The sequence below is a fragment of the Pseudomonas sp. NFACC14 genome (assembly GCF_900106885.1).
Taxonomy (GTDB): Bacteria; Pseudomonadota; Gammaproteobacteria; order Pseudomonadales; family Pseudomonadaceae; genus Aquipseudomonas; species Aquipseudomonas fluorescens_AA.
This window is the reverse complement of the sequence record NZ_FNOA01000004.1, coordinates 1-55,459: the sequence shown is the minus strand read 5'-3', so window position 1 is coordinate 55,459 and position 55,459 is coordinate 1. Positions and strand designations below refer to the sequence as shown.

The 55,459-nt window shown below is 60.8% G+C and carries 56 protein-coding genes and 3 pseudogenes (1 of these 59 cut by a window edge); 22 read left to right on the top strand and 37 right to left on the bottom strand.

Translation table 11 applies throughout. The features are described 5' to 3' along the window. Positions 1-141, bottom strand: partial view of a transporter substrate-binding domain-containing protein gene (locus BLU85_RS08895; protein WP_092197920.1) — the 5' portion only. 702 nt of this gene lie to the left of the window's left edge; the window shows 141 of its 843 coding nt (coding positions 1-141); its start codon is at positions 139-141; the stop codon falls past the left edge of the window. A 242-nt stretch (positions 142-383) separates the two neighbouring features. On the opposite strand from BLU85_RS08895, the gene BLU85_RS08890 reads away from it, so the two are divergent. Next, the gene (locus tag BLU85_RS08890; RefSeq protein ID WP_092197917.1) at positions 384-1,241 is read left to right on the top strand and encodes a LysR substrate-binding domain-containing protein; all 858 of its coding nucleotides are present in this window, start codon (positions 384-386) and stop codon (positions 1,239-1,241) included. A gap of 35 nt (positions 1,242-1,276) precedes the next feature. On the opposite strand, the gene BLU85_RS08885 is transcribed toward BLU85_RS08890, so the two are convergent. From BLU85_RS08885 to BLU85_RS08840, 10 genes are all read right to left on the bottom strand, one after another. Continuing rightward, positions 1,277-1,720 (bottom strand): HIT family protein, encoded by a 444-nt coding sequence (locus tag BLU85_RS08885; RefSeq protein WP_092197914.1) that lies wholly within the window; start codon positions 1,718-1,720, stop codon positions 1,277-1,279. Positions 1,721-1,978: 258 nt separating this feature from the next. Then, positions 1,979-2,380 (bottom strand): response regulator, encoded by a 402-nt coding sequence (locus BLU85_RS08880; RefSeq protein WP_092197911.1) that lies wholly within the window; start codon positions 2,378-2,380, stop codon positions 1,979-1,981. After that, entirely contained in the window at positions 2,377-4,560 is a 2,184-nt protein-coding gene (locus BLU85_RS08875; RefSeq protein WP_092197908.1) for a PAS domain-containing sensor histidine kinase, read from the bottom strand. Before BLU85_RS08875 ends, BLU85_RS08880 begins: the two co-directional genes overlap by 4 nt. Before the next feature lie 110 nt (positions 4,561-4,670). Then, complete coding sequence (locus BLU85_RS08870; RefSeq protein WP_092197905.1) at positions 4,671-5,501, bottom strand: amidohydrolase family protein; 831 nt, start codon at positions 5,499-5,501, stop codon at positions 4,671-4,673. Positions 5,502-5,529: 28 nt separating this feature from the next. Continuing rightward, positions 5,530-6,819, bottom strand: a complete 1,290-nt coding sequence (locus BLU85_RS08865; RefSeq protein ID WP_092197902.1) for an MFS transporter — start codon at positions 6,817-6,819, stop codon at positions 5,530-5,532. A gap of 123 nt (positions 6,820-6,942) precedes the next feature. Then, a complete protein-coding gene (locus BLU85_RS08860) occupies positions 6,943-7,674 on the bottom strand; it encodes a GntR family transcriptional regulator (protein ID WP_092197899.1) in 732 nt (243 codons plus the stop codon). Positions 7,675-7,833: 159 nt separating this feature from the next. After that, on the bottom strand, positions 7,834-8,850 hold the full coding sequence (locus BLU85_RS08855) for an alpha/beta hydrolase (protein WP_092197896.1): 1,017 nt from the start codon (positions 8,848-8,850) through the stop codon (positions 7,834-7,836). Between the two features lie 56 nt (positions 8,851-8,906). Then, entirely contained in the window at positions 8,907-9,659 is a 753-nt protein-coding gene (locus BLU85_RS08850; RefSeq protein ID WP_092197893.1) for an SDR family oxidoreductase, read from the bottom strand. 64 nt (positions 9,660-9,723) lie between these two features. Beyond that, entirely contained in the window at positions 9,724-10,245 is a 522-nt protein-coding gene (locus tag BLU85_RS08845; protein ID WP_170847556.1) for a DJ-1/PfpI family protein, read from the bottom strand. A gap of 744 nt (positions 10,246-10,989) precedes the next feature. Continuing rightward, the gene (locus tag BLU85_RS08840) at positions 10,990-11,934 is read right to left on the bottom strand and encodes a LysR family transcriptional regulator (protein WP_256573224.1); all 945 of its coding nucleotides are present in this window, start codon (positions 11,932-11,934) and stop codon (positions 10,990-10,992) included. Positions 11,935-12,165: 231 nt separating this feature from the next. Between BLU85_RS08840 and BLU85_RS08835 the strand changes: the two genes are divergently transcribed. Both BLU85_RS08835 and BLU85_RS08830 read left to right on the top strand, forming a co-directional pair. After that, complete coding sequence (locus BLU85_RS08835) at positions 12,166-13,074, top strand: LysR family transcriptional regulator (protein ID WP_092197884.1); 909 nt, start codon at positions 12,166-12,168, stop codon at positions 13,072-13,074. 221 nt (positions 13,075-13,295) lie between these two features. Then, entirely contained in the window at positions 13,296-14,639 is a 1,344-nt protein-coding gene (locus BLU85_RS08830) for an OprD family porin (protein ID WP_092197882.1), read from the top strand. Positions 14,640-14,717: 78 nt separating this feature from the next. Here BLU85_RS08830 and BLU85_RS08825 read toward each other — a convergent pair whose 3' ends face one another. Next, on the bottom strand, positions 14,718-14,978 hold the full coding sequence (locus BLU85_RS08825) for an Lpp/OprI family alanine-zipper lipoprotein (RefSeq protein WP_092197880.1): 261 nt from the start codon (positions 14,976-14,978) through the stop codon (positions 14,718-14,720). Between the two features lie 278 nt (positions 14,979-15,256). Here BLU85_RS08825 and fnr point away from each other — a divergent pair, with 278 nt between their 5' ends. Both fnr and BLU85_RS08810 read left to right on the top strand, forming a co-directional pair. Next, positions 15,257-16,009 (top strand): fumarate/nitrate reduction transcriptional regulator Fnr, encoded by a 753-nt coding sequence (gene fnr, locus BLU85_RS08820; protein ID WP_092197878.1) that lies wholly within the window; start codon positions 15,257-15,259, stop codon positions 16,007-16,009. A 378-nt stretch (positions 16,010-16,387) separates the two neighbouring features. After that, positions 16,388-16,927, top strand: coding sequence for an Hsp20/alpha crystallin family protein (locus BLU85_RS08810; protein ID WP_092197874.1), 540 nt, complete (start codon positions 16,388-16,390; stop codon positions 16,925-16,927). 340 nt (positions 16,928-17,267) lie between these two features. On the opposite strand, the gene BLU85_RS08805 is transcribed toward BLU85_RS08810, so the two are convergent. After that, entirely contained in the window at positions 17,268-19,640 is a 2,373-nt protein-coding gene (locus BLU85_RS08805) for a phosphoketolase family protein (protein ID WP_092197872.1), read from the bottom strand. A 389-nt stretch (positions 19,641-20,029) separates the two neighbouring features. On the opposite strand from BLU85_RS08805, the gene BLU85_RS08800 reads away from it, so the two are divergent. After that, entirely contained in the window at positions 20,030-20,593 is a 564-nt protein-coding gene (locus BLU85_RS08800; protein ID WP_092197870.1) for a GNAT family N-acetyltransferase, read from the top strand. Here the strand turns inward: BLU85_RS08800 and BLU85_RS08795 are convergent. Further along, a complete protein-coding gene (locus BLU85_RS08795; protein ID WP_092197868.1) occupies positions 20,571-20,777 on the bottom strand; it encodes a hypothetical protein in 207 nt (68 codons plus the stop codon). The two genes, BLU85_RS08800 and BLU85_RS08795, sit on opposite strands and share 23 nt — an antisense overlap. Positions 20,778-21,035: 258 nt before the next feature. Between BLU85_RS08795 and BLU85_RS08790 the strand changes: the two genes are divergently transcribed. The 3 genes from BLU85_RS08790 to BLU85_RS08775 all read left to right on the top strand — a co-directional run bounded on the left by BLU85_RS08790 (position 21,036) and on the right by BLU85_RS08775 (position 23,101). Then, the gene (locus BLU85_RS08790; RefSeq protein ID WP_092197866.1) at positions 21,036-21,959 is read left to right on the top strand and encodes a universal stress protein; all 924 of its coding nucleotides are present in this window, start codon (positions 21,036-21,038) and stop codon (positions 21,957-21,959) included. 258 nt (positions 21,960-22,217) lie between these two features. Beyond that, positions 22,218-22,652, top strand: coding sequence for a YeeE/YedE family protein (locus tag BLU85_RS08780; protein ID WP_092197864.1), 435 nt, complete (start codon positions 22,218-22,220; stop codon positions 22,650-22,652). A gap of 2 nt (positions 22,653-22,654) precedes the next feature. Then, the gene (locus tag BLU85_RS08775) at positions 22,655-23,101 is read left to right on the top strand and encodes a DUF6691 family protein (protein ID WP_092197862.1); all 447 of its coding nucleotides are present in this window, start codon (positions 22,655-22,657) and stop codon (positions 23,099-23,101) included. Positions 23,102-23,190: 89 nt separating this feature from the next. On the opposite strand, the gene BLU85_RS08770 is transcribed toward BLU85_RS08775, so the two are convergent. From BLU85_RS08770 to BLU85_RS08740, 7 genes are read right to left on the bottom strand one after another with little or no spacing between them, the layout of a single operon-like run. Continuing rightward, the gene (locus tag BLU85_RS08770) at positions 23,191-24,558 is read right to left on the bottom strand and encodes a sensor histidine kinase (protein ID WP_092197860.1); all 1,368 of its coding nucleotides are present in this window, start codon (positions 24,556-24,558) and stop codon (positions 23,191-23,193) included. Next, on the bottom strand, positions 24,555-25,217 hold the full coding sequence (locus BLU85_RS08765; protein WP_092197858.1) for a response regulator: 663 nt from the start codon (positions 25,215-25,217) through the stop codon (positions 24,555-24,557). Before BLU85_RS08765 ends, BLU85_RS08770 begins: the two co-directional genes overlap by 4 nt. 11 nt (positions 25,218-25,228) lie before the next feature. Further along, positions 25,229-25,873, bottom strand: coding sequence for a tetratricopeptide repeat protein (locus BLU85_RS08760; protein WP_092197856.1), 645 nt, complete (start codon positions 25,871-25,873; stop codon positions 25,229-25,231). Continuing rightward, on the bottom strand, positions 25,870-26,679 hold the full coding sequence (locus BLU85_RS08755) for an SDR family oxidoreductase (protein WP_092197854.1): 810 nt from the start codon (positions 26,677-26,679) through the stop codon (positions 25,870-25,872). Before BLU85_RS08755 ends, BLU85_RS08760 begins: the two co-directional genes overlap by 4 nt. Beyond that, positions 26,666-27,340, bottom strand: coding sequence for an iron-containing redox enzyme family protein (locus tag BLU85_RS08750; protein WP_092197852.1), 675 nt, complete (start codon positions 27,338-27,340; stop codon positions 26,666-26,668). The genes BLU85_RS08755 and BLU85_RS08750 overlap by 14 nt, the downstream gene beginning before the upstream one ends. Then, complete coding sequence (locus BLU85_RS08745; RefSeq protein ID WP_092197850.1) at positions 27,337-28,818, bottom strand: AMP-binding protein; 1,482 nt, start codon at positions 28,816-28,818, stop codon at positions 27,337-27,339. Before BLU85_RS08745 ends, BLU85_RS08750 begins: the two co-directional genes overlap by 4 nt. Continuing rightward, positions 28,808-29,485, bottom strand: a complete 678-nt coding sequence (locus tag BLU85_RS08740; protein ID WP_092197848.1) for a thermostable hemolysin — start codon at positions 29,483-29,485, stop codon at positions 28,808-28,810. The genes BLU85_RS08745 and BLU85_RS08740 overlap by 11 nt, the downstream gene beginning before the upstream one ends. Positions 29,486-29,731: 246 nt before the next feature. On the opposite strand from BLU85_RS08740, the gene BLU85_RS08735 reads away from it, so the two are divergent. Further along, the gene (locus BLU85_RS08735; RefSeq protein ID WP_092197846.1) at positions 29,732-31,438 is read left to right on the top strand and encodes an amidase; all 1,707 of its coding nucleotides are present in this window, start codon (positions 29,732-29,734) and stop codon (positions 31,436-31,438) included. A 40-nt stretch (positions 31,439-31,478) separates the two neighbouring features. Here BLU85_RS08735 and BLU85_RS08730 read toward each other — a convergent pair whose 3' ends face one another. Continuing rightward, on the bottom strand, positions 31,479-32,333 hold the full coding sequence (locus BLU85_RS08730; protein WP_092197844.1) for a LysR family transcriptional regulator: 855 nt from the start codon (positions 32,331-32,333) through the stop codon (positions 31,479-31,481). Between the two features lie 74 nt (positions 32,334-32,407). Between BLU85_RS08730 and BLU85_RS08725 the strand changes: the two genes are divergently transcribed. Beyond that, positions 32,408-33,346 carry a DMT family transporter gene (locus tag BLU85_RS08725; RefSeq protein ID WP_092197842.1) on the top strand — a complete coding sequence of 313 codons (939 nt, stop codon included), beginning with the start codon at positions 32,408-32,410 and terminating at the stop codon, positions 33,344-33,346. Between the two features lie 63 nt (positions 33,347-33,409). Further along, complete coding sequence (locus tag BLU85_RS08720) at positions 33,410-34,306, top strand: AraC family transcriptional regulator (RefSeq protein WP_092197840.1); 897 nt, start codon at positions 33,410-33,412, stop codon at positions 34,304-34,306. A 107-nt stretch (positions 34,307-34,413) separates the two neighbouring features. Here BLU85_RS08720 and BLU85_RS08715 read toward each other — a convergent pair whose 3' ends face one another. Further along, positions 34,414-34,701, bottom strand: coding sequence for a GNAT family N-acetyltransferase (locus BLU85_RS08715; RefSeq protein WP_256572827.1), 288 nt, complete (start codon positions 34,699-34,701; stop codon positions 34,414-34,416). A 127-nt stretch (positions 34,702-34,828) separates the two neighbouring features. On the opposite strand from BLU85_RS08715, the gene cynS reads away from it, so the two are divergent. From cynS to BLU85_RS08700, 3 genes are all read left to right on the top strand, one after another. Next, complete coding sequence (gene cynS, locus BLU85_RS08710; RefSeq protein ID WP_092197838.1) at positions 34,829-35,296, top strand: cyanase; 468 nt, start codon at positions 34,829-34,831, stop codon at positions 35,294-35,296. Positions 35,297-35,390: 94 nt separating this feature from the next. Continuing rightward, positions 35,391-35,639: a DUF2790 domain-containing protein gene (locus BLU85_RS08705; RefSeq protein ID WP_092197836.1), complete on the top strand. Its 249-nt coding sequence runs from the start codon at positions 35,391-35,393 to the stop codon at positions 35,637-35,639. 29 nt (positions 35,640-35,668) lie between these two features. Further along, a complete protein-coding gene (locus BLU85_RS08700) occupies positions 35,669-36,328 on the top strand; it encodes a carbonic anhydrase (protein ID WP_092197834.1) in 660 nt (219 codons plus the stop codon). Between the two features lie 15 nt (positions 36,329-36,343). Here the strand turns inward: BLU85_RS08700 and cynR are convergent, their stop codons facing one another. The 3 genes from cynR to BLU85_RS08680 all read right to left on the bottom strand — a co-directional run bounded on the left by cynR (position 36,344) and on the right by BLU85_RS08680 (position 38,155). Next, positions 36,344-37,294: a transcriptional regulator CynR gene (gene cynR, locus BLU85_RS08695; RefSeq protein WP_092197832.1), complete on the bottom strand. Its 951-nt coding sequence runs from the start codon at positions 37,292-37,294 to the stop codon at positions 36,344-36,346. An 88-nt stretch (positions 37,295-37,382) separates the two neighbouring features. Further along, on the bottom strand, positions 37,383-37,607 hold the full coding sequence (locus BLU85_RS08690; RefSeq protein WP_092197830.1) for a hypothetical protein: 225 nt from the start codon (positions 37,605-37,607) through the stop codon (positions 37,383-37,385). 200 nt (positions 37,608-37,807) lie between these two features. Beyond that, complete coding sequence (locus BLU85_RS08680; RefSeq protein WP_092165140.1) at positions 37,808-38,155, bottom strand: carboxymuconolactone decarboxylase family protein; 348 nt, start codon at positions 38,153-38,155, stop codon at positions 37,808-37,810. A 110-nt stretch (positions 38,156-38,265) separates the two neighbouring features. Between BLU85_RS08680 and BLU85_RS08675 the strand changes: the two genes are divergently transcribed. Next, on the top strand, positions 38,266-39,189 hold the full coding sequence (locus BLU85_RS08675) for an AraC family transcriptional regulator (RefSeq protein WP_092197826.1): 924 nt from the start codon (positions 38,266-38,268) through the stop codon (positions 39,187-39,189). A 3-nt stretch (positions 39,190-39,192) separates the two neighbouring features. Here BLU85_RS08675 and BLU85_RS08670 read toward each other — a convergent pair whose 3' ends face one another. The 5 genes from BLU85_RS08670 to BLU85_RS08650 all read right to left on the bottom strand — a co-directional run bounded on the left by BLU85_RS08670 (position 39,193) and on the right by BLU85_RS08650 (position 45,718). Next, positions 39,193-40,104: a LysR family transcriptional regulator gene (locus BLU85_RS08670; RefSeq protein WP_092197824.1), complete on the bottom strand. Its 912-nt coding sequence runs from the start codon at positions 40,102-40,104 to the stop codon at positions 39,193-39,195. Continuing rightward, entirely contained in the window at positions 40,104-41,024 is a 921-nt protein-coding gene (locus BLU85_RS08665; protein ID WP_092197822.1) for a LysR family transcriptional regulator, read from the bottom strand. The genes BLU85_RS08670 and BLU85_RS08665 overlap by 1 nt, the downstream gene beginning before the upstream one ends. A 98-nt stretch (positions 41,025-41,122) precedes the next feature. Continuing rightward, the gene (locus BLU85_RS08660; protein ID WP_092197820.1) at positions 41,123-41,752 is read right to left on the bottom strand and encodes a glutathione S-transferase family protein; all 630 of its coding nucleotides are present in this window, start codon (positions 41,750-41,752) and stop codon (positions 41,123-41,125) included. A gap of 129 nt (positions 41,753-41,881) precedes the next feature. Next, positions 41,882-43,936, bottom strand: coding sequence for a 2Fe-2S iron-sulfur cluster-binding protein (locus tag BLU85_RS08655; protein ID WP_092197818.1), 2,055 nt, complete (start codon positions 43,934-43,936; stop codon positions 41,882-41,884). A 174-nt stretch (positions 43,937-44,110) separates the two neighbouring features. Then, positions 44,111-45,718, bottom strand: a complete 1,608-nt coding sequence (locus tag BLU85_RS08650) for an ATP-binding response regulator (protein WP_092197816.1) — start codon at positions 45,716-45,718, stop codon at positions 44,111-44,113. A 100-nt stretch (positions 45,719-45,818) separates the two neighbouring features. On the opposite strand from BLU85_RS08650, the gene BLU85_RS08645 reads away from it, so the two are divergent. Continuing rightward, positions 45,819-46,457 (top strand): response regulator, encoded by a 639-nt coding sequence (locus BLU85_RS08645; protein ID WP_092197814.1) that lies wholly within the window; start codon positions 45,819-45,821, stop codon positions 46,455-46,457. A 316-nt stretch (positions 46,458-46,773) separates the two neighbouring features. Next, a complete protein-coding gene (locus BLU85_RS08640; RefSeq protein WP_092197812.1) occupies positions 46,774-47,280 on the top strand; it encodes a hypothetical protein in 507 nt (168 codons plus the stop codon). 54 nt (positions 47,281-47,334) lie between these two features. Here the strand turns inward: BLU85_RS08640 and BLU85_RS08635 are convergent, their stop codons facing one another. Further along, positions 47,335-47,724: a hypothetical protein gene (locus BLU85_RS08635; protein ID WP_092197810.1), complete on the bottom strand. Its 390-nt coding sequence runs from the start codon at positions 47,722-47,724 to the stop codon at positions 47,335-47,337. Between the two features lie 131 nt (positions 47,725-47,855). On the opposite strand from BLU85_RS08635, the gene BLU85_RS08630 reads away from it, so the two are divergent. Next, positions 47,856-49,493, top strand: coding sequence for an ATP-binding response regulator (locus tag BLU85_RS08630; RefSeq protein WP_092197808.1), 1,638 nt, complete (start codon positions 47,856-47,858; stop codon positions 49,491-49,493). Here the strand turns inward: BLU85_RS08630 and BLU85_RS31665 are convergent. The 3 genes and pseudogenes from BLU85_RS31665 to BLU85_RS08620 all read right to left on the bottom strand — a co-directional run. Next, positions 49,474-49,947 (bottom strand): annotated as a pseudogene (locus BLU85_RS31665) (methyl-accepting chemotaxis protein); the annotation flags it as partial. The gene BLU85_RS08630 and the pseudogene BLU85_RS31665 overlap by 20 nt on opposite strands. A 114-nt stretch (positions 49,948-50,061) precedes the next feature. Next, a pseudogene (locus tag BLU85_RS31660) lies at positions 50,062-50,739 on the bottom strand (PAS domain-containing protein); the annotation flags it as partial. 175 nt (positions 50,740-50,914) lie between these two features. Continuing rightward, positions 50,915-51,820 carry a transcriptional regulator GcvA gene (locus BLU85_RS08620; RefSeq protein WP_092197804.1) on the bottom strand — a complete coding sequence of 302 codons (906 nt, stop codon included), beginning with the start codon at positions 51,818-51,820 and terminating at the stop codon, positions 50,915-50,917. Positions 51,821-51,933: 113 nt separating this feature from the next. On the opposite strand from BLU85_RS08620, the gene gstA reads away from it, so the two are divergent. Together gstA and BLU85_RS08610 are read left to right on the top strand one after the other, a co-directional pair. Beyond that, positions 51,934-52,533, top strand: a complete 600-nt coding sequence (gene gstA, locus BLU85_RS08615; RefSeq protein ID WP_092198550.1) for a glutathione transferase GstA — start codon at positions 51,934-51,936, stop codon at positions 52,531-52,533. 123 nt (positions 52,534-52,656) lie between these two features. Further along, positions 52,657-53,607 carry a DNA/RNA non-specific endonuclease gene (locus tag BLU85_RS08610; protein WP_092290016.1) on the top strand — a complete coding sequence of 317 codons (951 nt, stop codon included), beginning with the start codon at positions 52,657-52,659 and terminating at the stop codon, positions 53,605-53,607. Positions 53,608-53,901: 294 nt separating this feature from the next. Here the strand turns inward: BLU85_RS08610 and BLU85_RS08605 are convergent, their stop codons facing one another. Together BLU85_RS08605 and BLU85_RS31655 are read right to left on the bottom strand one after the other, a co-directional pair. After that, positions 53,902-54,738 (bottom strand): IS3 family transposase, encoded by an 837-nt coding sequence (locus BLU85_RS08605; RefSeq protein ID WP_371914231.1) that lies wholly within the window; start codon positions 54,736-54,738, stop codon positions 53,902-53,904. Next, the gene (locus tag BLU85_RS31655; RefSeq protein WP_371914230.1) at positions 54,735-55,037 is read right to left on the bottom strand and encodes a transposase; all 303 of its coding nucleotides are present in this window, start codon (positions 55,035-55,037) and stop codon (positions 54,735-54,737) included. The genes BLU85_RS08605 and BLU85_RS31655 overlap by 4 nt, the downstream gene beginning before the upstream one ends. 283 nt (positions 55,038-55,320) lie before the next feature. Here BLU85_RS31655 and BLU85_RS31340 point away from each other — a divergent pair. After that, positions 55,321-55,459 (top strand): annotated as a pseudogene (locus BLU85_RS31340) (IS110 family transposase); the annotation flags it as partial.

Here is a 55,459-nt window from a genome sequence, read left to right as displayed (position 1 = left end):
CACACCCACCGCCAGTTCGTGGCGCTGTTCGATCTTGTCCAGGGTGGCATCGGCCTGGGCGATGTTGACGGCTGACAATGAAATCAAGGCGCCCAGCATGACAGGCAGCAATCGTTTTACGGGTGAGCGCTCGAGCAACATGGATTTCCCCTCATGGATGGCCGGCGTCCCCCGACCTGATGAGTGGGCATCCTAGGTAGCACTTGGAGGCAAAGGAAATTCAAATATCTAATATCGTTATAACTCTCAGGGTTTGGTTTCCAGGCGAAAAACTTATAACCGCTGCTTTACTGGCCTACAGTCAAGCACCCGCCGCAACGCCCCCATCAACTCATAAAAATCTGTAATGTTTAGGTTTACACCCTTGATGTGAAACAAACGCCATGTCGACCCTCGATCTCGAATTACTGCGCACCTTCATCGCCGTGGTCGATCACCACAGCTTTGCCGAAGCCGGCGCCCAATTGTCTCGCACACAATCTTCAGTGACCCAGCACATGCAACGCCTGGAGCAGCAAGTCGGGGTCAGCCTGTTCGAAAAACGCGGACGGCAAAAACAGCTCACGGAAGCCGGCCGGCAATTGCTGCGGCATGCGCGACAGATGCTATCGCTCAATGACGATGTCCTCAGCTCCCTGCGTGAGAGCAGCCTCAGTGGCGTGCTGCGCATCGGTTCGCCCCACGACATCGCCGACACCATCCTGCCCCCGATCCTCAGTCACATTGCCCGCTCGGCCCCGCGCTTGCGCCTGGAAATCGATGTCGGACGCAGCCCGTTCCTGATGGACGACCTGCATCGAGGCAAGGTCGACATGATCATTTCCACCCGCCAGGATCCGAGCCTTGAAGGCTTCGCCTTGCGCACCTCGCCGGTGTGGTGGATCTGCTCGGCCCAGTACCTGCACAACCCCGGCGAACCGTTGCCGCTGATTCTGGTGGATGAGCCCAGCATCTATCGCCGCTATGCCCTCGAGGCGCTCGAACGCGCCAAGATTCCCTGGCGCCAGGCCTACCTGGCCTCGAACCTGATCGGCATCAAGGCCGCGACCCGCGCGGGTCTAGGGGTGACCCCACGCAGCATGGAAATGCTCGGCCCGGACATGCGGGTGTTGGGGGAAAACGATGGTTTACCGCGGCTCCCGGACGTGACTTATCACCTGTGGATTCGACCCAATACCGTCAACCCATTGGTACGCCGGGCTTACGAGTTGATCCGCAGCAACCAGGGGCACGGGAACTGATACGCCCGTGCCCCTTCGCAGGACTTTGACCGGCGTCAGGCCCCTGAGCGAATGCGCTCGACCAGGCGAGCCTGGAGTTTTTCCAGCTCCTCGGGATCGGCCTTGCCCCGGCCATGCACACCCGGCTCCTCGCCTTCCCAGCGAGGAATGATGTGCATGTGAATGTGAAAGACCGTTTGCCCGGCCACAGCGCCATTGAACTGCGCAACCTGGACCCCGTCCGGCTGCAACTCTTCCACGATGATGCGCGTCAGGCGCTGTACGGCAGACATCATCGCGCCCAGGACAGCGGGCTCGACTTCGAGGATGTTGCGCGCCTGGGAGGCTTTGGGGATGACCAGCACATGGCCGCGCGATTGAGGAAAGATATCCAGGAAGGCCAGCACATCGGCGTCTTCGTAAATCTTGTAGCACGGCGCATCGCCGCGAAGGATCAGCGCAAAGATGTTCTGCGGATCGTAGTGACCGTGGAGACTCATGTTCACTCCTTGAATGGGTGTGGAGAGGTGGGTTGCCGGTAAGAGATTTAGCACAGTCCAGTGGCAACGTCTCGTAAAGGCCTGCTTGAACGTCAGGGCTGGGCTTGCTGGGGAGGGTGTCGTATCCGTTGGTATCGGTGCTGGATGCCGGACCGCTATCGCGAGCAAGCTCGCTCCCACAGGGGATTTGCGGGGGGCACTCCATCACGGTTCGCCGCCGGCCATTGTGGGAGCGAGCTTGCTCTCGATGGCGGTGGGTCAGTGGGCGTCAGGGCTGGTTGCCGGGTCACTTTCGCGGGCTTCCTTCAGCGTAACGGCAATTTTCCGCTGCAATTCACTTTCCGAAAACGGCTTGTGCAGAACCGGCCGCGCGGCGTACTCGGCCGGCAGCCCGCTGGCGCCGTATCCGGTGCTGAACAGGAAGGGGATTTGGCGACCGCGAAGAATGTCGGCCACCGGGAACACACGCTCGCCGGCCAGGTTGACGTCCAGGATCGCCAGGTCCACCTGCACCGAGCCGGCGATTTCACATGCAGCAGCGAGCCGGGCGACCGAGGCCACCACTTCGCATCCGAATTCTTCCAGCATCTCCTCGATCAACAGGGCGATCGCGCCTTCGTCTTCGACGACCAGCACCCGGATTCCAGCCAATGGGCTCATGCCCCGCTCGCTCCAATCGGGAACGAAAAGCGACAGTAAACGCCTTGTGGGGCATAGGTGAGGTCAAACGTGCCACCCAGGTCGCGCTCGATGCAGCGCTTCATCAGGCGTGAACCCAGCCCTTCCCGTTCCGGCGGGGATACCTGCGGCCCTCCACGCTCCTGCCAGTCGAGGGTCAGCCATGTTCCGTCCGCTTGGGTCTGCAGGTGCCAGGTGACAGCAAGCGTCCCCGTCTCGACCGACATGGCCCCGTACTTGAGCGCGTTGATCGCCAATTCATTGAGGGTCATCGTCAGGTTGAGCGCCACGCGGGTGCCGATGTCCACGCAAGCGCCCTCGATCGCGACACGGCCAGGCTCATGCCCAAAGACCGGCAGCAGCACTTCATGGGCCAGGGTGTCGAGTGGCGTCTGCCCCCAATGGCGCTTGGTCAAGAGGTCATGTGCACGGGACAATGCCAACAGCCTGGCTTCGAAACGCCTGTAGCCGTCCTTCGCATCCTCTGCATTGCGCGCGGTCTGGGCCGCCAGCGATTGCACCGTGGCCAGGGTGTTCTTGACCCGGTGATTGAGCTCGTCGATCAGCGTTTTCTGCCGGTTCTCCGCCTGTTTTCGCTCGGAAATATCGACCAGCATGTTGATGGCGCCCACCAGGTTTCCATCGGCGTCATGCAACGGCGTGGGAAACGGCGTGAACGGTACATGGCTGCCATCCGGCCGCTCCGCGATGGCCTCGACCCCGCGTATCGGCCGGTTTTCCTTCAGCGCCACCGCCATCGGGCATTGATCGTGGGGAAGCGCGGTTCCGTCCGTATTGAACAGCTTCCAGGTCACACACCACATGTCGCCCAACTGCGGGGTGCGCCCCGACAGTTCGACAGCGGCGCGATTGTAGAACGTGATGCGACCCTCGGCGTCGGTGGTGTACACCGCGGCAGGCAATGCTTCGAGCAGATTGCGCATGTGCCGTTCGCTTTCGCGGATCTGGTTTTCCATCCGCCGCGCCAGCGTGACGTCCTGCAGCACCCGCACGCCATAACGAAACGCACCGTTGGCGTCCCTCACCGACGAGCTGTGGATGTCGAGGTAGACCACCTCGCCATCGGGCTTCAGGGCGCGCTTGCGCAGCACGTAGTTATCCAGTTCGCCAGCCACCTGGCGGGCGTACAACCCCGCATCCTGCGCGATGCAGTCCGGGTGGGTGTAGTCCAGGAACGTCATCGACAGGAGCTCCTCCCGCGACCGACCCAGCATGTTGCACAGGGCGTCGTTCACCCGGAGCAAGCGACCGTCGATATCGACCTCGGAAATCCCGATGGTCACCGCCTCATAGGTCGCCGAAAGCCGCTCATCGCTCTCCTGGCGCGCCACCTCGGCCGCATGGACACAGCTCCTGTCAATCGTGAAGCAACGGGTGTTGAAAAGCCTTCCGTCCTCGAAGCGCCCGTTCGAAGTGATGGTGACATGCTTGATCGAGCCGTCTTTCGCCCTCAGCCGCGCCGGATAACTCTCCAGGCAGTCGCCACTGCCCAGCTTGGCGAGGATGTCGCCGATAACCGGTTCGTCGACATGAAACTCGGTGATGTGCCGCCCGATGTATTCCTCTGCCGGATAACCCAGCAGCGCCAGCTCCGCCTTGTTGGCACGCAGGATGATGCCCTCGCCACTGACGATATGCAGGCCCACGGCGCTGTTTTCGAAAAAGTCTTCCAGGTCGGCACTCTTGCGCCGAAGCTCCTCGGCCATGGCATGGTGCGCCGAAACATCCTGGAAGCAGTTGATCACCCCTTGAATGACGCCCCGCCGATCCCTGAGGGCGCGGATGTTCATCAGCGCCACGAACCGCGAGCCATCCGGGCGTTGGATGATCACTTCCTGGTTGCGCGGCGCAATGCCTGTATTGAGCGCCGTAGCCGTCGGGCAGTGTTCGAATGCCAGCGGCGTGCCATCGGCCAGGAACAATCGATAGGCACCGCAAAAACGGTCGCCGCGCTCACCGAGTGCCGGCGCCCTTCCCCACAGCTCGGCCGCCTCGCTGTTGTACCGGACAAGCCACCCCTGGTGATCGCAGAGGTACACCGCACCTGGAATGGCATCGAGCGCGCTCGTCCCCATTGCGATCAAGCTTTCGTATTCGCTCGGCGCATGGGTTTGCGTGGGTAGCTCTTCAATGTTCGACATCTGTCATCCTCAAACCGCCTGGCTGAAACCTTTCGCAGGGGCATCAATGGAGTCTAGATCCCTATTCATCGAACGAGTTCAGCAAAACTCGACACCACAACCTCCGCGCCTCAAAACTTGAAGAGCGCCTGGGGTGTCTGGACCATTAACGCATGCATCAGCGACGCCGAACACTCCAACGCGCGCAATTGCGCGATGACCGTCTCGAAGCCGACATGCGCTTCATGCTGAGTGTGTGGCCAATCGCTGCCCCAGACCAGGCGTTCGGGGCCGAAACTGCGTTCCAGCAGCGCCAACGAGGCGCGGGCGAATTCAAGGTTGCGCGGGGCCGTTGCGCCCAATCGATAGATACCGGACACCTTCATCCACACCTGCCCGCCCTGCCCCAGCGCCATCAATTGGGCGAAGCCAGGCTGATCCAGCCCCGAACGCGCATCCGGGCGGCCGAAATGATCGACCACCAACTTGATGCCCAACGGCAACAGCTGAGCCATCAACCCCGGCAAGTCCACCAGATTGGCATGCAACTCGACATGCCAATCGAGTTCCGCGATGTGGCCCAACAAGCCGCTCCAGGCGATGTCACGAAAATCAGGCAAGGCTTTGCCCATCAGGTTCAAGCGCACACCGACCACGCCCGACCGGGCCATGTCCTCCAGCTCGGCGCGGCTGACGTCTCGCTCCACCACCACGACCCCGCGCAACTGCTCCGGTGCTTGCCGTAGCGCGGCCAGCAGGTAGCGGTTATCGGTGCCGAGAAAGCTCGGCTGCACCAACACGCCATGGCTCAAGCCATGGGTGTGCAAGTGGCCCAGGTATTGAGCGAGCGTGGCGTCATAGTCGGGTGTGTAGCGCCGGACAGCGGCCAGTTCCAGCTCACGAGTGAACACGTGGGCGTGGCAGTCAATGCCGGTCATCGGTTTGGTACAGGTATCAACCATGGGTTTCATCTATCGACAATAAGGGAAATCAGGCCCGGGCGCTCTGGCTGTCAGGCTCAACCACAGGCGCCGATGCAGCGGTGGCTTCCAGGCTGCGGCCGCGGGTTTCCGGCAGGCACAGCGCCGCGATCACCGCCACGCCGTAGGCAATCCCGGCGTCGATGCCAATGGCCGAGCCCAAGGACATGGAATCGCTCATGTGGCCGACCAGGAACGGGAACACCGACGAGAGCACCCGGCCGAAGTTGTAGCAGAACCCCACACCGGCGCCGCGCACATCCGCCGGGTACAGCTCGTTGAAAAACGCCCCGAGGCTCGCCGGAATACCGGCCGCGAAGAAGCCGAGCGGGAACCCCAGGAACAACATCTGGGTGTTGGTCAACGGCAGGAACACATAGCACTGCACGGTGACCACGCAGCACAGCGCGAACAACACGATGTTCTTCCGACGTCCAATGCGATCGATCAACAGGCCACTGACTACGCAGCCGCACCAGAAGGCGAAGATGATCACCGCCAGGTAGCCGCCGGAGTTGAGCACCGACAGGTTGCGCTCGGTCTTGAGGAAGGTCGGCAGCCAGGTCATCACGGCATGGTAACCACCGTGCGCCCCTAGCCCCAGCAACCCGCCAAACAAGGTCACGCGGATCAACTCGGGGCGAAAGATACCGGCCAGGGACTTGAAGAAACTTTGCGGGATGACGTTGTCTTTTTTCAGGCGCTGGAAACTGTCGGGCTCTTCAACGTTGCGTCGCACCCAGATGATCAGGAACGACGGCAGCAGGCCCACGACGAACATCACCCGCCAGGCCATGTCCTGCGGCACGAGGGAATAGATCAAGGTAAAGACGCCGACCGCCAGCCCCCAACCCACCGCCCAGGCGCTTTGCACCGTACCCATGACCTTGCCACGGTACTTGGGGTTGATGGTCTCGGCCATCAATACCGCGCCGGCGGCCCATTCCCCGCCAATCCCGAAGCCTTGCAACGCCTTGACGATCAACAGCTGGTGGAAGCCCGTGACGAACGCCGACAAGAAGGTGAAGAATGAAAACCACATGATCATCCATTGCAACGTGCGCACCCGACCGTAGCGGTCCGACAGCGTCCCGCCGACCCAGCCGCCGATGGCCGAAGTGACCAGGGTCACGCCGCTGACCAGCCCGGCATCGCCCTTGGTCAGGGCGAACGCGGCGATCAATGCCGGTATCGCCAGGCCGAACATCTGTACTTCCAAGGCGTCGAGCGACCATCCGCCGAAACAGGCCCAAAACGTTTTGCGCTCCCGCGCAGTGACTTGGCGATACCAACTGAACATGATTTCTTATCCTTGTAAGTGGAACGAAAGGCAGCCGAGAGCGAACCGCGCCGCTACAGGGCCAGTCATGACAAACAAAACGGTAAGGACAGCGGCGATCGACTCGCCGCTAGCCGGATCGGGTCAGCGAATTTCCACGCGGTAGCGGAAGTGCTCGGCATGCCCGCGGGAGCGTCGCCACTCCAGGGGATTGCCGGCGTAATCCCGTGCCAGGCGCTCGATCACCACCACCGGGCTGTTGACCGGCACCTGCAGCAATCTTGCGTGCACCTCATTCACCGATTCGGCGGTGAGGGTTTCTTCGGCATAGGCGACAACCTGGCCGCAAACCTCTTCATAAATGGGGTAAAGCAACGGGCCCTTTTGGCTCAGGTCGATGTCGAGCAAGGTTTGGAAGCGGCTACGGGGCAACCAGATTTCTTCGGCGAGCACCGGCTCCACTTCCAGCAGACGCACCCGCACCAGGCGAATCACCGGCGCATCCACCGGCAACCCCAGCGCCTGGGCCACCGCCGATGGCGCGGCCACCGGTTCCACGGACAAGATCCGGCTCTCGGGGACTCGGCGTTCACCAGAAGCGCTTTGAAAACGGAAGAAACGGAACAACGACGACTGAAACTGCGGCCGGCGAATGAAAGTACCGCGCCCCTGCTGGCGCTCCAGGATGCCCTCGCTGACCAGCGCATCGATGGCCTTGCGCACTGTGCCGGTCGACAACTGGTACTCCGCTGAAAGGGCGGCCTCGGTCGGAATCGCCTCCCCCGGGCGCCAGCGGTTATTGGCGATCTGCTCAGCCAATTGGTCACGCAAACGTTGGTAAAGCGGCAGACGGACATCGCTGGAGAGAGAGCTCATTGACCTTATTCACCTTGTTATCTAGTCATATATATGAATATGAGCGACGAGTATTTACCCAGGCTCGATGGCTGTCAAGAAGTGCCAGGGTGTCTCGTTGACGAATGGTGAATCCAACTACGCAGCCGCCCGCAATCTGCCGGGCGGCGTGCGGCCAACTCAGTTGAGATGAGCCTTGAGCTCAGCCCCGGCCTGCCTCATCGCGGCCTTCACTTCCGGTACCTGGCTCAGCGGATTGAGCAAGCCATAGTCATGAATCATTCCGTTGTAACGAACCGCCGTCACCTCCACGCCGGCAGCATCGAGCTTGCGGGCATAGGCTTCGCCCTCATCCCGCAGAACATCGAGCCCTGCGGTTTGCACGAGGGCCGGTGGCAGCCCTTCCAACTGATCGAGGCTTGCCTTGAGTGGCGAGGCATGAATCTGCGCACGCTCGTTCGGGTCTGCCGTGTAGCTATCCCAGAACCAAGTCATCATGTTCCTGGTGAGGAAGTGCCCTTCGGCGAATTGCCGGTATGAATCGGTATCGAAGCTCGAGTCGGTTACCGGCCACAGCAGCAGTTGGAAGCGAAGCTTCGGCGTGGCTTTTTCCTTCGCCATCAGGCTCACGACCGCCGCCATATTGCCGCCGACGCTATTGCCGGCCACGGCCAATCGCTTGCCATCCACGTTGATCTCCTGACCATGCTCGGCGACCCATTTGGTCGCGGCGTAGGCTTGGTTTATCGCGGTAGGGTAATGGGCTTCGGGAGACGGCGTGTAATCGACATACACCGCGACGGCGCCCGAAGCGACGACCAGGTCGCGAATCAATCGGGCATGGGTCGGGTAATCCCCCAACACCCAACCACCGCCATGAAAAAACATGAACACGGGCAGCGGCCCCTTGACCTTCTGCGGCCGTACAACCGTCAACTTGATCGCCTTGCCGTCGGCCATGATCGTTTTGTCACTGACCTCGATGCCCGACATATCGACCTGAACCGACTTCTGGGCGCCGGTCAGGACCGCACGCGCCTCCTGCGGGCTCAACTGCTCGAGAGGTTTGCCACCCCCTGCCGCCAACGCGCTCAAGAACGCCTGGGTCTGATGCTCAGGTACCGGATTCGCGGCAGCCATGGTTGCCCCCACAGACAGCGCGATCATTGCGGGCACAGCTTTCGATAGATGTTTCATGTTTGCTCCTGGAGCGATGGGTTTTATGTGAAGCGATTGAGGTGGCCTTCCCTGACTCAAACCAGGCGAGCTCCACCGTCGACATTGATCGTGGCGCCGTTCATGAAGCCGTTGCTCATCAGGAACACCACCGCCGCACCTGCTTCGTCAGCGGTCCCCAGGCGATGCAGCGGCAGGGTCCGCTCAAGTGCAGCAACGAAGCCATCGCGCGCGTCCCCCATGGCCTTAGCGAGGATGGGGGTATCGATCGGACCGGGTGACAGCGTATTGACGCGGACAGGCGCCAGCTCGAGGGCGAGACCACGGGCAAGGGCTTCCATGGCGGCAGATGCGGCGGCAAGCACGGCGGTACCGTAGGCATTCGGGCGATCCGCCAGAGAACCGGAAATGAAGGTCACCGAACCATCCCGGGAGAGGCGATCCCCCAGGGCCCTCAAGACATGGATCGCGGCCCAGATTCGCTCGTCAAAGGCGCGACGCAGGTAGGCAATGTCCGCATCCAGGGTCTTGCCAGCCACAAAGGTTCCGGCCAGGAGCACCAGGTGGTCCACTTTTTCGATATCCGACAAAGCGTCATACAGGGTTTCACTTTGGGTGACGTCCGCAACCCGCCAGCTTTCAAAACCATGCTGCGCAGCAATCTTTTGCGCGCGGACGGCGTCCAGGCCCACTACACGGACCTTGCCTCCAGATTGTTTCGCCTGGATGGCAGCAGCCAGACCGATCCCGGAGGTGCCGCCAAATATGACGATACTCTTACCCGTCAAGTCGCCCGCTCCGCTTATGTTTGTCGAAAGAATGGATTTCATTTGATTTTCCTCATGCACGGGTTATCAGATTGAGCAACTTGCCAATCTGCTTCGAATAACCTCACTAGTTACCTGATCGGTTGCGTAGCCAACTGGATACTGCCTGGGCAAATGCTTCAACGTCTTTTCCGCTACCGGTAATGATCCACTTCAACATCACGACATCATCAGGGACGAAAATCGCCCCATAACTTGCCAACTTAACCATCAACTCGACCGACTCACCGCCTGCGGCCTGTTTACCAACCAGAACACCCGATTGAGCGAGAACAATGGCGCCCAGCCCTAGCCCCGCAATTAACTTGCGCGCCTTGTCGAAACGTTGAAGTTCAGCGATGACTTTTATATCGTCCCACAGGTAGTCTTTTGTACCGACCCCATCCATGACCGCCACCGCATCGAAACATTCGCTGTGCAGCTCTTCCAGATCCTCGGCTTTAACATCATCGAATGTCATTACACCGACACGGCAAGTGTCGGCAGAAAAAATTCTGAGGTCATATTCCTTACGCCACACCCCCATACAGGTCACCAACATCGCGACGTCAAGCCGCTGTGGCGGGACAATAATGGCTAAACTTTTCATCATGGTGTCCTTGCAAACGCAGCCCTGACTGGGCGTGCCACTTAAGAAGCACGTAGGCATCGGGTAACGCTGCCCCTTTCAGCCACTGCGCCGACTGCCGGGGTTGAAAGAGCATTGACCAGAGGACTTTTAAAATACAGTCGCCCAAGGGCTTAGGAGCTAAACCGTAGTGGTTTAAATGGTTCCAACCCAAGACTGCCAGGGCCTGATGTTACTTACGCAAATTTTGTGCAAGTGTTAAACCTCTCGGCCTATTCCTTTTCCGGCGATCAAGCAAATATGATCAAGCCGCGCAGTGAGTCGCGCACGACGCCTTATATATAACCGGTTTTTTTCAACCAGCGGCGCCGTTCCAATCAACTACATTACGCCTGCGGGGTGTTAAATGGACAGGACCATGGCGAGGCATCGGACCTTATACAGTTACAATCAAATCAGTATTCGCTTCCCTATTCTCCCCCCGCTGTCTTGTCCAGAAATCCAAGCAGCCCTGGCACATATTGCACTTCTTCCCGGATGTCTTGATTACGCGCTGACGTGCCGGGAACAAGAGGTCTTCCAGTGGTCGATTTCAGGCATTTGGGTGAACGAAGAGGACCGGCACCGTCATTATCGCAGTGAGCAGATACAAGTCTTGTTTCGCTGCCTCATCCAGCGAAACGCTTCGTTGATCTGCTGCAGCGAGGGCCAAACTGAACATCTCTGGTCAACCTGCCTTGGCAAACAGTTAGCCGTAAGGCAACGCTAGCGATGAACATCCCTGACCACTTCGATCAGCGAATCCCAAGGCGTGGGTGCAGGGAATATCTCCTGCAGGAATTCCAAAAATGCCTTGACGTTCGGACTGCCCCGTCGGCTCTCTGGCCAGAGAGCGGTAATGGTGAACCTGTCCACGGCGAATTCCGGGAATACGGGGACCAGTTCGCCCCGCTGGACATAAGGTGCAGCCACGTAGGTCGGAGAAATGCCTATGCCTGCGCCTGCCGCGAGCACCACGGCGACAGCATCGCTGACATCAATGATCATGCTGGCGTTGGGCGTAATCTCCACCACGCGCTCCCCTACCTGAAACGGCCAGCGCAGGGCCTGCCCAGTGCTTTGATAGCGGAAGTTGACGCAGTCGTGATTGACCAGATCGTCGATGCTGCGCGGCATGCCTTTCCTGGCAAGGTACGCTGGCGAAGCGAAGGTGCAGATTCGATGAGGACCGAGCGGCCTGGAAACAAGCCTTGAATCAGCCAGGTTTCCGACGCGAATCGCTACGTCGATGCCCTGTTCGATGATGTCTGCAAATTGATCGCCTAAACGCAAGTCCACCGTCAGTTCAGGGTAGCGTTCACGGAACGCCGGGAGCGCTGGCGCGAGGATGTTGACACCGATGGGCAGGGGCGCAGTCACCTTTAACGTCCCGGACGGTTCTCCTCGCGCTGCAACGGCGGCCTGCTCGATCTGTTCCACTTCGCGAATCACACGCAAGGCACGCTCGTAGAGCTCGCGCCCTTCCGGTGTCAGGACCAATGCACGGGTGGTGCGACTGAAAAGCCGCAGTCCAAAGTGTTCCTCCAATCGTTGGACACTTTTACTGACGGCCGAAGGCGATACGGAGAGATCCCGGGCAGCAGCCGAGTAGCTACCCAGGGATGCCGTGCGTGCAAACGCTATGAGACCGGTCAATCGGTCTAGACCCATTTGTGCTTTCATGGAACAAGAATACGCATTGCAACGCCCCATTATCAAACTGGTCGCTGGGAAGCCTTCGAAACACGACTCCCACCCATTTGTGCCATTGCGGCACGTCTGATTTTCCGTTGAAGCAGGTTTCAACGACCTGCGTAAATCCCTATGTTGTCGCCGTGCGCCATGCCGTCTTTGCGGGTCTGAAAGCGCCTCTGTGGATACCAGGCAAAGGGTGCTCGGGAAATGATAAGAATTAATGACCTCGCCATTTTTGTGCGAGCGGCGACCGTTGACAGTTTTTCGGTCGTGGCACGGGAAATGGATTTGTTTCCTGCGCAAATAAGCGCCGCCATCAAGCGCCTGGAGTGCGAGCTCGATACACGCTTGTTTGCCCGGTCCACTCGCAGCCTTCGACTCACCGCTGAGGGGGAACGCTACCTGCCCTATGCCCGGGACGTTTTGAATACGCTGAATGAGGGAAAAGCGGGACTGCAGCAAAGCGACCCGCAACTGCGTGGGGTCTTGCAAATCGCCAGCGCCTCGGACTTCGGAAGAAATGTCCTGCTGCCCTGGCTGATCGATTTCCGGCGGGACAACCCTGGCCTGGTTCTTCGAATCATGCTTTCAGACCAGGTTTCGGACATATTCCGCGATCCGATAGACGTCGCGGTCCGCTATGGCACCCTACAGAATGCGGACTTCATCTCCATGCCGCTGGTACCCGTCAACCGCCGGGTAGTTGCAGCCTCACCTGCCTATCTGGATGAGCATGGACGGCCTGAGACCGTGCAGGATTTAATCGGGCACGCTTGCCTGCGTTTTCATTTGAACGGCAAGCTGTACGACCGGTGGATATTCCCCAAAGAGCCGCAGAGCGATTGCATCATCATCAACGGTCCAGTGCTGAGTGACGATGCGGATGTCATTCGACGATGTGCGATCGCGGGAGAAGGCATCCTGTACAAATCGTGGCTGGACATTTGCGAGGACGTACGGGCTGGAAGGCTGGAGGTCTTGCTGCCTGACGTCGCGGGCGAGCCTTATCCTCTCAACTTCGTTTGCCCCCATCGAAAGCAATTCACTCCCGCCATACGCACGCTGTACGCCTACTTGAAGGACCGGTGTGAAATGCTGTTGAAGGAACCTTTGTAGCCCTGTGCTGAGTGAGTGCAGCGTCCGGTGCCGCACCTGAGCGCAATTAACAACGTTTAACTCGCACGCTCGCGCCCCGCGCCCAAGAATGAAGCCCTCTGCCAAGACCTGTTTTCTCAAGCGGGGAGCTGCCGGCCCATCTTGCGGTGCGCCGGACATTTCCCTGCTGGCTACGGGTAGTACCGCCCCTTCGCCCGCCCAATTTCACATGGAAATGAAGCATGTTGCCTGCACCCCATCACTCAACCGCCGCCCTGAAGCCACTCTGGCTGCTTGCCCTGCTCACAGGCAGCGCCGCACCGGCGATGGCAGCGGAACTCGCGCAAAGCACACCCGGCTTTCTCGACGGGGCGACGTTGCAAGTCCTCAGCCGCAACTTCTACCTCAACAATGACTATCGCGCCCCGACCCCGGCAGGCAAAAGCTACAAACAGGAATGGGCCCAGGGCTTCATCGCCTCGTTCGAGTCCGGCTTCACCCCCGGCACGATCGGCGTAGGCATCGATGCCCACGGGTTCCTGGGGTTGAAACTGGACGGCGGCAAGGGGCATTCCGGAACGGGCTTATTGCCGCTGGATGAGGATGGGCGAAGCGAGGAGCATTACTCCAGTGCGGGCGGCGCGCTGAAATTCAACACCTCACGCACCACCCTGGCGGTCGGCGAAATGACCGTGCAGAGCCCGGTATTCGATACCGCAGACAAGCGCCTGCAACCCGAATACGCCAGCGGCCTGCTGCTCTCCAGCCGCGAATTCAACGGGCTCGACCTGCAGGCGGGTCACTTCAGTGCGTTCAAGAATCAGGACGCCTCGACCAGCAAGGGTGATTTTTCCGGGTATGGCGCGACGACGCGCAACAGCGCCATCGACTTCATCGGCGCCGACCTGTTTACCGGGCAAGCCCTGGGCGGCGCGCTCTACGCCTCCGAACTGAGCGATACCTGGCGCCAGTACTATGCCAACCTGCATGCCACCCTTGGCGAACTGTTCCTTGACGGCAACCTGTACCACACCCGCGACTACGGCAAGGCCAACGCCGGGGCCATCGACACCACGGCCTATAGCCTGAGTGGCAAGTACCGGCTCAATGCCCAGGCGTTCACCCTGGCCTATCAGAAAATCAACGGCGACACGCCCTTCGATTTCGTCGGCGGCGATTCCATCTACCTGGCCAATTCGATCAAATATGCCGACTTCAACGGCCCGGGCGAGCGCTCATGGCAAGCGCGCTACGACCTCGACCTGGGCACCTTGGGCATCCCTGGCTTGAGTTTCATGGCCCGCTATGTGACCGGACGCGGGATCGACGGCAGCCATGCCCCCCAAGGCGGTGCCTACAACCCGTTCGATAGCGATACCGGCACTTACAGTCCGCAACAAGGTGCTGGCGGACGCCACTGGGAGCGCGACCTGGACCTGCACTACATCGTGCAGTCAGGTCCGGCCAAGGACCTGTCGTTGCAACTGTCCCATGTCACCCATCGCGCCAACAGCGCCCAGGCCGGAGACGACATCGACCGGCTGTATATCGTCATAGAGTACCCGCTCAAGCTGGGGCCGCTCTGACCCTCGCACGTCAGGAAACCGAAGGTCGACGAACCCGCTCAGCGCCAGCCTCTTGCCCATGTTCCGTACATCCGCGAATTACTTGCGCGAGGCCTTCTCGGTCATCCGAGTGGCACGTATGCTCGCCTCTTCGGCGGTACGTTGCGCCTGCTCGGCCATTATCTGCGCCTGCTCAGCCTTCCTGTAGGCCTCATCCGCCCTGAGCCTTGCCGTTGCGGCGTTATTTTCCGCCGATTCCAGTCGGGCCTCCACTTCCTGGGCAAGCTTATTGCTGCACCCGGCGGTGGTTGCCAGAAAAAAAATCATTAATACGACAGGCAAATATCTATTCAGGGCCATGGTTATTTCCTCGGTCAAGCGCTGCAGGAAAAACGTCTAACAACTGGCTTGAGTATCTGACACCCCCCCTTGCCCACTCTGATCTTTGTCAACTGTATGGCTCGTCCAACGCCGCACATGGGTTCACTTCGTCCTGTAGACCGATAGTGAAGGTATGCAACCCATCCATTGCGCCCCCACTGCGCCAATCGACAATCGGTATCGCTTTAGGCGACAAAAAACAGGAATGGACGAGTTGTTCTTCTATGCTTGCTCTCCTACTAAAGGAGTTTTTCCCCATGGACGAGTCCGAACCCCGACTCCTGGGGGTGCATGCTCTCAAGACCCCTTGCTCGAACTGCAGCGAGCTTGAACTGTGCCTGCCCATTGGCCTGACGGGGGGTGAAGTCGAGCGCCTCGACAGGCTGATCACCCGGCAGGTGAAGGTCAAGAAAGGCGCAGCGCTGTATCGCACCGGCGACCCACTGCGCTCGCTGTATGCAGTGAGATTGGGCTTCTTCAAGACCAGCGTCCTTTCGGTAGACGGTCGCGAACAGGTCACTGGTTTCCAGATGCAAGGCGAAATGCTTGGCCTGGACGCTATCAGTACCGATCACTACGCCTGTAATGCCATTGCCCTGGAAGACAGCGAAGTCTGCCCGCTGCCTTTCAACCGCCTGGAAAAACTGGCCCACGACTTGCCGTCGTTGCAGCACAACCTGAACAAACTCCTGAGCCAGGAAATCGTGCGCGACCACAGCATGCTGTTGATGCTCGGCAACATGAACGCCGACGAACGCCTGGCGGCGTTTCTATTGAACCTATCCCAGCGGCTCAACATGCGAGGTTATTCCTCCAGGAAATTTGTGCTGCGCATGAGCCGCGAAGCCATCGGCTCCTACCTGGGCCTGCGCCTGGAGACCATCTGTCGGGGAATCGCCCACCTGCGCCAGGAGGAGCTGGTGGACATGCATGGGCGCAATGTCACGATTCTGGATTTGCCTGGTCTCAAGCAAAAATTCGCCGGTTGTCATCGTCATTCGGAACGGTGATACCTGCTCTGCATGACATCTGATCTACATCAATACCACTCAACGCCTCCAAGCCGAAATTAAGACTCAGCGTTCGAACCTTTGCATCGACGAAGGTTACCGAACCTCCCGTCTCATGGAGGCCTTGATCATGGCAACGCACCTGCAAGGTACAAAACCGGTCATCCCGACCGTCACACCTCACCCTTCGGCCGACAGCTTGCGAAAGGTCGAGGCCAGACGCCTGTCGCTGGGTTTGCCGATCGCTCGCTCAACGGGCCATGACGGGACGGGTCGTCAATGGTTTGGGCTGGAGCCTGCTGCTGGTGATCTGGGTGGCTCCGGTACCTGGTCATCAGGCCAAGTACCCGCCCGGACATCACCAAAGAGGAAAATCAAATGTCCAATTCAGTGAAAAAAATGCCGGTCAAAACCGAAGAAAATGCTCCGCATCCCGCCAAGACTCAGCTCAGGCATCCATTTGAAAAGCTCCGCCAGCAGGTGGATCGCCTGTTCGATGACTTCAACCGGGGCACAGGGCTTTCGCCCTTCAGTCGCGGATTGTTCGATGTCGAACCCTTCTGGCGTAGCGAGTTCTTCACCAGCAGCCTGCCGGCCGTTGACATCAGCGAGAAGGAAGAGGGCTTTGAACTCACCGCCGAGTTGCCCGGCATGGATCAGAAAGAAATCGAAATCCGTCTGGCCAACGGCAACCTGATCATCAAGGGGGAGAAAAAAGACACCAAGGAAGAAAAAAGAAAGGGTTATCACCTGTCCGAGCGCCATTATGGCTCCTTCGAACGCGTGTTCAACCTGCCAAAAAGCGTCGACAGCGACAAGATCGAAGCCCAGTTCAGCAAAGGCGTGCTGACGCTGACACTGCCTAAAAAACCGGAAGCACTGAAAGCGGAAAAGGTCGTGTCAATCAAGGCCGATTGATCGCTTTGAACCCTGCCCCTCGCCGGCCAACGACGAGGGGCTTTTCTTGCCTGTGCTTATTTCAGGCCGAATGCGTCGTTGAAGCTGCCAGCCCCATTGCCTGGCGGATGATCCGGTCATTCAGCTTCAAGCAGCGAAAGAATGTCCAGCGAGGTATCGAGGCGGTGACATGCAAGTGCACCCCACGGGCCGCCGCCAGGGCTGCGGTGTGATGCAGGGCGAATGACGTTGTGCCAGGTTGAGAATCAGCAACAGGCTGTGGGCACCGGCTCATGATGGGTCTTCCAAGTCGGGCTCGAACGCCACGGCGCAACGTCGATGCCATGAGGCATGTTGGCCGTCATAGCGGCGTCGGCGTCCAGCGCCAATTCAAGACTTCGGGTATGTCCTGCCCATGCTCGATGAGGTACAGCTGGTGCTTTTCCATGGTTGCCCAGTAGCGATCCCGAGCGCTGTCCACCAGCGGCTGCAACCTTGGCACACGCTGGATGACATCGAGCGCCAGTTGGTAGCGGTCCAGGTGGTTGATGACCGCCATGTCGAACGGCGTAGTGGTGGCGCCCTCCCCCATGAAACCGCGGACATGAAAGTTATCGTGGCCGCGACGCTTGTAGACCAGCCGATGGATCAGCGACGGATAGCCGTGGAAGGCGAAAATCACTGGCTTGTCCACGGTAAACAACCCATCGAACTCGGCGTCCGGCAACCCGTGGGCATGCTGTTGCGGCGGTTGCAGGGCCATCAGGTCCACGACATTCACTACCCGCACGCGCAGGTCGGGTACGTATTCACGTAGCAGCGTGACAGCGGCCAGGGTTTCCAACGTCGGCACGTCACCGGCACAGGCCAGCACCACGTCCGGGTCTTCGTCGTTGTTGCAGGCAAAGGCCCAGCGGCCGATCCCGATCGAGCAATGCCGAACGGCCGAATCGATGTCCAACCACTGCCATTCCGGCTGCTTGCCGGCCACGATCACATTGATGTAATCGCGACTCTTGAGGCAGTGATCGGCAACGGACAGCAGGCAATTGGCGTCTGCTGGCAGGTAGATGCGCACCACATCGGCGCTCTTGTTCGCCACCAGGTCGATGAACCCCGGGTCCTGGTGGGAAAGGCCATTGTGGTCCTGGCGCCAGACATGGGACGTGAGCAGGTAATTGAGCGAAGCAATCGACGCGCGCCACGGGATCTGGGCTGCGGTCTTGAGCCATTTGGCGTGCTGATTGAACATCGAATCGACGATATGGATGAATGCCTCATAGCAGGAAAATAGCCCATGTCGACCAGTCAGCAAATACCCCTCCAGCCAGCCTTCGCACACTTGCTCGCTGAGGATTTCCATCACCCGGCCATCGCATGCCAAGTTCGTATCGCTTGCCTCCAGGGCCGCCATCCAGGTTTTGCCACTGACCTCGTACACCGCATCAAGGCGATTGGAGGCGGTTTCATCGGGGCCGAACAGACGGAAATTGCCTGCCCGCAGGTTGTGCTTCATCACATCACGCACGAAACCACCCAATACCCGGGTAGCCTCTGCCTGCACGCTGCCGGGCGCGCAGAATTGCACGGCGTAATCGGTAAACCGCGGCAATTCCAAGGGTTTGAGGAGCACGCCACCATTGGCATGGGGATTGGCGCCCAAGCGCCGATGTCCCGTCGGGGCCAACGCGGCAATATCCGGCAACAACGCACCGTTGTCGTCGAACAATTCCCGCGGTCGGTAACTCTGGAGCCACTGTTCCAGTTGCGTCAAATGCAGGGGCAGCTCGAAGTGGCTCAGCGGCACCTGGTGGGCCCGCCAGGTGCCCTCAACCTGCTGGCCATCGACGAATTTAGGACCGGTCCAACCCTTGGGCGTGCGCAGCACCAGCATCGGCCAGAGCTGGCGTTCCAGGGTACGTTCCGACGAATCCGTGCGGGCCATGCGCTGGATTTCGCGAATCTTGAGCAACATGCCGTCCAGGGTCCTGGCCAGCTGTTGGTGCACCGCTTGCGGATCGTCGCCTTCGACAAAATAAGGATCGTAGCCGTAGCCATACATCAGGGCCGACAGCTCGTCTTCACTGATGCGCGAAAGCAGCGTGGGGTTGGCGATCTTGAAACCGTTGAGATGAAGAATGGGCAGTACGGCACCGTCACGCCTGGGGTTGAGGAATTTGTTGGAGTGCCAGCTCGCCGCCAACGTGCCGGTTTCGGCCTCACCGTCGCCGATGACGCAAGCCACGATCAGGTCAGGGTTGTCGAACACTGCGCCATAGGCATGGGCCAGGGAATAACCCAACTCCCCACCTTCATGGATGGAGCCGGGAATCTGCGCAGAGACATGGCTGGATAAGCCATAAGGCCAGGAAAATTGCCGGAACAGGCGCAACATTCCGTTTTCATTCTGCTCCACCGAGGGGTAACACTGGGTGAAGCTGCCCTCCAGGTAACTCTGGGCGACAATGGCGGGGCCGCCATGACCGGGGCCGGTGATCAGGATCATGTTCAAGTCACGGGCCTTGATCAGGTGATTGAGGTGCACGTAAATCAGGTTCAGCCCCGGCGTCGTACCCCAGTGGCCCAGCAATCGCGGCTTGACATGATCGCGTTGCAGCGGTTTGCGCAGCAACGGGTTGTCCTTGAGGTAGATCTGCCCCACAGCCAGGTAATTGGACGCACGCCAGTAGGCGTCAATGCCTTCCAGCTGGTCAGGGCTGAGAAAATCGCTCATCACGTCCTCCGCAAAAAACAGGATTGGCTGGTAGAGCCCGTGCCCTGGGCTGATTCCATTGGCGGGTCACTTGAACCGTTATTCATGCCTGATTCTGGAGCGCGGAAACAAAGGTGACTTGATTTACATCAGAACCAGGGACACTAAGTTCGTACCAGCCCTTGCAACTGGAAGAGCGCCCTCAACCGACGCCAGCTGCAGGGCATTGCTTGATCAAGATGCAAGCCAGCGGTGTGTGCCGTACCGACTCGCATCTGTTCGACGGTGAAGACGACGGATACGCGGGCACTGATCCAGATCAGAATCGATCGCCATGGCGGGCGTAGAACTGTACCGAATGCAGAGCTTTTTCTCGCACCGCACGCGTACATCCGAGGGAGGATCGCACCATGCTCACTGTCAAAGACCACAACGAACGCGCCGCTGCCCTGTATGCCAGCATCAGTGGCAAACACTGGATCCAGGCACTCAAGGACGGCCGGCATGTCTTGATCCGCCCGCTCAGGGAGCAGGATCGCCAGCGCGAATACGACTTCATCATGCGCCTGTCACCAGAGTCCCGGCACATGCGCTTTCTGGCGCAGATCAATGAGCCAGGCGCGGCGTTGCTCGATCATTTGATGGACGTCGACTGCAAGACACGCATGGCCTACATCGCCCTGGTCCATGACAACGGCGAGTTGATCGAGATCGGAGTCAGTCGCTATTGCGCGACCCAGGAACACGAATGCGAGTGCGCGGTGACGGTCGCCGACCCTTGGCAACACCTGGGGCTGGGGACGTTGCTGATGGAGCACCTGATCGACACCGCGCGTAAAAATGGCTACCGCCAGATGTACTCCGTCGATGCGGCCAGCAATGCCCCGATGCGGGATTTGGCCCATAGCCTGGGTTTTGAAACCCACAGCGATCCCGACGACACCCGGCAGGTCATTCACCGGCTCTACCTTTAGCTCCGGACGCTGCACGGGGCCTTGGTATGGCCTGCCCCAGCGCACCCACCGCCATCAGCATGACGGTGAGCGTGCACAGGTTGCGCAGGTTGATTGCGTCATAAGGCCCGAGGAATCGATCCGGCGCCAGCGGGAGCACGACCAGCGCGGCGGCGGCATTGGCGAAGGCCAGGGTTTCAGTCATGGTTACGGCTCTCTGGCACTGCCTGCGGTTGTCACTCAATCCAGAGGTCCGAGCCGGCTCTCGCTCCTGCCCTGAGGCGACTGATCATGCCCAAACATAGCGCGATTGCCGCGCCGTTGCCGCCTTCGGTGCAACGCTTTGAAGCGTGTTTGATGCAAATCAAGTTACCGGGTGCCATGACGCTCATGATCGATGACAGACACCACGCCGCGCGAAATGTCGCCCGGCGCCAACAGGTCCTTGCCCGGGAGGTTTGTCATGTCTACGCAATCACGCTTGATGCTGGTCGTCTCGTCACTGATGGAACACAGCCCGGCGTTCGACCGGGCCGCCGCACTGGCCAGGGCCGAAGGCGCGGCGCTGCATATTGTCGCGTTTGACTACCTCGAAGGCCTGGCCACGGCGGGCCTGGTCAACGAGCAAGCACTGGAGCAGATGCGCCTGGGCTACATCGAGCGCCATCGGCAGTGGCTGGAAGAACAGGCCAGGCCCCTGCGCAACCTCGGTATCGAGGTCACGACAGAAGTGACGTGGGTCGAGCGCCCCTTGCAGGAAATCCTGGTCCACCTCAAGGAAGCGCCTATGGAGGCGCTGATCAAGTCGGTGGACCCTGAGTCATGGTTTTCCCGACTGATGTTCACACCGCTGGACGTGCACCTGCTGCGCGAATGCGCAGTTCCACTGCACTTCGTCAACAAGGTCAACCACGCTCGTCCGCGCAAGATCATGGCCGCCATCGACCCGTTCCATCAGGACGGACACTACGAAAGCCTCAATGACCGTATCCTGAGCGAAGCCAACAAGCTGGCCACCCGCTGCGACGCGACGCTGGAAGTCATCTACGCCTATGACCTTTCGTCCATTACCGCCGCCGAATACGGTTTCGGCAACGGTTCGATGTTCTTCTCCTCGACCCTGGCCCGCCAGCTCTACGAATCCCAGGGCGCCGCCTTCGATGCACTGGCCGAACGCAATGGCATCGCCCCGGACCAGCGACGCATGATCATGGGTGACCCGGCCAAGGTGCTGGCGAGCTACGCCGCGTCCCGTGACATTGATGTCATCGTCATGGGGCGCGTGCGCTACGGCAGCCTGGACAAGCTGATCGGCAGTACCGTGGAAAGCCTGCTGTACAAAATGCCCTGCAGCCTGTGGGTGATTGCGCCGCAGCGAGTTGGCTGAGGCACAACTGCGCGCCAACGGTACACCAATCTGACCACGCAATCGGTGCTCGCCACGTCGCTGACCGTTATCGCTTTGGTTGCCCTGCCAGGGGTGCTGGCGAGCTCGGCGGGCGCCTGGTCGCTGCCAGGTTGCCGGAACCCATCTGCAAAGATGGCTTCGCCCTTGTGTCGACGCTGGTAGCGGCCGTGCTGCTGGTAAAAGCCCTGGGTTGAATCGCATAGTGGAATATCAACGATTGTGTACCGGAGAACGCTGATGAATTTTGACTGGCTCAACTTTACGCCTTGGTCATCCCTTGCCGGCGGTATGTTGATTGGCTTGGCGGCCAGCCTGTTCGTGGTCGCCAACGGCCGGATCGCCGGCATCAGTGGGCTGATCGGCAGCCTGCTGCAGCGTGGCAGCGAAGGGCTGGGCGAGAAGGCTCTGTTTCTTCTGGGCCTGCTCGTCGCGCCGCCATTATGGGGCGTGTTTGCCACCTTGCCGCCGATCGAGTTTCAGAACGGCGGGTTCGGCCTCACTGTCGCGGGCCTGTTGGTGGGGGTCGGCACTCGCTACGGTTCGGGCTGCACCAGTGGCCATGGCGTGTGCGGCCTGTCACGACTTTCACCGCGCTCGATGGTCGCCACGGCGTGTTTCATGCTCAGCGGTTTCGCCACGGTATTTGTCCTGCGTCACGTGATAGGGGTTTGAACATGCGCAAACTGACGGCATTCATCGCCGGCCTGCTCTTTGGCTTCGGGCTGCTCCTGGCAGGCATGGCCAACCCGAAAAAAGTATTGGGTTTCCTGGACCTGGCCGGCGCCTGGGACCCGTCCCTGGCGCTGGTGATGATCGGGGCGATTGGCACCGCCATCGTCCCCCTGGCCTGGGCGCGCCAACAGACTCAGTCGCTGCTGGGCAGCCCCATGCAGTTGCCGGTCAAGCGAGAACTGGACCCACGCCTGATCGGTGGCAGCCTGGTGTTTGGTATCGGCTGGGGCATCGCCGGCATCTGCCCCGGCCCCGCGGTGGCCATCCTGCTGACCGGACACTGGCAAGCCTTTGTCTTCATGCTGGCCATGTTGGCGGGCATGTTGTTGTTCAGCGCCCTGGAAAACCGCGCGGCCATTGATCGGGAGGCAGCACGGCCGACGAGATAGTCGCCTTTCTCGCCGGACAATCTACGACCGATGCGCCTGCTTGAAGCACCCTACGGGGCCGGCCACCGGTCATGGCACCGGGTAATCGCCTAGAAGCGCCCTATTTCCATAGTCGCGCACAGCCCACCCTCAGTACGATTCTCCAAGCGTATGTGCCCCCCCAGTCGATCCGCGATGGTGCGCACGATCGTCAGCCCCAACCCGGCGCCCTGGTCGTTGCCACGACTGTAGAAGCGTTCGAAGAGCCGCTCACGCTCGGCCTCGTCGATACCCGGCCCCTGGTCTTCGACGGACAGTTCGTAGTGATCGCCCTTCCTGGCCAGGCGTACGGTGATCGTGCCGTTGGCCGGCGAAAAATTGGCCGCATTGGTCACCAGGTTGTTCAAGGCGATGTCCATAGCCACCGGGTCGATTCGAACCGGACCGATGTCATCGCTGACGTCCAGCACCGGCTCGAGCCCCTTGCTCAACAACCAAGGCGTCATTTGCACCAGGCTCGCCCGAACCGTGGTGGCCAGGTCGATGACTGCAGGCGTCGGAACGCCTGCCTGCGGTTCGAGCCGCGCCATGGTGAGCAATTGGTTGACCAGGCGCGTGGTGCGGTCGACCCCGGCAATCAGGTGTTCCAGGGACTCGCGACGGCTTTGCTCGCTCCCCGCCTCCATCAGGTTCTGTGCATGCACCCGCAGTACGGCCAAGGGCGTACGCATTTCATGGGCGGCGTCGGCGATGAAACGCCGCTCACGGCCCATCACCTCCTGGATCTGCGCCAAGACACGGTTGAGTGCCGCCTGCATGGGCTCAAGCTCCGTAGGGAGCGGCATCATTTGCAAGGGTTCCAGGGAGCCGGGATGCCTGGCGCGCAACTTCGCCGCCATATCGACCAGGGGCTTGAGCCCCCAGCCGATGGCCAGCCAGATCACTGCGGCAAGCACCACGCTACCGATCAGATTGGGCACGACGGTGTGACGAACAATGCGGTCGACCAGGTCGGCACGCACGTCGTCGCGCTCGCCCACCCAGATCTTCAAGCCGTATTGCGCGTCGTCCAGGACAAACGCCCGCCACTTACGGCTCTTCTGGTCCACGATGTCACTGAAACCGGGTGTGCCCGGCGGTGAGGTGAACGACGGTGCGCTGGAGGTATGAACCAGCACCGAACCTTGTGAGTTCCAGACCTGGAAAGCGATCTTGCTTTCATAGGGATGACCGTCGACTTTAGGCATCGCCTGCCCCAACGCCGAATTGAACGCCTGATACAGCTCGGCGTGTTCCTTGCTCGCCATCGGCATGCGCATCACACCCTGCAGCAGCCGGGCATTCTGCGCCAATTGGGCATCGTAGACCTCGGCGATTTCGTGGTTGCTGTCATGCAGGTTGAATACCGTGATGATCAACAGGCCAAGGAACAGCAAGCCGAGGATCAACGTGAGGGTACGCCGCCGGATCGAACTCATCGACGCTCCTCCACCAGGTAACCGACACCGCGAATGGTACGGATCAGGTCGGCGGAGAATTTCTTGCGCAGGTGATGGATGTGCACTTCCAGCGTGTTGCTCTCGGCCTCCTCGCTCCAGCCGTAGAGCAACTGCATCAAATGATCGCGAGTCATGACGCGGCCCGGCGGCGAGAGCAGTTCATGGAGCAGCTGATATTCCTTGGGCGTCAGGGCCACCGGCTTGCCCTGGTAACTGACTTGCTGGGTGCCGGGGTTCAGGCTGATGCCGGCGTGTTCGATCAACGCCTGGGCGCGGCCGGCGCTGCGGCGCAACAAGGCCCGTAGCCGGGCCTTGAGCTCCGCTAGGTCGAAGGGTTTGACCAGATAGTCGTCAGCCCCGGCGTCCAACCCGGCGATGCGATCCTCGGTGGCATCCCGGGCGGTGAGGATCAGCACCGGCAGGTTGGAACCACTGTCACGCAAGCGCCGCAACACCTGCAGGCCGTCCAAGCGTGGCAAGCCAAGGTCAAGCACCGCCAGGTCGAAAGTCTCACTGAGCAGCGAATGCAAGGCGCTGCTGCCGTCTTGCAACCAGTCGACGGTATAGCCTTCGCGACTCAGGGCCTGATGGATGCCCTCCCCCAAGGCCACATCATCCTCGATCAGTAATAAACGCACACGCGCTCCTGTCAGTTCAGTTGCTTGTTCACATCCACCAGTAACGCGTCGATCTCCTTGCGGCGCCCGGCATCGGCCGTTTCCCGACCCGGCCGCGGCGCCGCCTGCAAGGCTTTTTGCAGCGCTGCCTTGGCTTCGCTGTAGCGCTTCTGACGGTAGAGGTGATCGCCCCAAAAGTACAGGCTGTCGATGCCGTTCGGGTTGAGTTGCAACGCTTGCTTGAGCAATTGCTCGGCCTTGTCCGAATCGCCGAAACCCAGGGGCCAGCCCGGCACCCGGTCGTAGAGTGCGCCGAGGCTGGTGTAGGCCGAGCCTTGCAGGGCCTTGGGGTCCAGGGTCAGGGCTTTTTCCAGGTCGCCCTTGGCGTCCTTGACCTTGCCCAGCGCACCGAGCCCACCCTTGGCACCGGCCCAACTGCTGTTGACGATGCCGGACCAGATCCATGCTTCGGCCACCGATTGGCGCTCCTGCTTGAATGCCGAGGCCTGGGTCGCGAGTTTTTCGAACGCGTCGGCGCGTTGGCCTTCGGGCACTTCATATTGAATGTGGGCCCAGCGCTGCTGGATGTCGCTGAGACGTTGCTGGTCGGCCGCCTCCAATGCCCAGACGCTTTGGCTCAGGGTGCCGATCAATAGGCAAGCGAGAATTTTTTTCATGGCTTGAGGTGCTCGTTTTCAGGTTTGCGACTGAGGCGGCGCACCAGTGGCAATTGCTTGCGCAAGCCACGGTCCACCAGATTGGGCAACAGGCTGTTCAGACCGACGAAAAAGCGTTCAGGCCAGCCCAGATACAGCTCGCGCCGGTCGCCGATAATGGCGTGGATCACCGCCGCCGCCACGGTTTGTGGGTCGTCGACGTTGGCCTTGAGGGCCTGGTTGAGCGCGTCGGCTGCCGGGCTGTTCATCGAGGTTCGGGTGGCCCTGGGCGCCACGTAGAGCACTCCGACACGGGTGTCGGCCAACTCCCGACGCAAGGCTTCGGAAAATCCGCGCAAGGCAAACTTGCTGGCGCAGTAGCTGGCATAGCCCGGGTAGCCGATTGATCCATAAGTCGAGCCAACGTTGACCACCATCGCACTGTCAGCCTGCTTGAGCAGTGGCAAGAGCAGTTTGGTCAGGCAAATCGGCGCGCTGATGTTCAGCGCCAGCATGGCGTTGATCTCGCTGTCGTCGAGTTGTTCGAGCATGGCGAAGTGGTTCACGCCGGCGGCATTGATCAGCAGGTTGATACCGCCCAGAGCCTCGGCGGCGGCCAGTACTTTGCGCCGGTCGGCGAGGAAGGTCAGGTCGGCTTCGACCCAGCTCAAGTGTTGCGGATAACGCTCCAGCAACGGCTGCAAGGCTTCGCGATGCCGGGCCACGGCCAGCACCCGCGCGCCACTGGCGCACAGGGCAGCGGCAATGGCCTGGCCGATTCCACCGCTGGCACCCGTCAGCACGACACGCGCATCACACAGGCGCATGTTGAGGCTCCCCGTCACGAGGCAGGCCCCGGAACATATCGGTGTACAACCGGTACACCACCTTGGAGGCATGGATCACCGCAGCCTGGTCCGCCGGATCGTCCAGGCGGTTCATCAAGCCGCGATAGGTCTGCATATGCTCGATGTCGAGCGAACCATGGGAGCTGAGGTAGCTGAACGCCGTGGGCGGCAGTTCCAGGCGCTGGCGGATGCTGTCGGCGGCATGGGTCGCCAGGGCGATACTGGTGCCTTCCAGCACATTGACCATGCCGAACAGGCCCACCGGGTTGCCTCGGGCGATCAAGTCATAGAGGTAACTGACCATCAGTTCGATGGGCAACGATGGCTGGCCGTTGCGCACCGCCTCCTTATCGCCACCGCACACGGCAATGTCATCCAGCACCCATTGCTCATGGCCGTACTCTTCGTCGATGTATTCGCACACGGCCTTGCGCAGCCATTCCAGGTGCGTTGGCAGGCGCGCCCCGCACGCCATCATCAACGGCACCGTATGGCGCACGTGGTAATACGCCTGAATCAGGAAGCCCCGGTAACTGGCCAGGCTGACCTGGCCGTCGAGGGCGTCGCGGATGATCGGCAGATTGAACAGGGTCTGGCGCTCTTGCTGGGTGGCTTCTTGCAACGTGTCAAAAAAACTCATGATGAGGATTCCTCGGACAAGACAGATGAAGTGAGCTGCGCGCGGTAATGCTCGACGATGGCCTCCCGGCGTGGCCGGCCATTGGCGGTGAGCATGCCGTTGGCAGCGCTGAAGGGTTGGTCCAGGCGCGTCCAGCGATGGACCCGCGCGTAGTCGGGCAGCGTGTCGTTGGCCTTGGCCACGGCCAGCTCCAGCGTTTGATCCGTGCAGTCGGCACGGGCGGGCCAGAGCAGAGCATGGTTGTGCGGCAAGGCTTCGCCATAAACGAAGGCCTGGGCAATGTCACCGCCCTGGGTGAGTTCGGCTTCAACCCATTCGGGGTTCACATTGCGACCGAAACTGGTCACGAATTGGTGTTTCTTGCGACCGCGCAGGTAAAGGAAACCGTCCTCGTCGAACGCCCCCAGGTCGCCGCTGGGCCACCATTCGCTGGCGTGCGGTGGCTCACCCAGGTAACCGAGCAGCGTCGAGCCCTTGATCAGGACTTCGCCGTCATCGGCCAAGCGGACCTCCACATGGGGCAGCGGCTGGCCGACACTGCCGGCACGATGAGCCTGTGGCCGATTGAGGCACACCACCGAGGCGCATTCCGACAACCCATAGCCTTCAAACACCGGCAGGCCAACACGCTGGGCCCGCTGCAACAAATCGTGGGACACCCGTGCCCCGCCAACGGCGGCGAATCGCACGATGTGCGGGTTGAACATCTTTTGTTCGGCAGCCATGACCAACATCAGCAGCAGCTGCGGAACCAGGATCAAGCTCTGCGCCCGGCGCTCGGCCAGGCATCCCAGCAGCCGCGTCGGGTCGACCCCGCTGGCGCCCTGAATGCCGAGCGTCCTCTGGCTGGGCAGGCTCAGCATGGCACCGGCATACAACGCCGCGTAGCAGCCAAGGTTTTCCAGCAGAATCGCCAGGGGCAGTAACGCCAGGTGATGCCTGGCCTCGACCGGTTGGCTGGCCTGCTCCAGTTCGCGAGCCACCCGCAACAGGCTGTCGGCGCTCAGGCAGACGCCCTTCGGTGTGCCGGTGGTGCCAGAGGTGAACGTCAGCTTGGCGGTGCCTGCCGGCAGACGGCTCGGTCCGTCGAAGTGCCGTCGCCAGAACTCGCCACCGTGCTGGTATCCGGCGGCTTGCAGTTGCGTTTCGAACGCAGGCTCGGCGATCACCCGCTCGGCCTGGCTCTGCTCCAGGCAGTGCCGACGTTGAGCCTGGCTGAAAAAACCGGGCAGGATGACGCAGGCCAGCCCTTCGAACAGCGCGGCAAGGTCCCAGAGCATCGCTTCGATACCATTGTCCAGGGCCAGGGCGACAACGCTGATGTGTTCATCGCGCAGGCGTTGCTGGCGGTACACCACTTCGGAATAAAGCGTCGCGTAGTCGAGCTGCGAACCGTCGCCCCACAGTGCCACGGCATGGCCCCTGCGCTCGGCATGACCACGCAGAGTGCGCTTGAAGCGTTCCAATTCAGGCGACATGGCTGGTTTCTCCGAGGTCCGTCGGCAGTCCCAGGCGATTGAACACGCCGGTATTGCGCAGATGAATGAAACCGGCGCGGATGTTTCCGACATGAACCCACGGCTGGCTTTCGTAGTAACGCCCCCAGAGGTGACGCTCCTCGCCAAGGCGCTGTGGGTCGGCCGGGCACAGGGTCACGGGCTTGAGGCCCAGGCGATGGAAGCTGTTGACCAGGCCGATATTGCCAGTGAAGGCAACCCACTCCAGGCCGCCCATGGCCAACAGATAAGTGATCGCGATGATGCTCAGCCGGGCGCTGCCCGTGTCGCTGGCGGCCAGGTTGCCAACCTCGACGATGCCAGCGCGGTCCACCATTCGATCGGCGGCGGCACTGATCAAAGGCTCGATGGGGCTGTCCAGATAATGTTCGAGGAACAGCGGCCCCCGGGCGGCCCGGCGCACGCCAGCGGCTGCGCAGAGCGTGCCATGGACATCGTCGAGCCCGAACAGCTCCGGCATGAAGTGACGAATATCGGCACCGTGGACCTGGCGAAAACGCTGCTGGATGAACGCCTCGAACTCAGCTCGCCGGGCTTGTCCCGGCAACGCCCGGTGCAAGTGCCGAACCGGCGGGCCGGCATCGCCGAAGGCCAGCGGCAAGTGGATGTTCCAGTCAAAATCGGGCATGGCGCAACGTTCTCCCTCGGGCTATTGGGGGAGAAGTATCGAGGCCGTTTCTTAACGAAGTCTGAAGATGGGAAGCTTGCGCATGCTTGAGAAATAATCCGATCAAACCTGGGCTGCCCTTGATCGTTCTTCCGTAGTACAGTAGGCAAAACCCGATAAATATCCACCTTTAGATGACCTGAAGTGCCAGGCCCCAATGTCAATGGACCCGCACAGCCGTCATCCTTCCACCGCGGCGGTAACTGCATGATCGACATCACCGAAGTTTCCATTGCCCAACTGCGCGCCGCGCTGGAATCGGGCCAGACCACGGCGGTAGCGCTTGTCCAGGCCTACCTCGCCAGGATCGATGCCTACGACGGCCCCGACACCCCCACGGCCCTCAACGCCGTGGTGGTGCGCAACCCGGATGCGCTGAAGGAAGCGCAGGCCTCCGATGCCCGCCGGGCCAGTGGCCAGACCCTCGGCCCGCTCGACGGCATTCCCTATACGGCCAAGGACAGTTATCTGGTCAAGGGGCTCACCGCCGCCTCCGGAAGCCCGGCGTTCAAGGACCTGGTGGCCTATCGCGATGCGTTCACCATCGAACGACTGCGCGCCGCCGGGGCCATCTGCCTGGGCAAGACCAACATGCCGCCCATGGCCAATGGCGGGATGCAGCGCGGGGTGTATGGCCGTGCGGAAAGCCCGTACAACGGCGACTACCTCACCGCGCCCTTTGCCTCCGGCTCCTCGAACGGTGCGGGCACGGCAACCGCCGCCAGTTTCGCGGCGTTCGGCCTTGCCGAGGAAACCTGGTCGAGTGGACGCGGCCCGGCGTCGAACAACGGCCTGTGCGCCTACACGCCGTCGCGCGGGGTGATTTCGGTGCGGGGCAACTGGCCGTTGACGCCGACGATGGACGTCGTCGTGCCCTTCGCCAGGACCATGGCCGACCTGCTCGAAGTGCTGGACGTAGTGGTCGCCGAGGACCCGGACACCCGTGGCGACCTGTGGCGGTTGCAACCCTGGGTGCCGATTCCGAGCGTCGAATCGGTTCGTCCCGCCTCGTATCCGAGCCTTGCCAGCAACCCGACGGCGCTGGCCGGCATTCGGTTCGGCGTGCCACGGATGTACATCAATGCGGACCCTGAAGCCGGCACCGCCGAAGCCCCCGGCATCGGTGGCCCGACCGGGCAGCGAATCGTCACCCGCGCCTCGGTGATCGACCTTTGGGAACAAGCCCGCAAGGCCCTTGAGGCTTGCGGCGCCGAAGTGATCGAAGTGGATTTCCCGCTGGTGTCCAACTGCGAGGGCGACCGTCCCGGCGCACCGACGGTGTTCACCCGCGGCCTGGTTTCCAAGGAGTTCCTGCACCATGAGTTGTGGGACCTGTCGGCCTGGGCATTCGATGACTTCCTGCGGGCCAACGGTGATCCGAAATTGAATCGCCTGGCCGATGTCGACGGACCGAAGATCTTCCCCCACGACCCGGGCACCCTGCCCAACCGGGAGGACGATCTGGCCGCCGGCATGGACGAGTATGTGAAGATGGCCCAGCGCGGCATTACGCCCTGGGACCAGATCCCGACGCTGCCCGACGGGTTGCGGGGGCTTGAAGCGACACGCCGGATCGACCTGGAAGACTGGATGGAGCGGCTGGGCCTGGACGCGGTGATTTTCCCGACCGTCGCCGACGTCGGACCGGCGGATGCGGATATCAATCCGGAATCTGCCGATATCGCCTGGAGCAACGGGGTCTGGGTCGCCAACGGCAACCTCGCCATCCGCCACCTGGGCGTACCCACGGTCACCGTGCCAATGGGCGTCATGGCGGACATCGGCATGCCCGTCGGGCTGACATTCGCCGGGCGTGCCTATGACGATTCGAAGCTGTTGCAACTGGCGTCGGCGTTCGAGTCGATTGGCTCCAAGCGCCGGGTGCCGCCTCGGACACCGCCATTGTCGGCTTGACCCGGTCCTTAGGGCTGCGCAGCGGCGCCCGACTCCATGCCTACAGCCGGAAATACTGCTGCATGGCACGGGCCAGCAGGCTCACGGCTTCGTCGTTACGTGATGCCTGGGCGCGCATGAACACCACTTCATGCTCCGCGATCACCGGCAGGCCTTCGAGGATCCGCATGGCATCCGTCACCCGCCCACGGTCGATCAGGCTGATCGCCAGCCCGGCCTCCACACAGGCCTTGACGGCCTGGTTGGAGGGGCTTTCCAGGACGATGCGGGTCTTGCGTCCGCTTTGCCTGAGGGACTCCAGCATCGCTTGTCGATAAGGGCATTGCGCCGCATGCACCGCCAGCGGCAGCGGCTCCATCGAGGCCGCCGCCGTGTGGGCCGGCCCGACCCAGACCGGCGTGGTGGACACCAGCACTTGCACCTCTGCATTCGCCTGCCCCTTCGGCTGGGCGACCACCGCCGCCTGGAGCTTGCCGCGCTGCACCAGGTCGCGTAGCGCGTAACTTGGCGCAGTCTTGAGCTCCAGCACCACATTGGGCCACGCGGCGGCGAAGGTCGGGAGGATGTCGCGGATCACATGGTCTGCGTACTCATCCGGCACCCCCAAGGTGATACGTCCCGCCAAACGGGTTCCGTGCAGGTCGGCCAGCACCCGGTCATGGGTGCTCAGCAGCTCTGTCGTCGCCACGAGCAAACGCTGGCCCAACGCGGTGAGGGATACCGATTGATTGTCCCGGTTGAGCAACCGCCCGCCAGCGACCGCTTCCAAACGCTGGATATGCACGCTGACCGCCGCCGGGCTTTTGTGCAGTTGGTCTGCCGCCGCACTGAACTTACCGATCCGCGCCACCGCATGAAAAGTACGTATCAAGTCGATATCGAGTATGGCCGTCATGATTCAATCTTCGTGAACAACTGATGCATTACATTTTGATTTATTAGATTAGCCGGGTTTCGTAGCCTGTGGTCATGAACCCGAATAAATCGATGACCTGCACTTCCCTGCCCCGGCCCGCCTGGTACTGGCTGATTCCATTGCCGTTGCTCGAAGCGGCATTGCTGGTGTCGTGGAGCTCGGGTTTCGTCGGTGCGCGCTTTTCCATCGATTACGCGCCGGCCCTGCTGGTGGTCTTCTGGCGGTGTGTCGTGGTCACGCTCGTCCTGTTCCCCTTCGTCGCCAGGTCGCTACGCCGGACCTCGCCCGTCGCACTTTTGAAGAATGCCGGCATCGGACTGCTGGCGATGGCAGGCTACCTGGGCGGCATCACCCAAGGCATTGCCCTGGGCGTGCCGGCGGGCCTGGCCGCGCTGGTCGCCGACCTGTTGCCGATGGGCATGGCGCTGCTGGCCGCAGGCGTACTCCGGCAACGACTGGCCTGGCAGGTCTGGACGGGGCTGCTGATCGGCCTGCTCGGCGTCGTTCTGGTAACCCAGGGCGCACTGGCGTGGGGCAATGCGCCCTTGTGGGCCTATGGCCTGCCGCTGCTTGGCATGCTCTCGCTCGCCGTCGCGACCCTGTGGCAGAAACACTTGCCCGCCGAACAATCGCTGGGGCTGCTGCCCAACCTGTGGCTGCAGTGTTGCGTGTCGGGCCTGGCCTTCGCCCTGGTCGAGGGCGCCCATGGCAGCCTGGCCCCGCTGCCCAGCACAGGCTTCGCACTGAGCGTATTGTGGACCGCGGGCCTGTCGACCATGGGCGGCTACGGCCTCTATTGGTTGTGCCTGCGTCGCGCGACCGCCACCCGCGTCGCCAGTGTCCTGTACCTCAGCCCGCCCATTACGATGCTCTGGGCCTGGGCCATGTTCAACGAACCGCTTTCCTGGCAGATGGTGGTGGGGATGGCGGTGTCCGGGATCGGCATCTGGCTGGTCGTTGGCACCGAGGCCCGGCAGGCTGCGAGAAGATAGCAAGATCGGTCGAGCGCATTGTGCTCGCCGGCCTCATGCTGGTGGCCTTTACTGGGAAAGACCATGACCGACACAAAAAAGCATTACCAATCCCGCATGCAGAAGGTGCTCGATTACATCGACCTGCACCTTGATGACTGCCTGGACCTGGACACGTTGAGCGGCGTTGCGGCTTTTTCGAAATACCATTTTCACCGGCAGTTCATCGCGACGTTCAGCTTGCCCTTGAATCGCTACGTCCAACTCGCGCGCCTGAAACGCGCCTCCTACAAACTGGCGTTTCGCGAACATGAAACGATTACGCAGATCGCCATGGACGCCGGTTACGCAGCGCCTGACGCCTTTGCCCGTGTATTTCGACAACGGGTGGGACAACCGCCTTCGCATTTCCGCAAGTCTCCCGACTGGCAGCGCTGGAACACCCTTTTCACGCCATTGCACACTGCGAGGAACCGCCTCATGCCCACGCCCTATCAGCCCAGTGACGTACGGATCCGTACGGTTCCTGCAACCCCCGTCGCCATCATGGAACACCGAGGCGATCCCTCGACGATCGGTACGACCCTCCAACGCTTCATTGCCTGGCGGCGAAGTGTCGGCCTGATCCCCTCGATCAGCCCGACGTTCAATGTATTTCACACCGACCCGCGCACGACGCCGCCGCAAGACTATCGCCTGGATTTATGCGCGGGGACGGGCCGACCTGTCGTGCCGAACGGGGAAACGATCAAGGCCGGCAGTATTCCCGCCGGGCGTTGTGCAGTGCTGCGGGTCGAAGGGGGTGCCGACAACCTCGAGCCCGCCGCGCTGTACCTGTACAGGGACTGGTTGCCGGCCAGCGGTGAGGAGCCGGGAGATTTCCCCCTCTACTGCCAGCGTATTACGTTCTTTCCGGACGTTGCGGAGAACCAAGCCATTACCGAGCTCTTTCTGCCGCTCAGGTGTTCGTCTAGTGGGTAATGCCAGTCAGAGATCAAACGGCACAAAACCTGTGGGAGCAAAGCTTGCTCCCAGGGGCATGAGGTTTAACTGACTGGCACTATCGTCTAGTGAGCGCTTTTTCCTGTCTAGCCAATGTACGAGTAAACGGCGAAATCGAACCCATTGAATGGAAAGGAAGCAACTTCTTTCATACCCATTTTCAAATGCGCACGGAGCGAGGGTTCATTGTCCTTGCGTATGAAAAGAATACCTTCACGCCCCCGCTCGAGCCGCCGGAGCTCCGCGAACATTCGCTGGGCCAAACCCTTGCCACGTTCCGCCTCGCCCACGCAAATCGGGCCATAGACATAGGCATCCGGCGCTCCATGATAAGCGGCGAACATCGCTTGTACGATCGGTAGGTCAGCATTCATCGCCCCAATCCATAGGCAGAACCAATACATTGCATTGCATATCGGTCTTGGACGCTATAGCTAAAGCGGCAGATGATGGCTTCAACCAAGCGACATCAACCCGATCCAAACCGATAGGAGCTACGCCATGCAACAGTCCCACGCCTACAACGACATCAGCCTGGCCCTGACCACCGAAGTGCTGGATGCCAAGGCACGCAAGCACCTGTCCTGGCAGGACTTGGCCGATGGCACCGGCCTGAGCCTTGCCTACGTCACCGCCGCCCTGCTCGGCCAGCATCCATTGCCGGAACATGCGGCGAAGGTGATTGGCGAGAAGCTCGACCTGACCGCTGACTCGGTCGCCCGCCTGCAGATCATTCCCTTGCGCGGCAGCCTCGCTGGCGTACCGACCGATCCGACGATCTATCGCTTCTACGAAATGATCCAGATCTACGGCACCACCCTCAAGGCCCTGGTTCATGAGCAGTTCGGCGACGGCATCATCAGCGCGATCAACTTCAAGCTCGACATCAAGAAAGTCGAAGACCCTGAAGGCGGCTCGCGTGCGGTGATCACACTGGACGGCAAGTTCCTGCCCCTGCGTCCGTTCTGATCGTCCCGCTGGCCCCAGGCGAACCTGGGGCTTCGCTTCAAACGACTTATCTCTGATTTGAACTCACTACTCATTCTTGCGTGGAGCATGACTCATGAAAAAATTCCTGTTTCTGGCCCTGTCGCTGACCGCCTCGCTGTCGGCCCATGCCCAACCATCCACCGCACCTGCGGACGTCGTTCCCTATGCCTACGGCATGCATCTGGACATCGCCCAGGTGTTGGACATCACCACGCCCGCCGATGTCTGCGGGCCGACGCCAGTGCAAATGACCTATCGCGACTCCCAAGGTGAAACCCACATTCTTGAATACAGCCTGATCGGCAACGGCTGCACGAACTGATAACACCCTATTCATTGGAGGCAAGCAGCATGAAAGCGCTGATCGAAGGTTTCCTGAAGTTCCAGCAAGAGGTCTTTCCACAACGCACGGACCTGTTCAAACACCTGGCCACCACGCAACACCCGGGCACGTTGTTCATCACCTGTTCCGACAGCCGCGTTGTACCGGAGCTGCTGACCCAGCAGGAACCCGGCGAACTGTTCGTGATCCGTAATGCCGGCAATATCGTGCCGTCCTATAGCCCGCACCCGGGCGGTGTTTCCGCGACGGTGGAATATGCCGTCGCGGTGCTGGGCGTGAGGGATATCGTGATCTGTGGTCATTCCGATTGCGGTGCCATGACCGCCGTCGCCAAATGCGCCTGCATGAATCACCTGCCAGCGGTCAGCGGTTGGCTGCAACACGCCGAGTCGGCACGGGTCATCAATGAGTCACGGCCTCACGTCGATGACGCGGCGAAAGTCAGTTCGATGGTGCGTGAAAACGTCATCGCCCAATTGGCGAACATCCAGACGCACCCGAGTGTGCGGCTGGCCCAGGAGAAGGGCTTGCTCAACCTGCACGGCTGGGTCTATGACATCGAGACCGGCTCCATCGACGCCCTGGACGTCGACAATCGCAGCTTCAGGTCCTTGGCGGACAACCCCCAGGCGTGTGCCGTACCGGCCCGGACGGCGACTGCCGCGTGAGGGTCGCTGTTTTGTCTAGGGCAACTGCCCACCTCGATCACGGTGGCGAGGGCGCTTGCTCCCGCTGGGCTGCGCAGCGGCCCCAAAGCCATCCATCCCGTGCAACAGTGTCTCCATGAAAGCCACGGACGCCGCGCTGTGATAGTTGTTCTTGCGCCGCAACAGCGAAGCTCCACGCCGTGGCGCCGCGTCCTGCAGCGCCAGCTTGCGCAGTGCGCGCTCCTGGGTGGCGATGGGTTCCGGAAGAATGGTGGCGACGGCCGAATGCCCGATCACTTCCAGCAACGTGCTGACCGAGTTGACCTCAATGCTCACCTTGGGCGTGATCCGAGCCTGGACGAAGTAGTCATCGATGCACGTACGGGTGGCAAAGTCCGGGCTCAACAAGGCGAACTCCAGTTGCCCGACCTGCTCAGCCGTCAGCGCGGCCTGGCAGTCATACAACGGGTGATTGCGCCCCACCATCAGCCCCAGGGTTTCGGTGAACGCCGGGATCGATTCGATATCGGCGCTCCTGACCTGATCGAATGCGATGGCGATGTCTAACGTGTCATTCGCCAAGCCCTCCTCGATATCAACCATCGACAATTCGAAGATTTGCAGATGGATATTCGGGTATCGCCCGCGGTAGTCACGCACCAGCGGCCCGACCAGGTAAGCCATGAACGTCGGGGTCATGGCCAGCCTCAAGCTGCCGCGGGACAGGTCCTTGACGTCATGCAGCGCGCGCTTGCCGGCGGCCAGTTCCACCAGTACCCGCCGGGCGCATTCGATATAGGCCGCCCCGGCGTCCGTGGGCCTGACCGTGCGAGACGTGCGGTCGAACAGACTCACCCCGAGGGTTTCTTCCAGTTGCCGGATCTGTTGCGACAGGGTCGGCTGCGACACGTGCAGCACCTCGGCGGCACGCGTGAAACCGCCGTGGTCAGCGACCGCCAACAGATAGCGCAAGTGACGTAGCAACATCGGAACCACCACCTGGAGCTTGGGTAATTGCGATGCATTGTATAGGGGACATGCCGCATCCACATCCGCCACGGGCTCAGCGTTGTGTTTAGCGGGTCGGCGTCAGTCTCAGCACCCGCATCACAAAAGCGCCCGCCTTCGCCAGCATGGCGCCGCTCGTACTGGGCTGGCACACGGCGTTCGAAACCGGTGCTGCGGACTCGCTGGCCAGGGCGCCCATCAACTGCGGCAACAGGAATCCGCCTTCGTATTCTGGGTGAATCGCGACAGAGGTGTCCGACCAAGGGTTGCCGGTGCAGGTGACGTCGATCATGGGAAATCTCCTGGAGAATGGAGAACGCTGCGACGGCCCGAAACGGTCGATCGCTTCTGGGATCAGTTTCACTGGCGAACGGTTTTTAGAGAATGCCCAGGAGTCTGATGACTCGATTGCGTTATCTGAAACAATCGCCCCGGGCAGCCAAAAAAGCCCCGGAACCGTTGAGGGAACCGGGGCTTGGGACCGGCTATAAGTCACGCCGGCTTTTGCAGCGTGTCGTACGCTTCAAGCGAGCGCAGCGAGTAGATGTAGGCAGCCCCCGCATTCAACGAAATCGCAGTGGCCAGGGCCGCTGCGACCTCCTCACGGCTCGCCCCCGCCTTGATCGCCGCATCCGTGTGGGCGGCGATACAACCGTCGCAACGGGTGGTCACGGCGATGGCGATCGAGATCAGCTCGCGGGTCTTGGCATCGAGCACGTTGTTTTCGCTGGCGGCTTCCCCGAGCGCCATATAGGCCTTGACCATTTTCGGGTTGCTGCGGCCCAGCGCGCCAAACGCTTTCTGAATGGTGGGCAACAATTCGGACCAGTTATTGAACATGGCATTAACTCCTGAGTGGGTTGGGTGTACTGTTTTGACGCCCTCAGTTTTTCACCCTGGCGCCACTCGGTTTTGCTCAATCCGCTCAGTTTTTTTGGCGAAACGCTCAAATGGATGCGATCGATAAACTCATCAGCCTGGCCAACGTTCGCGGCAGCCTGGATCTGCGCTGTCAGTTCCAGGGCGACTGGGCCCTGGAACACGGCCAGCAGGCCCTGGGCACCGCGCCCTATCACATCGTGCTGGCCGGCGAATGCCGCGTCGAGTTTGCCGATGGGCAACGCTTGCCCATGCGCGCCGGTGACATCCTGCTGCTGCCGCGAGGCGCCCCGCACCTCATGCACAGCCCTGGGAAAATGGTGACGCCGACCTTACCCCGGATCGTGACCGGGGGCGCCCTGCCGATTCACCGCATTGGCGGTGCCAGCGCGGAGCTGGACATGCTTTGCGGTGGTTTCCACTTCAATCGGGCTTCGTTGCTGTTCAGTGCCCTGCCCGACTACCTGGTGATTCCCAGCGGCGCATTACCGGCCAACGGACCTTTGCCGGCGTTGGTGGAAATCCTTCGCGGGGAAGCGGATGGGAACCAGCCCGGCGCTCGCTTCTTGCTCGACGCCTTGTCCCAGGCCCTGTTCACCCTGATCCTGCGTGCGCACCTGGCGAGCCATGGCCAAGACAGCGGCTCGCTGGCCCTGCTCGGCGACAAGCGCCTGGGCCGGGCCTGGCAGGCGATGCTGGCGGACCCTGCGCACGAGTGGACCATTCAGGGCCTGGCGGACCTCGCGAGCATGTCCCGGGCCAATTTCATGCGGGCATTCGTCAAGCTGGCCGGCGTCTCGCCGTGGGTACTGTTGACGCAAGTGCGAATGGAGCTGGCCTTCAGTCTGCTCAGCCACTCACACCTGGGGCTGAGCGATATTGCCGTACAGGTCGGCTACCAATCCCAGGCTGCGTTCAGCAAGAAATTCAAGGAAATCTACGGCGAGGCGCCAGGGCGGGTGCGGCGTGGGATCCAGGCCCCGAATGCGCGCTGACAATCAACAGATATCCGCTCGCAGGGCCGGGTGCTCGCGCAGGTGCTCGACGATGTAGTCCACGAAACTGCGCACACGCATCGACGCCTTGCGTCTTTCACGGTAGACCACATGCACGGGCATGGAGGGCGGCTCATAGGCTTGCAAGACCCTGCGCAAGCGTCCGCTGCTCAGATAGTCGTACAACGGATAGCTCAAGCAGCGCGTCAACCCGGCCCCATGAGCCGCAGCGTCGATGGCCGCCTGTAGCGTGGCGCAACTGAGGCGCGTGCGTGCCTTGAAGCCGTTGGCCTCGCCCTGCTGTTGAAAGGACCACTGGACCCAGTCCTGGTTGGCCTGCGTGGCGATCAGTCGGTGATCGTGCAGATCCTGCGGCACAACCGGCTCACCATGCCTGGCCAGGTAACCAGGACTGGCGCAGACGAGCGAGCGAACACTGCCGACAGGCCGTGCGATCAATGAGCAACTGGGCAGATGCCCGACCAGCACCGCGACATCCAGCCCTTCCTCATGCATGTTCGGGAAACGATCATGGTAGTGGGCGAATACCCTGATCTCGGGAAAGTGATCCATGTAGCCGGCCAATACCGGGGCCATGACATAACGGCTGAACAACGTGGGCAACAGAATCGTCAAATTGCCCTGCGCCTGGACATGCCAGCCCCTGGCCGATGCTTCAGCCTCGTCAACGGCCTTGAGAATGCGTGAACAATCGACCATGAAGCCGACCCCGGCTTCCGTCAACACCACCCCGCGCGTGCTTCGTGACAGTAACTGCACCCCCAGCCGCGCTTCCAGTCGAGCGACCGCACGCATCACGGTCTGTCCGGAGACGTTGAGGCGCTGGGCGGCCGAGGCAAGGCTGGAGCACTGCGACAGCGCGTGGAATACCAGCATTTCATGGTGGCGCGCCATCAGCCGGTGTCTTTCACGACAGGCTTGAGCGTGACGTCGTCCCCCAGCCGATCCGCGAGGAAATCCACGAACGTACGCACCTTGGCCGGCACTCGATTGCTCTTCTGATACACCACGTGAATCGGCAACGCCGGTGGTTCGAAAGCCTTGAGCACCACTTCCAGTTCACCGGCGGCGACCTGCCGGGCCACTTGATAAGACAATACCCGGGTAACGCCCCAGCCTTGGCGGGCGATATTGATCGCAGCCTGATTCGCGGTCACCACCAGGCGTGGATCAACCCGCAGGCTCAGCGAGTTTGCTTCGTCCATGAACTGCCAGTGGCTCAGCAAATGACTGGCCGAAGACATCACGATATTGGCCTTGCTCAACTCACCAGGATGGATTGGCCGTCCATGGCGCTGGAAATAGCCCGGGGCGCCGCAAATCACTTGGCGTACCTCACCGACCTTGATGGCGTGCTGATTGTTTTCCTGCAAATGGCCGATGCGGATCGCCACATCGATGCCCTCGTCCGCGATATTCACCACACGGTCGACCAACAAGGCATTGAGGTGCACCGAGGGAAACTGATCCAGGTAATCCGTCAGCAAAGGCGCGATGTATAACTCGCCAAACAGCACCGGCGCGGTGACCGTCAGATACCCACACGGGATCGAGTAGCTGCCGGCGGCGGCCTCCTCGGCCTCTTCGAGCTCACTCAGGATCCGCCGGCAATCTTCCAGGTAGCGTTGCCCCGCCTCGGTCAGGTGCACATTGCGGGTGGTACGGGACAACAGCTGGGTGCCGATCCGTTCTTCCATCGCCGCAATGGCTCGCGTCACGCTCGGTGGCGAAATGCGCAAGCGCCGGGCGGCAGCGGCGAACCCTTCCTCCTCGGCCACCACCATGAAAATCTGCATTTCCTGAAAGCGATCCATGGGTGATCCAGCCTTGCTTGAGGGAGATTGAACATACGTGGCGGTTACGGCCTCAAGGCTTGCCGGAAGATGGCCCCGGCAAGCGCCTGCGGTTTGACTCAGGCTTGCTGCAAGCCCTTGGCGGTGCGCTGCATGTCGACGAAATTCGGCAAGGCTTCGATGCTGCCCAGCCAGGCACGCACGTTCGGGTAGTCGGTCAGCGCGACGTTGCCTTCCGGTGCGTGAGACACATAGGTGTACGCGGCCACGTCAGCGATGGTCGGTTGCTCACCGGCCAGGAACCGGCTTTGTCCCAGCTCCGTCTCCATCACCTTCAACAGGGCGTGGGAACGCTTGATGGCATCTTCGGCGTCATAGCCGGCGCCGAATACGGTGATCAATCGGGCGTTGGCCGGCCCCTGGTTGATCTGGCCCGCGGCCACCGAAAGCCAGCGCTGCACCCGGGCCTGGGCAAGTGGATCGCTGGGCAGCCATCGGCCCTTGCCGTACTTGGCCGCGAGGTAGACCAGGATCGCGTTCGAGTCGGCCAGCACCACACCGTTGTCATCGATCACCGGCACCTGGCCGAAGCTGTTGATGGCGAGGAACTCCGGGGTCTTGTGCTCGCCTTTCATCAAGTCCACGAATACCAGCTCGGTCGGCAGGCCCAGCAGCGAGAGCATCAGCTCGACACGATGGGCGTGACCCGACAACGGGTGGCGATAAAGTTTGATCGCGTTCTCAGGCATGACGTACTCCATGTTGTTTGGGCTCGAAGCGGTGATCGCGTCGATGGCGCTATCCTCTGCTCCTGCTCCGGACAGTGGAATAACCAGCTTTTACAATCCAGCATTTCACCCCGTGAAACGATCGCAAGCCTAGACCTCAAGCACCAACGGCTCGCTGCCTTGGGCCGGCACCGCGCAGCAGATCAGCACTTCGCCTTCGCCAACCGGTTCGGCCGGCTGGCTCAGGTAATGCACCTGGCCGCGGCTCAAGCGGGTTTTGCAGGTGCCGCAGGAACCGCCGCGGCAGCTGAATTCCGGGTTCAGGCCGCGCGCTTCGGCCAGTTCCAACAGCGTTCCGCCGCCGGGTTCCCAACGGGCCTCCTTGCCGGAACTGGCGAACAGGACCTTCACCGCTTCAGTCGCGGCCGGCACTTGCTGGGGCGCCGGCATGCTGACTTCGACATCCCGCACAAGGGTGGACGGACCGAAGGTTTCCGCGTGGATGCGATCGTCAGGGATGCGCAATTTGCGCAGCCCGTCGTACAGCGCCTGGGTAAAGCTGCCCGGCCCGCACAGATAGAAGTCGTAGTCGTTGAGCGGCAGCAGTTTCTTCAGCAGTTCCACATCGATCCGGCCCGCCAGGTCATAGCCTTCACCGACCTTTGCTTCGGTGGGCGGTTGGCTGACCATGCGCACAACCTGGAGCTTGTCGCCGGCACGGGCGGCCAGTTCGTCGATCTCTTCACGGAACGCCAGGTCGGCCACCGAGCGTGCGCTTTGCACCAGCCAGACCGGGCGCATGCGGCTGATGCGTTGCCCCTGGTAAACCACCTCGCGCAACATCGACAACAGCGGCGTGATGCCCACCCCCGCTGCCAGCAATACCAACGGACGCCGCTCGGTGGCCTGGACGGTGAAATGGCCCTGGGGCGCCCGCGCTTCGATCTCGTGCAGCGCCCGCACCTGCTCATGCAGGTGGGACGACACCGATCCATCGCGCTTGACGCTGATGCGCAGGAAATCATCCGACGGCGCACTGGAAACGCTATAGGTCCGGATCGACGGCGCTTTCTGCCCCTCCAGCTGGATCCGCACCGGCAAATGTTGCCCGGCTTCAAACCGGGGCAAACCCAAGCCATCGCTCGCCTGCAGGTAGAACGAACGAATGTTGTGGCTCTCATCCACGACTCGCGCAACCCGCAACGAACGCCAGCGGCTACGCAGCGCCTCGGCCTGCAAACGCTCGGCGGCTTGCTCCCAACTGCCGGTCATCAATGAATTGGGCGAATCGCCTTTCTCCTGATCCTTCCAGCGCAGCGCGATGGCGGCCGGACGATAGACGATGCGTTGCGGTGTGAAGCGCAGCAGCCGCTCGGCGCCCTGGAAGGCATTGATCTCGGGATCGTCCAGCAGGACTTGCGCCGAGCCACTCATTTGCAGCAGATCGCCGGTCTGGAAATCGACGAACACCAGCCCGGCCCGTGGGTTGAGCAGGATGTTGCCCAGGGTGTTGAAAAACAGATTGCCGGAAAAATCCGGAATGGTCAGCGACCCGTCTTCATCCATGCGCACGAACCCCGGCTTGCCGCCACGGTGAGAAGCATCGACCTGCCGCTCGCCATCGCGCACCACGTAGGTGGCGATGTAAAACGAATCGGCCGCCGTCACCAGGCGCCGCACCAGCGGGTCTGACACGCTCAACTGACGCGGCGCGACCGCCTGTGCGTCGACAAATTGATACTGGCGCAGGTTGATGTAGCGAGGGCAGTTGCCATAGGCCTGGCTCACTGCGATCTCCAGCCCTGGGGCAAGCTGACGGCGCACGACGCCATTCATGCGATTACGCCGACGGGTGTGCAATTCGATCCCCAGCATGCCGATGGCATCTCCCTCGCCCATGCCCTCCTGGGCCGGATCGTTCGGCTCGGGCTCGAGGTTGATGTGCAGGGTCTGCGGATCGGGCGAATTCATGAAACCTGGCTGCCCCGTGCGCAGGGTCGCCCACACGTCGCCTTGCCGATCCACCGCCCCCAGCACCACGAAAGGCAACTGGGCGTAGAACTCCCGGTGCTGGTCCGGCATCCACGTACGCGCCAGTTGCCGTTGGCCGACACTGGCCATCATGTCGACCGCGCCGACGGAGCGCTGCAAGGTCAGCTCTCCTTCGTGCCAGGGCGAGTTTTTTACTTGCAAGGCTTCGTCCATCAGCTACTCCTCGCGCTCGCAGCATGAACGCCTGCGCCAGTGCGCTACGGTTAGGGATTCTCCGCCACCTTCTGCACGGGTGTGCAAGTGGCTGGGGTCATCTTCTGCCCAAAGCGGTTGCGCAGGAATACGCACAAACTGCAATCCACCGTTTCATAAAGTGGAATGGTGGGCTCATGGCCTGACACTGGCGAAATGCTTGGTCAATTCGAGCAAGGTCGCCCGCAACTCCGGAGGCCGCACGGGCTTGGCCAGGATCGAAATATTCATGTGGTGCAGCGCGTGGCGAATTCTTTCGATTTCATGGCCGGTCATGATCATGGCGGGGACTTCCCAGCCCCGCTGTTCGCGAATGGCGGCGATGCATTCGGCGCCCGAGACTTTCGTACCCAGGTCGAAGTCGGCAATGATGATGTCGCAGTCACTGGTCACACCCACCCCGTCGCTGTGGGTTTCCACTTCGCATCCCCACTTCTCCAACAGCGCAGACGTCGCCATCAGCACGTTGGCGTCATCCTCCACCAGGCACACCCGCAAGCCGTGCAAACGGCTTTGCGTGGGCACCGGTCTGTCCACCACTGTCCTTGGCGCGACCCTTTCCAGCCCTTGGATCATGGCGCGCGTGCCCTGGCCGAGCCGGGAGTGCAGCTGGATGTCCAGGTTGATCAGGTGGCTGATCCGCTTGACGATGGACAACCCCAGGCCCAGTCCCTCGACATCCTTGTCACGGACGTGGCGTACCCGATAAAACTCCTTGAACACCTCAGGCAGATGCTCGGCGGCAATGCCCCGGCCCTTGTCGTAGATGACGATGGCCAGGCCACTGCCTTTCGGACGTACACCGATCAACACCGGTTGGCCGGGGGCATATTTGAGCGTATTGGAGACCAGGTTCTGCACCATGGTCGCCAACAAACCGGCATTGACACTGACCCAGTGCCGGCAAGGCCGCAGGCGCAACTCGACACCGGCCCAGCGGGCGGCTTCGGTGTTCTGCTTGACCACGTCCTGGAGCAACGCGCCCAGGTGCACGGGTTCGGCTTGCGGTTCAAGCTGCCCGTTGTCGAGGGTGTAGATGTCCAGGATCGAACGGAACAGCTGCGACACGATGTGCAGCGAACGGTCGATGTTGTCCACCAGTCGCAGTTCTTCCTGTCCCAGCCGGGCATCGCGCAGGCAGGCGGTGAACAGGCCGATCGAGTGGATCGGCTGGCGCAAGTCATGGCTGGCCTGGGCCAGGAAGCGGGATTTCTCCTGGTTCGCGGCAATCGCCTCTTCCGAAGCGATGCGGGTACGGGTCAGCAGGATATGCGCATAGGCAGGCACCACGATGGTGGTGACGATCAACGTCAGGAACAGATAGGGCTGGCCACGCCAGAACGGCGTGAGCATGAAAATCACCCCCAGGGTCGACAGCGCCAGAACGGTTGCCAGCGCCAGGTAGCGCGAGCCGAAGCGCATGCCATTGCCCAACGTGACCCAGAGCACTGCCGCGTACACCGGCAGCGTGCCCTCTCCACCGACGATCAAGGCAAAGGCGAGGCTGGCATAATCCAGTGTCATGGCAAAAAGACGACGCAGGAAAAAGTGCCCGGGCCAGCGCTTGACCGCCATGCGCAGCGGGACCGCGGTGCCGAAGAAAAAAACCATGTACCACAGGATCGGTACATAGGTTTCGAAGTCGCTGGCCAGAAAGGCCACCACGATGACGTAGAGCGCAGTACACGCCCCGACCGTCAATCTCAATGTAGCCTGATCAAGCTCACTATTCTTTTCCGTCATATTCACAGGACTATTCCAACATGAAAGTTTGTTTCAAACTGAAATCCGAGGGGCAGTTTGGGTTACGATGCGCGAACTTGAAGTCAGAAGGATCTGAAGCATGACGTGCAGAGTCATTGTGGCAGATGACCATCCTTTGTTTCGTGAAGGTATGTTGAGAACCATCGAACGGCTTCTGCCGACAGCCACCATAGAACAAGCGGGCAATCTGGATGAAGTATTGGCGCTGGCGCGTTCCGGGGTGGAAGTGGACTCCCTGATACTCGACTTGCGCTTTCCCGGGATCAAATCGCTGCAAGTCATAGGCCAGTTGCGCAGTGAATTCAAACGGACCTCCATTATTGTGGTTTCAATGATGGATGACATCGATGTTATTTCCCAGGTGATGGCGCTGGGTGCCGACGGTTTCATCGGCAAGAATATCGACCCCTCCGGTATTGCCGACGCCATCATGGCAATACGCGAAGGCGAAGTGGTGGTGAAGTATCAAGCCGAAAACCCGGTACTGGACGACGCGCTTTCCCAGCTGACCGTGCGTCAACGGCAAGTGCTTGGGTTGGTCGCGGCCGGCAAGACCAACAAGGAAATAGCCCGGGACCTGGGCATTTCCCCCTTCACGGTGCGCATCCATGTCTCGAGCCTGCTCAAAGCCCTGGGTGTCCCCACGCGCGCGGCGGCCGCGGCGCAATTTTCCAACTTTCCAAACAATGGAGGATGGTCGGAGAAACAAGACAATTAAATGTATGACGGCCGCCAATATTCATTGAGCGTTACCCTCCCTGCTCGCCTCCCAAGCCATAGCACACTTGTACTATAGCTTCGCCCAGTACTCTCCCCCTAAGCTGTGGGCGTTCCATACAAAGGCTGTTCGAACAGCCAATCATAAAGAAAGCCAACGCGCCATTCGCCGTGCAGTATCACTGTGCCTATCGAAACGTCATGGCGTGCGAAGCCTATGGATTAAATAAGTCCACAGGCGGCGCAATGCTGGGTCAACTTCACCGTCTGCGCGGTTGAAATGGAATGGTCCTGACATTAACTCAAGGTAAGTCATCATGTCCTTCGAATATGGAAAAACACTTAGAAATGGATTGGCGCTGTGCGTGCTGGCGGGCGTACTCAACGGTTGTGCAAACACCGGTGACTTGGGCAACTTGGGCAACTTGATGGGCTCCTTGAACCAGGGCGCCAAAAAATACGACGTCTCTTACCTCAAGCAAACGATCATTCCGGGCAAGACGACAAAAAGCCAGATCACCCAAATGTTCGGCGCGCCGACGAATGAAGAGCTCAATTCGACCAGCACCAGCAACGAGTCGAACTGGACCTACGAAAAGAGTGATGAGGGCCTGGATAAATACATGAAGCTGGCCAATAAGTACGTGTCGCCCGAGACGCGCCTGAAGATGGCCGACACCTCGACACAACTGTCCAAGGCACAGACCGTGGCTAACGACGTCAGCAGCGTGACCGGCGGGAAAACAGGCCAAAGCCAGACCCAGGGTTCGGTATTGACCATTTATTTCGTCGATGACGTCGTGAAGTACTACAGGGTCTACTGAAGCAATGACTCCTCCGCTGGGGGCAGCATCAAGCCTGTCCCCAACCTTCACCGATCACTCCTTCCACGTACCTCCGCTCAAGGCGCAACTCTTGCGGGTGCTGTCCAACAGCTCAGCGGTACGCTTGTAGTAGTAAAAGTCCACGCCCTGCCCGTTCACATTCACACAGGTGCCCTGGGGATTCTCCGGGCAGGTTTGCGAGTAGGTGATCCTGCCCGCTTCGCCACCAAGCGCGACCGGCATGTTGGCGAAGGATTCACAGCTGGAGCGGAACTTGGCCACCGGTTGCTTATCGCTCGCCTGCACGCAGTCTTTCGCCTCGATGTGTTGCCCCATGACGGTCATTTCACCTTCCATCGTGCACGCCTGGCTACCTGCATAGGCCACTGAAGCGCACAGCATCGTGGCGCTGATCACACTGAAAAAACGAACGACTCCGTTCATGTACTCTCCCGACGTCCTGAGTGGTCATACCTCCTGAAGTATCCTGACTCGGGCAACAATTCTGAATAGCACAGATGGGCTAGCCGCTACGCTTGCCCAAGGCACCAGAGACACATGAGGTTCGAAAGCCAGTGGAAAAGAACAGTGAACTCGACCAGGCCACGTTGCGCCTGATCGTCAGCGCCTGTGCGCTGTTGTACATCGTCGTGTTGGCCAGCCTCCATCCCGGCGGTGCCACAGGCTACGTGCCCATCATCATTTACATCGTAACGTTTATCGTCGCCTCGGTATTCCTGCGCATGATCATCAAGCGTTGGCCAGGACACTTCTTCTGGCGGCGCCTTTTCTCGATGCTGCATGACTACACGGGCATCGCTTTCGCCATGGTGCTGGGCGGTGAAAGCGCCCTGCCGATCTACGCGGCACTGCTCTGGGTCACCCTGGGCAACGGCATGCGCTTCGGCTCGCGCTACCTGGCGCTGGCAACCGTTATCGCGCTGTCGACCCTGGTGCTGATTTTCTGGCTCAACCCATTCTGGCGTACCCAGCCCTACATGTTCCTGATGCTGATCGTCACCACCATCGTGGTGCCGGCCTATGCGCACATTTTGCTCAAGCGCACCCGCATTGCTTCGGAAGAGGCGATTGCCGCGAACCAGGAGAAATCCCGCTTCCTGGCCCAGGCCAGCCATGACCTGCGCCAACCGATCCACTCCATCGGCCTGTTCACCGCCTGCCTGCGTGACGCCAGGCTGGGCCTGGAGGAATTGCGGCTGGTGGACAACATCGACCGTTCGCTACACACCGTGTCGCAGCTGTTCCGTTCGATCCTCGATATCTACACCCTGGACCATGGCCAACTGATGCCGAAGGCCGATACTGTCCACTTGGGCGCGCTCCTACAGGACGTCGTCAAGCAGAACACCGAGGCGGCTCGCTGGGCCGGGGTCGAACTGCGCCTGCGCGCCAGCCCTTACTGGGTCAGCGTCAATCCAGGCATGCTGACCACGATGGTCCAGAACCTGCTGTCCAACGCCCTCAAATACGCGCCCGGCCAACCGGTACTGATCGGCGTGCGCCGCCAGGGCAAGCGCCTGGCCGTGGTGATCTACGACAAGGGACGCGGCATTGCCGCCGAACATTTGCCCGAAGTGTTCAAGGAGTTCTACCGCGTGCGCCATGTGCGCGACAAGGATGTCGAGGGCCTTGGCCTGGGCCTGTCCATCGTCAAGCGCATCAGCCAGATACTCGGTGTCGATATACACATCCGCTCCACGGTCGGACAAGGCACCAAGGTGGCGATCAGCGGCCTGGAACTGGCGGCGCCGAGGGCCATGGAACCCAAGGTGTCGCCCGTCCAGAATCGCTTGGACGGATTACGGGTGTGCCTGGTGGAAGACGACGCCAACGTCCTGATGGCGACGTCGGCGCTCCTGGAAAAATGGGGTTGCGAGGTTGAGGCCCACAGCGACGGCGAGGGGCTGACCAGCGATTGCGATATCGTCATCGCCGACTTCGACCTGGGCACGAAAGTCTCGGGTGCCGAATGCATTGCCGCGATACGCGAGCAGCGCGGCTGGCAAGTCCCGGCGCTGGTCATCACCGGACACGAGATCGAGCGCATACGCCAGTCATTGCAAAGCCTGAACATCTCGGTGCTGGCCAAGCCCGTGCGACCGCCGGAGCTGCGAACAGTCTTGCTTGAACTGCTCAAGTCCATGGATCGCCAGGGCGAGGGCTCAGCTCACCTCAACCCACCCAGCCGATAGCCGTCTTGGGAATCACCTCGGACTCATCGAGCTTGGAGGCGAACATGCTCACCGCATCGAGGGCATCGGTGGTCCCGTTCCGGATCTGCACGATGACCGATCCGGCCTGGTCTGCCAGGGTGACACCGCGCAAGGCGCCCTCGTGGGTCACGTTCATGCTCGCGACGGCATCGCGGGTTTCGGAGAGGATCATGCCGATCATTTCCGCAATCTCCGAGGTGGAACGACTGGTGCGCCCGGCCAGTTGCCGGACCTCGTCGGCCACCACCGCGAACCCCCGCCCCTGATCGCCGGCCCGCGCAGCCTCGATGGCCGCGTTGAGGGCCAGCAGGTTGGTCTGGTCGGCAATGCCGCGAATGGTATTGACGATGGCGGTGATCTCTTCCGAACGTGCGCCCAGTTGCCCAACGAGGCGCGCGGAGGCGCCGATGTTGTCGGCGATCTCGCGCATCTCCTTGGCGGTCTGGTGGATCACCTGGGCGCCCTGCTCGGCCACGCGTTCGGTCTCGGCGGAGATGTGGTACGCGCGGGAGGCACCGCGCGAGTCCTCTTCGAATTTCTCTACCCGTTCGGTGATGTCACTGGCGAACTTCACAATCTTGCACAATTTGCCTTCGGCGTCGTAGACCGGGTTGTAGCTGGCTTCCAGCCAGACAACTTTGCCGTTTTTGCCGAGACGCTTGAATTGCCCGCTGAAAAACTCGCCGGCATTGAGTCGACGCCAGAAATCACTGTACTCCGAGCTACTCACCAGGCTCGCTTCGCAAAACATCCGGTGGTGCTTGCCCTTGAGGTCTGCCAGTGAGTAATGCATGACATTCATGAAGTTGTCGTTGGCGGTCAGGATGTTGCCACCCAGGTCGAACTCGATGACCGCCATGGCCCGGTCGAGGGCCGCCAGCCGGCCGCGTGTTTCGGCCTCGGCGGTCACCTTGGCGGTGACATCGAGTGCGTACTTGACCACCTTCACGACACGGCCTTGTTCGTCCACCACCGGGTTATAGCTGGCTTCCAGCCACACGTTCTGGCCTGATGCGCTGCGGCGCTGGAACGTGCCGGATACGAATTGACCGGTGCGCAACTTGTTCCAGAATTCACGATACTCGGCGCTGCCCGCCAACGCAGGGGGGCAGAAATCCCGATGGGACAGGCTGGCCAATTGTTCCGCACGGTAGCCCATCGTGCTCAGGAAATTCTCGTTCGCCCGAAGGACCTTGCCATCGGGGCTGAACTCGATAACAGCCATCGACCGCTCCAGAGCGCCGACCAGCCCTTTGTAAGTTGCCAATTCGGCCGTCCTAGCCGTCAGTTCATCTTTTAGTTTTTTATTAAACATGACGTACCCTCTGGTGAACCCTGAAAGTAACCGGACCTTTATAGGCTATCGGCTGGTTTGCCGGGGGCTGAACGGTATGGCGTAATTATGTTTCGGCGCCAAAACCCACCGAATCCATCAGCCAGGTTCTAAAGGCCTGCACCTTCGGGGCATCGGCCAGTTCATGTGGGGTGACGAAATAAAACCCCAGGTCAGACTTCAGTCGCAGATCGAAGGGCGCAACCAAGCGGCCCGCCTTCAGGTCGTCCTCGACATACGTTGAACGGCCGATGCACACCCCCAGGCCGTCGACCGCCGCCTGCACAGCCATCATGGCCAGGTCGAAGGTGAGCCGGCCGCCTTCGGCCAGTCTTTTCGGTTGGCCAGCGGCACTCAACCACGAACGCCAGTCATCACGGGTCACCCCACTGACTTGCAACAAGGTGTGCCGGGCCAGATCGCCGGGGTCCTGCAAGGGGGTGGGACCTTGCAACAGCCTGGGACTGCAGACCGGGAAGATTTCATCGGCCATCAGCCAGTCGGCCCGCACGCCCTTCCAGTCGCCGACCCCGTAACGGATGGCCGCATCGACGCCACCCTTGCGAAAATCCACCCGTTCGGTGGATGCAGTGACGCGCACATCGATATTGGGGAACGCCTGCTGGAAGGAGGCTAGGCGCGGCAGCAACCATTTGGAGGCAAACGAAACCAGGGTGCTGATCGTCAAGACACTGTTGTTGCGGCTTTCCAGCAACATCTGCGTGCCATAGCGCAGTTCATGGAAGGCGGCCCGAACGCCTGGGAAATAAGCCTGACCTTCAGCGGTCAGGGCCAGGCCGTCCTTGAGCCGCAGGAACAAGCGCACGCCCAGTTCCTCTTCGAGCCGGCGGATCTGATGGCTTATGGCTGTTTGAGTGACGTTCAGCTCTGCTGCGGCGTTGGTAAAGCTCATGTGCCTGGCGGCTGACTCGAATGCTTTAAGGCCATTGAGAGAAGGAATTCGGCTGGCCATGGAGGTTTGCTGCGCTCATGAGATTTTGTCATACGCTAGCACTGAAGATGTCCTTTGAAAATGTTCCGCGCCTCACCGATTCTGGCGGCCCGTCCCCCGCCTGTGAGGAAACCATGAAACTGTACTTTGCCCCCATGACCTGCTCATTGTCCCCGCATATCGTGCTGCGGGAATTGGGCCTGCCCTTCGAATTGATCCGGGTCGACAACAAGACCAAGCGAACCGCCGACGGGCTCGACTTCCTGAGCATCAATCCCAAGGGCTACGTGGCCGCCCTGGTGTTGGAAAACGGCAGCGTGCTGACCGAGGGTCCCGCCATTGTCCAGTACCTGGCCGACCTGGCTCCCGGCAACATGCTAGCCCCGGCCAATGGCACCTGGGAGCGGGTTCGCCTGCAGGAGTGGTTGAACTTCATCAGCGCCGAAATCCACAGCGGCTGCGCCCCGCTGTTCAACGCCGACATCGCAGAGCCCACCAAGGCGATCTTCAAGGCAAGACTGTTCAAGCGCCTGGACTACCTCAGCCAGGCCCTTGCTCGACAGGACTACCTGATGGGCAGCTTCGGCCTGGCCGACGGTTATCTGTTTACCGTTTTGAACTGGCTGCCGTCGTTCGATATCGAGATCGGGGACTGGCCGGTGCTGGCGTCGTTCATGACCCGAGTCGCCGCACGCCCCAGCGTCCGGGCGGCCATGGCGGCGGAGGCGGCCTAGCCACCGGCCAGCGATCAACTTCGCGGTTGTATCCGCAAGGCAGCATCATAAAAAATTCATGGTGCCGGAGCATGATCACTACGTTTGCTGATTACTTTCGTTCCCATTCAGCGAGGCAGGATCATGCCACCACAAGGACTCCCGGTGGACTTCGCCCATCGACCACGGCTTGCCGATCTGCAGCCCCTGCAGGAACCCGTCAGGCGCGTGTCCGGCACACTGGGCAAACAGCCAGAGCCGCTCGTCACACCGGCGGTGCAGTTGCAAGACCGACGGGGATACGACAGCGGCTTTCTCGGCGACTTCATCGTGCCTTGGCCGAGCGTAGCAGCGGCGTTGGTCGATGATGTCTACCCGACCGGCACCGTCGACAATCGCCTGGATTATCAGCACTTCTCCATCGTTCTGTCGCGACGGCGACGCCTGGCCCTGGTGGCGGGCGTCAACATCGATGGCGCCAGCAGTGTCGAGATCGCCCGGGGTCGTGATGCCTGGGCATACGACGGTCGAATCCCCAGCGATGCCCAGATTGGAGAAGCGCTGTACGCTGGCAATTTGCTGGATCGCGGTCATCTGGTCAGACGACAGGATCCCAATTGGGGCTCCGATGCACAGACCGCCAACAACGACACCTTCCACTTCACCAATTGCTCGCCACAGATGGCAGCCTTCAATCAAAAGACCTGGCTCGAGCTTGAGGATTACATCCTCGATAACACGCGCCGGTGGAAAGCCAGGGCGACGATATTCACCGGGCCTTTATTCCGGGACGATGATCAAATGTACAGAGGCGTACAGATCCCCACTGCGTTCTGGAAAGTCGTGGCCTTTCTCGGTGACGACGGCAAACCTTCGGCCAGTGCCTACATGATTGACCAGCGTCAGGAGCTGGAAAAATTGGAACTTGTGTTCGGAGCGCTCAAGACCTACCGACGCAGCGTCGATCGAATTGAAGCGCTGACCGGTATCCGCTTTGGCGACTTGGCTGACTACGACGGCTTTTCCAATGAAGAACGACTGACAGGTACGAGGATTGAAGCGCCGATCCGTGGGCCTGAAGATTTTCGCCTTTGAAAACGGTGGGAGCTGCATGGGATGTTGGTGAACGACTCAAAAAACGGTGGGAGCGAGCTGGCTCGCGATGACGGCAGCACAGTCAACATCTCTGCAAGCTGACCCGCCGCTATCGCGAGCAAGCTCGCTCCCACAGGGGATTGAAGCTGCATGGGATGTTGGCGAGCGACTCAAAATACTGTGGGAGCGAGCTGGCTCGCGATGACGGCAGCACACTCAACATCTCTGCAAGCTGACCCGCCGCTATCGCGAGCAAGCTGAACTGGTCAAGTATTCTTGGACACCATTTAAGGTTCATGCCGCCAGTCTCTCACTGACGACCGGCGACCGGTAATCGTTGTAACTGTGAAGCCTGGTGATGTTGTAGCGCGAGACATAACGCTGCACGTCTGCTCGGGCCTCATGTTCTGATGCGTAACCCGTCTCGGGCACCCACTCTGATTTCAAACTTCCAAAGAAACGCTCCATCGGAGCGTTATCCCAGCATTCGCCTTTACGGCTCATGCTTTGCCGCAGGCCATGCGCCAGCAGCTCATTCCTGAACTTATGACTGGTGTACTGACAGCCTTGGTCTGAATGAAACAGCACCTCTTTAGGACGACCTCTGAGCTCAACCGCCATCCGCAAAGCCTCGCAGGTCAGCGTGGCATCGGAAATCATCGAAAACGACCAGCCCACGATCCGGCGAGCAAACAGATCCAGCACCGCCGCGAAATACATCCAGCGCTTGCCGACCTTGATGTACGTCACGTCACCACACCACACCTGATTGACCGCCGTGACATCAAACTCACGCTTGAGCACGTGCGGTGCCACCAAAGCTTCTACGCCGGACGATTTGTACTTATGGCGTCGGCGCTGGCGGCTGGCGATCCCCGCTTCGCGCATCAAACTGCGAGCCAAGTACCGGCCGATGCGATGCCCTTTCTGTTGCAGCTCCTTCGCCAAAGTCCTCGCTCCCGCAGGAGCTCGCGATGCCTTGTGATGCTTGACCAGCGCGGCTTTAAGCTGCTCTCGCTGAGGATTAGTCTTACCTTGGCGCTGACGCCAAGCGTAAAAGCTGCTGCGGTTGACGCCGAACGCCCGGCAACACCGATTAACGCCGTACTGCTCGTCCAGCTCATTGATCAACGAGAATGATCTTTGGAGTCCAAAAGCAGGAGAGCACTGGCCTTTTTTAGGATTTCGATGTCCAGGTCTTTCTCCCTGAGCAGGGCTTTGAGCCTCTGAATTTCTCGCTGGTCGGCGGTAATCGCCTTAGCGCCTACCGGCGTCGAGCCCAAACGCTCTTTGCGTACCTGATCGACCCAACGACGCAAGGCGGTAGGGCCTATATCCAAACTGGCACACACCTCGGTAACCGGCTGGCCTTCGTCCAGCACCATGCTGGCAGCCTTGAGCTTGAACTCACTCGAATAAGATTTACGCATATCCAAACACCTCAGATTTGGGCGCCATCATAGCGCCCGATTGAAGTGTCCAAAATCATTAGGCCAGTTCAAGCTCGCTTGTATGGTAGGACTTGAAGGGAGGAGGAGGGACAAGGCTCGATTCTGACTGTTAGCCGCAGTACAGACCGTGGGAGATTTCGCCCCTCCTCCTTTCACCCAAGCGCCGATAAAGAATGCATCTGGCCTAAACCGACGATAGGAACAAGCCTGCGTCTCTGGGAGAACCCTTCAAGTGTTCAAACCTTAGCCCGGAGAATTTTCAATGGCAATGCCGGTTTCTGTCACAAAGCCGATGGTGGGCGTGGATGTCGCCAAGAACGAACTGGTGATCTATCACGCCGAACTTGATGTACTGGAAGCGATTCCCAACAACAAAGCGGCCATCAAAAAGTGGTTGAAAG

What these genes read in the sequence shown, in the direction of transcription:
- BLU85_RS08870 (WP_092197905.1), bottom strand. Translation starts at nt 5,501, where the DNA reads ATGGTTGATACCTGTACCAAACCGATGACCGGCATTGACTGCCACGCC.
- BLU85_RS08840 (WP_256573224.1), bottom strand. Translation starts at nt 11,934, where the DNA reads ATGGGTCTAGACCGATTGACCGGTCTCATAGCGTTTGCACGCACGGCA.
- BLU85_RS08690 (WP_092197830.1), bottom strand. Translation starts at nt 37,607, where the DNA reads ATGATCGACGTCACCTGCACCGGCAACCCTTGGTCGGACACCTCTGTC.
- BLU85_RS08700 (WP_092197834.1), top strand. Translation starts at nt 35,669, where the DNA reads ATGAAAGCGCTGATCGAAGGTTTCCTGAAGTTCCAGCAAGAGGTCTTT.
- BLU85_RS08845 (WP_170847556.1), bottom strand. Translation starts at nt 10,245, where the DNA reads ATGAAAAGTTTAGCCATTATTGTCCCGCCACAGCGGCTTGACGTCGCG.
- BLU85_RS08655 (WP_092197818.1), bottom strand. Translation starts at nt 43,936, where the DNA reads ATGGACGAAGCCTTGCAAGTAAAAAACTCGCCCTGGCACGAAGGAGAG.
- BLU85_RS08780 (WP_092197864.1), top strand. Translation starts at nt 22,218, where the DNA reads ATGAATTTTGACTGGCTCAACTTTACGCCTTGGTCATCCCTTGCCGGC.
- BLU85_RS08865 (WP_092197902.1), bottom strand. Translation starts at nt 6,819, where the DNA reads ATGTTCAGTTGGTATCGCCAAGTCACTGCGCGGGAGCGCAAAACGTTT.
- gstA (WP_092198550.1), top strand. Translation starts at nt 51,934, where the DNA reads ATGAAACTGTACTTTGCCCCCATGACCTGCTCATTGTCCCCGCATATC.
- BLU85_RS08640 (WP_092197812.1), top strand. Translation starts at nt 46,774, where the DNA reads ATGTCCTTCGAATATGGAAAAACACTTAGAAATGGATTGGCGCTGTGC.
- BLU85_RS08825 (WP_092197880.1), bottom strand. Translation starts at nt 14,978, where the DNA reads ATGGCCCTGAATAGATATTTGCCTGTCGTATTAATGATTTTTTTTCTG.
- BLU85_RS08670 (WP_092197824.1), bottom strand. Translation starts at nt 40,104, where the DNA reads ATGGCGCGCCACCATGAAATGCTGGTATTCCACGCGCTGTCGCAGTGC.
- BLU85_RS08830 (WP_092197882.1), top strand. Translation starts at nt 13,296, where the DNA reads ATGTTGCCTGCACCCCATCACTCAACCGCCGCCCTGAAGCCACTCTGG.
- BLU85_RS08675 (WP_092197826.1), top strand. Translation starts at nt 38,266, where the DNA reads ATGGATGCGATCGATAAACTCATCAGCCTGGCCAACGTTCGCGGCAGC.
- BLU85_RS08755 (WP_092197854.1), bottom strand. Translation starts at nt 26,679, where the DNA reads ATGCGCCTGTGTGATGCGCGTGTCGTGCTGACGGGTGCCAGCGGTGGA.
- BLU85_RS08665 (WP_092197822.1), bottom strand. Translation starts at nt 41,024, where the DNA reads ATGGATCGCTTTCAGGAAATGCAGATTTTCATGGTGGTGGCCGAGGAG.
- BLU85_RS08875 (WP_092197908.1), bottom strand. Translation starts at nt 4,560, where the DNA reads ATGTCGAACATTGAAGAGCTACCCACGCAAACCCATGCGCCGAGCGAA.
- BLU85_RS08740 (WP_092197848.1), bottom strand. Translation starts at nt 29,485, where the DNA reads ATGCCCGATTTTGACTGGAACATCCACTTGCCGCTGGCCTTCGGCGAT.
- BLU85_RS08660 (WP_092197820.1), bottom strand. Translation starts at nt 41,752, where the DNA reads ATGCCTGAGAACGCGATCAAACTTTATCGCCACCCGTTGTCGGGTCAC.
- BLU85_RS08795 (WP_092197868.1), bottom strand. Translation starts at nt 20,777, where the DNA reads ATGACTGAAACCCTGGCCTTCGCCAATGCCGCCGCCGCGCTGGTCGTG.
- BLU85_RS08760 (WP_092197856.1), bottom strand. Translation starts at nt 25,873, where the DNA reads ATGAAAAAAATTCTCGCTTGCCTATTGATCGGCACCCTGAGCCAAAGC.
- BLU85_RS08620 (WP_092197804.1), bottom strand. Translation starts at nt 51,820, where the DNA reads ATGGCCAGCCGAATTCCTTCTCTCAATGGCCTTAAAGCATTCGAGTCA.
- BLU85_RS08720 (WP_092197840.1), top strand. Translation starts at nt 33,410, where the DNA reads ATGACCGACACAAAAAAGCATTACCAATCCCGCATGCAGAAGGTGCTC.
- BLU85_RS08730 (WP_092197844.1), bottom strand. Translation starts at nt 32,333, where the DNA reads ATGACGGCCATACTCGATATCGACTTGATACGTACTTTTCATGCGGTG.
- BLU85_RS08705 (WP_092197836.1), top strand. Translation starts at nt 35,391, where the DNA reads ATGAAAAAATTCCTGTTTCTGGCCCTGTCGCTGACCGCCTCGCTGTCG.
- BLU85_RS08800 (WP_092197870.1), top strand. Translation starts at nt 20,030, where the DNA reads ATGCTCACTGTCAAAGACCACAACGAACGCGCCGCTGCCCTGTATGCC.
- BLU85_RS08680 (WP_092165140.1), bottom strand. Translation starts at nt 38,155, where the DNA reads ATGTTCAATAACTGGTCCGAATTGTTGCCCACCATTCAGAAAGCGTTT.
- cynS (WP_092197838.1), top strand. Translation starts at nt 34,829, where the DNA reads ATGCAACAGTCCCACGCCTACAACGACATCAGCCTGGCCCTGACCACC.
- BLU85_RS08805 (WP_092197872.1), bottom strand. Translation starts at nt 19,640, where the DNA reads ATGAGCGATTTTCTCAGCCCTGACCAGCTGGAAGGCATTGACGCCTAC.
- BLU85_RS08635 (WP_092197810.1), bottom strand. Translation starts at nt 47,724, where the DNA reads ATGAACGGAGTCGTTCGTTTTTTCAGTGTGATCAGCGCCACGATGCTG.
- BLU85_RS08775 (WP_092197862.1), top strand. Translation starts at nt 22,655, where the DNA reads ATGCGCAAACTGACGGCATTCATCGCCGGCCTGCTCTTTGGCTTCGGG.
- BLU85_RS08715 (WP_256572827.1), bottom strand. Translation starts at nt 34,701, where the DNA reads ATGAATGCTGACCTACCGATCGTACAAGCGATGTTCGCCGCTTATCAT.
- BLU85_RS08835 (WP_092197884.1), top strand. Translation starts at nt 12,166, where the DNA reads ATGATAAGAATTAATGACCTCGCCATTTTTGTGCGAGCGGCGACCGTT.
- BLU85_RS08610 (WP_092290016.1), top strand. Translation starts at nt 52,657, where the DNA reads ATGCCACCACAAGGACTCCCGGTGGACTTCGCCCATCGACCACGGCTT.
- BLU85_RS08880 (WP_092197911.1), bottom strand. Translation starts at nt 2,380, where the DNA reads ATGAGCCCATTGGCTGGAATCCGGGTGCTGGTCGTCGAAGACGAAGGC.
- BLU85_RS08850 (WP_092197893.1), bottom strand. Translation starts at nt 9,659, where the DNA reads ATGAAATCCATTCTTTCGACAAACATAAGCGGAGCGGGCGACTTGACG.
- cynR (WP_092197832.1), bottom strand. Translation starts at nt 37,294, where the DNA reads ATGTTGCTACGTCACTTGCGCTATCTGTTGGCGGTCGCTGACCACGGC.
- BLU85_RS08855 (WP_092197896.1), bottom strand. Translation starts at nt 8,850, where the DNA reads ATGAAACATCTATCGAAAGCTGTGCCCGCAATGATCGCGCTGTCTGTG.
- BLU85_RS08770 (WP_092197860.1), bottom strand. Translation starts at nt 24,558, where the DNA reads ATGAGTTCGATCCGGCGGCGTACCCTCACGTTGATCCTCGGCTTGCTG.
- BLU85_RS08735 (WP_092197846.1), top strand. Translation starts at nt 29,732, where the DNA reads ATGATCGACATCACCGAAGTTTCCATTGCCCAACTGCGCGCCGCGCTG.
- BLU85_RS08750 (WP_092197852.1), bottom strand. Translation starts at nt 27,340, where the DNA reads ATGAGTTTTTTTGACACGTTGCAAGAAGCCACCCAGCAAGAGCGCCAG.
- fnr (WP_092197878.1), top strand. Translation starts at nt 15,257, where the DNA reads ATGGACGAGTCCGAACCCCGACTCCTGGGGGTGCATGCTCTCAAGACC.
- BLU85_RS08810 (WP_092197874.1), top strand. Translation starts at nt 16,388, where the DNA reads ATGTCCAATTCAGTGAAAAAAATGCCGGTCAAAACCGAAGAAAATGCT.
- BLU85_RS08890 (WP_092197917.1), top strand. Translation starts at nt 384, where the DNA reads ATGTCGACCCTCGATCTCGAATTACTGCGCACCTTCATCGCCGTGGTC.
- BLU85_RS08790 (WP_092197866.1), top strand. Translation starts at nt 21,036, where the DNA reads ATGTCTACGCAATCACGCTTGATGCTGGTCGTCTCGTCACTGATGGAA.
- BLU85_RS08860 (WP_092197899.1), bottom strand. Translation starts at nt 7,674, where the DNA reads ATGAGCTCTCTCTCCAGCGATGTCCGTCTGCCGCTTTACCAACGTTTG.
- BLU85_RS08725 (WP_092197842.1), top strand. Translation starts at nt 32,408, where the DNA reads ATGAACCCGAATAAATCGATGACCTGCACTTCCCTGCCCCGGCCCGCC.
- BLU85_RS08745 (WP_092197850.1), bottom strand. Translation starts at nt 28,818, where the DNA reads ATGTCGCCTGAATTGGAACGCTTCAAGCGCACTCTGCGTGGTCATGCC.
- BLU85_RS08885 (WP_092197914.1), bottom strand. Translation starts at nt 1,720, where the DNA reads ATGAGTCTCCACGGTCACTACGATCCGCAGAACATCTTTGCGCTGATC.
- BLU85_RS31655 (WP_371914230.1), bottom strand. Translation starts at nt 55,037, where the DNA reads ATGCGTAAATCTTATTCGAGTGAGTTCAAGCTCAAGGCTGCCAGCATG.
- BLU85_RS08645 (WP_092197814.1), top strand. Translation starts at nt 45,819, where the DNA reads ATGACGTGCAGAGTCATTGTGGCAGATGACCATCCTTTGTTTCGTGAA.
- BLU85_RS08650 (WP_092197816.1), bottom strand. Translation starts at nt 45,718, where the DNA reads ATGACGGAAAAGAATAGTGAGCTTGATCAGGCTACATTGAGATTGACG.